At 64.3% G+C, this 57,671-nt stretch carries 43 protein-coding genes and 1 pseudogene (1 of these 44 running past the window's edge); 23 read left to right on the top strand and 21 right to left on the bottom strand.

Annotated elements, in window-relative coordinates:
• The first annotated feature begins 111 nt into the window (after window positions 1-111).
• Window positions 112-729: an OmpW family outer membrane protein gene (locus tag C8C92_RS19330; RefSeq protein ID WP_099763159.1), complete on the top strand. Its 618-nt coding sequence runs from the start codon at window positions 112-114 to the stop codon at window positions 727-729.
• 223 nt (window positions 730-952) lie between these two features.
• Here the strand turns inward: C8C92_RS19330 and C8C92_RS19325 are convergent, their stop codons facing one another.
• The 5 genes from C8C92_RS19325 to C8C92_RS19305 all read right to left on the bottom strand — a co-directional run bounded on the left by C8C92_RS19325 (window position 953) and on the right by C8C92_RS19305 (window position 4,546).
• Complete coding sequence (locus tag C8C92_RS19325) at window positions 953-1,780, bottom strand: MetQ/NlpA family ABC transporter substrate-binding protein (protein WP_116744988.1); 828 nt, start codon at window positions 1,778-1,780, stop codon at window positions 953-955.
• A 32-nt stretch (window positions 1,781-1,812) separates the two neighbouring features.
• On the bottom strand, window positions 1,813-2,487 hold the full coding sequence (locus C8C92_RS19320; RefSeq protein ID WP_116744987.1) for a methionine ABC transporter permease: 675 nt from the start codon (window positions 2,485-2,487) through the stop codon (window positions 1,813-1,815).
• Complete coding sequence (locus tag C8C92_RS19315) at window positions 2,480-3,289, bottom strand: methionine ABC transporter ATP-binding protein (RefSeq protein WP_116744986.1); 810 nt, start codon at window positions 3,287-3,289, stop codon at window positions 2,480-2,482. Before C8C92_RS19315 ends, C8C92_RS19320 begins: the two co-directional genes overlap by 8 nt.
• Window positions 3,290-3,613: 324 nt before the next feature.
• On the bottom strand, window positions 3,614-4,051 hold the full coding sequence (locus C8C92_RS19310; RefSeq protein WP_099763163.1) for a YbaN family protein: 438 nt from the start codon (window positions 4,049-4,051) through the stop codon (window positions 3,614-3,616).
• A gap of 231 nt (window positions 4,052-4,282) precedes the next feature.
• Window positions 4,283-4,546, bottom strand: a complete 264-nt coding sequence (locus C8C92_RS19305; RefSeq protein ID WP_133250801.1) for a hypothetical protein — start codon at window positions 4,544-4,546, stop codon at window positions 4,283-4,285.
• 26 nt (window positions 4,547-4,572) lie between these two features.
• Here C8C92_RS19305 and C8C92_RS19300 point away from each other — a divergent pair, with 26 nt between their 5' ends.
• Complete coding sequence (locus C8C92_RS19300) at window positions 4,573-5,139, top strand: YceI family protein (protein ID WP_096236355.1); 567 nt, start codon at window positions 4,573-4,575, stop codon at window positions 5,137-5,139.
• A gap of 125 nt (window positions 5,140-5,264) precedes the next feature.
• On the opposite strand, the gene C8C92_RS19295 is transcribed toward C8C92_RS19300, so the two are convergent.
• Window positions 5,265-7,073, bottom strand: a complete 1,809-nt coding sequence (locus C8C92_RS19295) for an NAD(P)/FAD-dependent oxidoreductase (protein WP_116744985.1) — start codon at window positions 7,071-7,073, stop codon at window positions 5,265-5,267.
• A gap of 143 nt (window positions 7,074-7,216) precedes the next feature.
• Window positions 7,217-8,359 (bottom strand): helix-turn-helix domain-containing protein, encoded by a 1,143-nt coding sequence (locus C8C92_RS19290; RefSeq protein WP_116744984.1) that lies wholly within the window; start codon window positions 8,357-8,359, stop codon window positions 7,217-7,219.
• Between the two features lie 213 nt (window positions 8,360-8,572).
• Between C8C92_RS19290 and C8C92_RS19285 the strand changes: the two genes are divergently transcribed.
• The 3 genes from C8C92_RS19285 to C8C92_RS19275 all read left to right on the top strand — a co-directional run bounded on the left by C8C92_RS19285 (window position 8,573) and on the right by C8C92_RS19275 (window position 13,086).
• Window positions 8,573-10,069: an alginate export family protein gene (locus C8C92_RS19285; protein WP_116744983.1), complete on the top strand. Its 1,497-nt coding sequence runs from the start codon at window positions 8,573-8,575 to the stop codon at window positions 10,067-10,069.
• A gap of 172 nt (window positions 10,070-10,241) precedes the next feature.
• Window positions 10,242-11,438, top strand: a complete 1,197-nt coding sequence (locus tag C8C92_RS19280) for a serine hydrolase (protein WP_243420422.1) — start codon at window positions 10,242-10,244, stop codon at window positions 11,436-11,438.
• A 79-nt stretch (window positions 11,439-11,517) separates the two neighbouring features.
• Window positions 11,518-13,086 carry a CHASE2 domain-containing protein gene (locus tag C8C92_RS19275; RefSeq protein ID WP_116744982.1) on the top strand — a complete coding sequence of 523 codons (1,569 nt, stop codon included), beginning with the start codon at window positions 11,518-11,520 and terminating at the stop codon, window positions 13,084-13,086.
• Window positions 13,087-13,239: 153 nt separating this feature from the next.
• Here the strand turns inward: C8C92_RS19275 and C8C92_RS19270 are convergent, their stop codons facing one another.
• From C8C92_RS19270 to C8C92_RS19260, 3 genes are read right to left on the bottom strand one after another with little or no spacing between them, the layout of a single operon-like run.
• On the bottom strand, window positions 13,240-16,014 hold the full coding sequence (locus C8C92_RS19270; protein WP_116744981.1) for an Hsp70 family protein: 2,775 nt from the start codon (window positions 16,012-16,014) through the stop codon (window positions 13,240-13,242).
• A gap of 2 nt (window positions 16,015-16,016) precedes the next feature.
• Window positions 16,017-17,888: an Hsp70 family protein gene (locus tag C8C92_RS19265; RefSeq protein WP_099763170.1), complete on the bottom strand. Its 1,872-nt coding sequence runs from the start codon at window positions 17,886-17,888 to the stop codon at window positions 16,017-16,019.
• A complete protein-coding gene (locus tag C8C92_RS19260; RefSeq protein WP_116744980.1) occupies window positions 17,885-18,457 on the bottom strand; it encodes a DUF2760 domain-containing protein in 573 nt (190 codons plus the stop codon). Before C8C92_RS19260 ends, C8C92_RS19265 begins: the two co-directional genes overlap by 4 nt.
• A 192-nt stretch (window positions 18,458-18,649) precedes the next feature.
• Here C8C92_RS19260 and C8C92_RS27320 point away from each other — a divergent pair, with 192 nt between their 5' ends.
• From C8C92_RS27320 to urtE, 7 genes are all read left to right on the top strand, one after another.
• Window positions 18,650-18,931, top strand: coding sequence for a hypothetical protein (locus C8C92_RS27320; protein WP_133250800.1), 282 nt, complete (start codon window positions 18,650-18,652; stop codon window positions 18,929-18,931).
• Window positions 18,928-19,716, top strand: coding sequence for a DUF4349 domain-containing protein (locus C8C92_RS19255; RefSeq protein WP_116744979.1), 789 nt, complete (start codon window positions 18,928-18,930; stop codon window positions 19,714-19,716). Before C8C92_RS27320 ends, C8C92_RS19255 begins: the two co-directional genes overlap by 4 nt.
• Window positions 19,717-19,916: 200 nt before the next feature.
• Window positions 19,917-21,170, top strand: a complete 1,254-nt coding sequence (urtA, locus tag C8C92_RS19250) for an urea ABC transporter substrate-binding protein (RefSeq protein ID WP_099763173.1) — start codon at window positions 19,917-19,919, stop codon at window positions 21,168-21,170.
• Between the two features lie 122 nt (window positions 21,171-21,292).
• Window positions 21,293-22,879 (top strand): urea ABC transporter permease subunit UrtB, encoded by a 1,587-nt coding sequence (gene urtB / locus C8C92_RS19245; protein ID WP_116744978.1) that lies wholly within the window; start codon window positions 21,293-21,295, stop codon window positions 22,877-22,879.
• On the top strand, window positions 22,876-23,991 hold the full coding sequence (gene urtC, locus C8C92_RS19240) for an urea ABC transporter permease subunit UrtC (protein ID WP_116744977.1): 1,116 nt from the start codon (window positions 22,876-22,878) through the stop codon (window positions 23,989-23,991). The genes urtB and urtC overlap by 4 nt, the downstream gene beginning before the upstream one ends.
• Window positions 23,988-24,818: an urea ABC transporter ATP-binding protein UrtD gene (gene urtD / locus C8C92_RS19235; protein ID WP_099763176.1), complete on the top strand. Its 831-nt coding sequence runs from the start codon at window positions 23,988-23,990 to the stop codon at window positions 24,816-24,818. Before urtC ends, urtD begins: the two co-directional genes overlap by 4 nt.
• Window positions 24,819-24,820: 2 nt before the next feature.
• The gene (gene urtE, locus C8C92_RS19230) at window positions 24,821-25,519 is read left to right on the top strand and encodes an urea ABC transporter ATP-binding subunit UrtE (protein WP_116744976.1); all 699 of its coding nucleotides are present in this window, start codon (window positions 24,821-24,823) and stop codon (window positions 25,517-25,519) included.
• A 2-nt stretch (window positions 25,520-25,521) separates the two neighbouring features.
• Here the strand turns inward: urtE and C8C92_RS19225 are convergent, their stop codons facing one another.
• Together C8C92_RS19225 and C8C92_RS19220 are read right to left on the bottom strand one after the other, a co-directional pair.
• Window positions 25,522-26,106, bottom strand: a complete 585-nt coding sequence (locus C8C92_RS19225; protein ID WP_116744975.1) for a chromate transporter — start codon at window positions 26,104-26,106, stop codon at window positions 25,522-25,524.
• Window positions 26,103-26,696 (bottom strand): chromate transporter, encoded by a 594-nt coding sequence (locus tag C8C92_RS19220; protein WP_116744974.1) that lies wholly within the window; start codon window positions 26,694-26,696, stop codon window positions 26,103-26,105. The genes C8C92_RS19225 and C8C92_RS19220 overlap by 4 nt, the downstream gene beginning before the upstream one ends.
• A 220-nt stretch (window positions 26,697-26,916) precedes the next feature.
• Here C8C92_RS19220 and C8C92_RS19215 point away from each other — a divergent pair, with 220 nt between their 5' ends.
• The gene (locus tag C8C92_RS19215; protein WP_116744973.1) at window positions 26,917-27,138 is read left to right on the top strand and encodes a hypothetical protein; all 222 of its coding nucleotides are present in this window, start codon (window positions 26,917-26,919) and stop codon (window positions 27,136-27,138) included.
• A 417-nt stretch (window positions 27,139-27,555) separates the two neighbouring features.
• Here the strand turns inward: C8C92_RS19215 and C8C92_RS19210 are convergent, their stop codons facing one another.
• Together C8C92_RS19210 and C8C92_RS19205 are read right to left on the bottom strand one after the other, a co-directional pair.
• Entirely contained in the window at window positions 27,556-28,155 is a 600-nt protein-coding gene (locus C8C92_RS19210) for a response regulator (RefSeq protein WP_243420290.1), read from the bottom strand.
• Window positions 28,156-28,517: 362 nt separating this feature from the next.
• Window positions 28,518-29,060 carry a phosphohydrolase gene (locus C8C92_RS19205; protein ID WP_116744972.1) on the bottom strand — a complete coding sequence of 181 codons (543 nt, stop codon included), beginning with the start codon at window positions 29,058-29,060 and terminating at the stop codon, window positions 28,518-28,520.
• Window positions 29,061-29,253: 193 nt separating this feature from the next.
• Between C8C92_RS19205 and C8C92_RS19200 the strand changes: the two genes are divergently transcribed.
• Complete coding sequence (locus C8C92_RS19200; RefSeq protein WP_243420289.1) at window positions 29,254-32,403, top strand: NAD(P)-binding protein; 3,150 nt, start codon at window positions 29,254-29,256, stop codon at window positions 32,401-32,403.
• 10 nt (window positions 32,404-32,413) lie between these two features.
• Here the strand turns inward: C8C92_RS19200 and C8C92_RS19195 are convergent, their stop codons facing one another.
• Complete coding sequence (locus C8C92_RS19195) at window positions 32,414-35,305, bottom strand: hybrid sensor histidine kinase/response regulator (protein WP_243420288.1); 2,892 nt, start codon at window positions 35,303-35,305, stop codon at window positions 32,414-32,416.
• Between the two features lie 155 nt (window positions 35,306-35,460).
• Here C8C92_RS19195 and C8C92_RS19190 point away from each other — a divergent pair, with 155 nt between their 5' ends.
• Window positions 35,461-36,090, top strand: coding sequence for a LysE family translocator (locus C8C92_RS19190; protein ID WP_116744971.1), 630 nt, complete (start codon window positions 35,461-35,463; stop codon window positions 36,088-36,090).
• On the opposite strand, the gene C8C92_RS19185 is transcribed toward C8C92_RS19190, so the two are convergent.
• Window positions 36,053-36,823, bottom strand: coding sequence for a YceI family protein (locus C8C92_RS19185; protein WP_243420287.1), 771 nt, complete (start codon window positions 36,821-36,823; stop codon window positions 36,053-36,055). The genes C8C92_RS19190 and C8C92_RS19185 overlap by 38 nt on opposite strands.
• Window positions 36,824-37,327: 504 nt before the next feature.
• A complete protein-coding gene (locus C8C92_RS19180; protein ID WP_116744970.1) occupies window positions 37,328-40,033 on the bottom strand; it encodes a M1 family metallopeptidase in 2,706 nt (901 codons plus the stop codon).
• Between the two features lie 212 nt (window positions 40,034-40,245).
• On the opposite strand from C8C92_RS19180, the gene C8C92_RS19175 reads away from it, so the two are divergent.
• Window positions 40,246-40,869: a glutathione S-transferase family protein gene (locus tag C8C92_RS19175; RefSeq protein ID WP_116744969.1), complete on the top strand. Its 624-nt coding sequence runs from the start codon at window positions 40,246-40,248 to the stop codon at window positions 40,867-40,869.
• A 205-nt stretch (window positions 40,870-41,074) separates the two neighbouring features.
• On the opposite strand, the gene C8C92_RS19170 is transcribed toward C8C92_RS19175, so the two are convergent.
• Window positions 41,075-43,186 (bottom strand): prolyl oligopeptidase family serine peptidase, encoded by a 2,112-nt coding sequence (locus C8C92_RS19170; RefSeq protein WP_116744968.1) that lies wholly within the window; start codon window positions 43,184-43,186, stop codon window positions 41,075-41,077.
• Window positions 43,187-43,401: 215 nt separating this feature from the next.
• On the bottom strand, window positions 43,402-45,105 hold the full coding sequence (locus C8C92_RS19165; protein WP_116744967.1) for a CehA/McbA family metallohydrolase: 1,704 nt from the start codon (window positions 45,103-45,105) through the stop codon (window positions 43,402-43,404).
• A gap of 336 nt (window positions 45,106-45,441) precedes the next feature.
• Here C8C92_RS19165 and C8C92_RS19160 point away from each other — a divergent pair, with 336 nt between their 5' ends.
• From C8C92_RS19160 to C8C92_RS19130, 7 genes and pseudogenes are all read left to right on the top strand, one after another.
• The gene (locus C8C92_RS19160) at window positions 45,442-46,749 is read left to right on the top strand and encodes an MFS transporter (protein WP_096236307.1); all 1,308 of its coding nucleotides are present in this window, start codon (window positions 45,442-45,444) and stop codon (window positions 46,747-46,749) included.
• A gap of 10 nt (window positions 46,750-46,759) precedes the next feature.
• Window positions 46,760-49,312 (top strand): nitrite reductase large subunit NirB, encoded by a 2,553-nt coding sequence (gene nirB, locus C8C92_RS19155; protein WP_165829499.1) that lies wholly within the window; start codon window positions 46,760-46,762, stop codon window positions 49,310-49,312.
• 12 nt (window positions 49,313-49,324) lie between these two features.
• Window positions 49,325-49,678: a nitrite reductase small subunit NirD gene (gene nirD, locus C8C92_RS19150; RefSeq protein ID WP_165829607.1), complete on the top strand. Its 354-nt coding sequence runs from the start codon at window positions 49,325-49,327 to the stop codon at window positions 49,676-49,678.
• Window positions 49,675-50,901, top strand: a complete 1,227-nt coding sequence (locus tag C8C92_RS19145) for an FAD-dependent oxidoreductase (protein ID WP_243420286.1) — start codon at window positions 49,675-49,677, stop codon at window positions 50,899-50,901. The genes nirD and C8C92_RS19145 overlap by 4 nt, the downstream gene beginning before the upstream one ends.
• Window positions 50,902-50,912: 11 nt before the next feature.
• Window positions 50,913-53,581 (top strand): annotated as a pseudogene (locus C8C92_RS19140) (molybdopterin-dependent oxidoreductase).
• Window positions 53,582-53,643: 62 nt separating this feature from the next.
• Window positions 53,644-54,174, top strand: a complete 531-nt coding sequence (gene cysC / locus C8C92_RS19135) for an adenylyl-sulfate kinase (protein ID WP_116744965.1) — start codon at window positions 53,644-53,646, stop codon at window positions 54,172-54,174.
• Between the two features lie 17 nt (window positions 54,175-54,191).
• Window positions 54,192-56,174, top strand: a complete 1,983-nt coding sequence (locus C8C92_RS19130) for a diguanylate cyclase (protein WP_116744964.1) — start codon at window positions 54,192-54,194, stop codon at window positions 56,172-56,174.
• A 3-nt stretch (window positions 56,175-56,177) separates the two neighbouring features.
• Here C8C92_RS19130 and C8C92_RS19125 read toward each other — a convergent pair whose 3' ends face one another.
• Together C8C92_RS19125 and C8C92_RS19120 are read right to left on the bottom strand one after the other, a co-directional pair.
• Window positions 56,178-57,095, bottom strand: coding sequence for a pyridoxal-phosphate dependent enzyme (locus C8C92_RS19125; RefSeq protein WP_116744963.1), 918 nt, complete (start codon window positions 57,093-57,095; stop codon window positions 56,178-56,180).
• Window positions 57,096-57,174: 79 nt separating this feature from the next.
• Window positions 57,175-57,671 carry the 3' portion of a MarR family transcriptional regulator gene (locus tag C8C92_RS19120; RefSeq protein WP_099763193.1) on the bottom strand. 7 nt of this gene lie beyond the right edge of the window, so 497 of the gene's 504 nt are visible here — the last part of the coding sequence; its start codon lies beyond the right edge, outside the window; the stop codon is at window positions 57,175-57,177.

Genomic DNA, 57,671 nt, shown 5'->3' with positions numbered 1-57,671 from the left:
AAAATCCCTCTAGTGATGCCATCTAGCACTATTTGATGTGGATCAAAGTTTTTGTTGCACTGCACTCTTAAACTTCGCAGCGTTACTTAACGACAAAAAGAGGGAACTAGAATGAAGAAGTCCGCAACTGCAGCAGCAATCGTCCTGGCCGCCATCGGCGCATTCGCCGGTAATGCAATGGCGCAGGAAAGCCCATGGCTGGTGCGCGCGCGCGCCGTGCACATCGATCCTGCCAACAAATCTACTCCTGTTGGTGGCGTCGGCGCATCGGACACGATCCACGTCAGCAGCAAGACGATTCCTGAAATCGATATTTCGTATTTCTTCACGCCGAACATCGCTGCCGAGCTGATCTTGACGTATCCGCAAAAGCATGACGTCACCCTGGGTGGCCAAAATATCGGCACGTTCAAGCATTTGCCGCCGACCTTGTCGCTGCAATACCACTTCATGCCGGAAAAACAGTTGAGCCCATACGTCGGTGCAGGCGTGAACTATACGAATATTTCGAGCGTGAAACTGCTCAATGGCGCTGGCCGCCTGGAGCATGACAGCTGGGGCTTCTCGCTGCAAGCTGGCGTCGACTACAAGCTGGATAAAAACTGGTCGCTGAACTTCGACATCAAGAAAGTCCAGATCCGCAGCGACGTCTTCGTCGGTGGCGCCAAGGCCAGCGAAGTCAAGATCGATCCTGTCCTGATCGGTGTAGGCGTCGGCTACCGCTTCTAGGGACACCTATCAAAACCTACTGCGCGTCGTAATTTGCGGTCTGCGATGCTCACTGGCTCGGCGCCCCCGTACCTTCGTACAGTTGCGCTTCTCAACCACAACTTACTTCCGCTCGCTACGGTTTTGTTAGGTGTTGCAAGTATTGAAGATGCCCGCGCAGTGCGGGCGCAAAAAAAACGGCCAGGTGTGAACTTGGCCGTTTTTTTGCGTGCAGCGCTTTGCCTTATTTTTTCAGCGTCTTTTCCAGCGCCAGCTGGTAGTCCGTCTTTTCGTAGCCGGCCAGGTATTTGTTCGTCGCGTCGAGGAAGGCGCGCGAGCGGTAAGCCGCTTCCAGGTCCTTGACCCATGGCTTGGCCTTGTCGGCCGTGCGGATGGCCACCAGGTTGATGTAGCTGTCCGAGATTTTTTCCACGCTAAGGGCCGAGGTCAGCTTCATGCCGGCGGCCAGGGCGAAGTTACCGTTCACAAAGGCGTAGTCGGCGTCGGCCAGCGAACGCGGCAGCTGCGCCGCTTCCAGCGGCACCAGTTTCAGCTTCTTCGGGTTTTCCAGCACGTCGCGCTCGGAAGCGCGCAGCGGATCGACGTTCGGTTTCAGCTTGATCCAGCCCATCTTGGCCAGCATCACCAGCGCGCGCGCCTGGTTGGTCGGGTCGTTCGGCATGGTGATGGTGGCGCCGTTTTTGACTTCCGCCAGGGTTTTTTGCTTGCCGCCGTACAGGCCGATCGGCATGGTCGGCACGGTGATGAGGGAGCTCAAGGGCAGCTTGTTATCGGTGGCGAACTTGGTCAGATAGACGATGTGCTGGAACACGTTGGCATCGAGCGAGCCTTCGGCCAGCGCGTAGTTCGGCTGCACGTAGTCGTTGAATTCGACGATCCTGACCTTGTAGCCCTGTTTTTCCAGGATGGGCTTGATGCCCAGCTTCAGCTGGTCCGAATACGGGCCGGAGCTGGTGCCGATGACGAGTTCTTTCGGGTCCTTGGCGTGGGCGGCGGTGGCGAAGGCCAGGCTGGCGGCGGCCAGGAGCAGATTGCGGCGAAGATGGTTCATGCTTTTCCTTGTACTGAAATACTGAAGATGAATTAACGTTTGTCGAGGCGCTTGGCGATGCGCGTGCCGGCGAACTGGATGGTTTGCACCAGCACGATCAGGATGGCCACGGTGACGACCATGATGTCCGTCTCGAAGCGGTAGTAGCCGTAGCGGATGGCCAGGTCGCCGATGCCGCCGCCGCCCACCACACCGGCCACGGCCGAATACGACAGGAAGCTGATCGACAGCACGGTCAGGGCCAGCACCAGGCCGGAGCGCGCTTCGACCAGCAGCACGCGGAAAATGATCTGCATTTCCGACGCGCCCATGGCGTGCGCCGCCTCGATCACGCCGCGCGGCACTTCGCGCAGGTTCTGTTCCACCAGGCGCGCCAGGTAGGGAATGGCGGCGAACGACAGGGGCACGGCAGCGGCCAGCGGGCCGATGGAGGTGCCCGCGATGATGCGCGTAAACGGCGTCAGGGCGACCAGCAAGATGATGAAGGGGAAGCTGCGCACGGTATTTACCAGCCAGCCCAAAATCGTCGACAGCGGACGGTTTTCCAGCGACTGGCCTTCCGAGACGAGGAACAGCACAATGCCCAGCGGGCCGCCGATCAGGATCGCGGCCGTGAGACCGATGCCCAGCATGGTCATGGTCTGGCCCAGCGCGACCCAGATTTCCGGCAGCAGGTTGACGACGTTATTGATCGATTCTTCAAACATGTGTTGCATCCTTCCATGCGGTGGCTTCAAACGCCTCGGTGCCGTAGTACGCCAGCTCGCGTCCCAGCGCCGTCTTGCGCGGGGTGGCCGTGTCGCTCAAATCGAATTGTTCGGCGATGGCGCCGTTTTCCACGACGGCGACCCTGTTGCAGATGGCGCCCAGGACCGACAGCTCATGGCTGACGATGACGATGGTCACGCCAAGGCGCGCATTGATGTCGCGCAGGGTGTCGAGCAGGGCGCGCGTGGTTTCCGCGTCCAGCGCGGAAGTCGGCTCGTCGCACAGCAGCACGTCGGGGTGGCTGGCCAGGGCGCGCGCAATCGCCACGCGCTGTTTCTGCCCGCCGGACAATTGCGCCGGATAGCTGTGCAGCTTGTCGGACAGGCCGACGAGCGCCAGGCATTCCTCGACCCTGGCGGCAATCTGCTCGCCCTTGGTGGTGCCATGGATTTTCAAGGGGAAGGCGACGTTGTCGAAGACGCTGGCATTTTGCAGCAGGTTGAATTGCTGGAAAATCATGCCGATATTCTGGCGCGCGTCGCGCAGTTCGCTCTTGCTCAGGCTCGTCAGTTCGCGGCCGGCCACGGTAATGGTGCCGCTGTCGGGACGCTCGAGCAGGTTAATCAGGCGCAGCAAGGTGGATTTGCCGGCGCCGCTCTTGCCGATCAGGCCGAAAATATCACCGGGATAGACGTCCAGCGTGACCGATTTGACCGCGTGGAATTGTTCGCCCTTGGGCAGCGCGAAAGTCTTGTTCGCGCCATCGATGCGAATCACCGGCGTACGGGGTGGTGTGGTCATGCAGTGTTTCCTTTTTTATTGGACCGTGACAGGCTTGCTTGCAGGGGCCAAATCGCCCGGCCTGCTACGTCGGTTGCGTAGTATACCTCCGATCGTGTTATTACTCCTACGACAGAATCTTGCTTTGAATATGCAAATAATGTCTATGCGCCGGTTTTTAAGTTGGAAAAGCGGAAAAGTGGAGCTCTTGCCGAATATAATCGCGTGGACTGGCGTAGTGGAGCCGCATCCTGGTGAAAAGTTCGACGCGCCCTGCGTGGGCATCGCGGTGCTTTTATGTGTGGTTCGGCTGATTTGGCATTTTTTTGACGTGGGCAGGGCCGTTTACTGCCTGCCATGGCCCTCGTCGCGGGCAGATTCTGCTCCGCTGGCGGCAGGGCCTTCGGGCCGCCGCAACAGGTAGACGAGGACGGCGATTTCCATGGCGCCCACCATGGCGATGACCCACCACGGCGGATGGCCCAGGCACATGGCGACAAAGCCGATGGCCATGCCCAGGCAAGCCATGGCCTTGCCGCGCCGCGAGACGGCGCGGTGTTCGCGCCACTGGCGCAGCGGCGGGCCGAAGCGGGGATGCTGCAGCAGCCAGTGCTCGAGGCGCGGCGAGGCGCGGCTGAAGCAGGCCAGGGCGAGGATCAGGAATATCGTCGTCGGCATGACGGGCAGCATGGCGCCGATGATCCCCAGCAGCACCATCAGGGCGCCGGCAGCGGTCCAGGCCCAGCGGCGCAGGCGCACGCCGTGCGCTTCGCGCAGTGGCATCCGGGCGTGCGGCTCCCGCATCAGGCGAAGGCGCCGGCGGTGGGGCCCTGGCTGCGGAGCGGGGAGGCGGCAGGATGGGCGTTCAAGGTGCGCATAGCGTGGCGGGTGTGGCGGGTGGCCGTCATGTTTTTCTGCTCTGGGTTTGGCTCTGTTTTCGGCTCTGCTTTTGGCTCTATTATGGATGAATCAAGGCGACGCTGCATGCGCGCCAAGGCCGCGATGATACCCAGTCTATAGAATAATAACAAGAATCATTCTCATTTGATGCATACTGCGGCGCCGGATAACGCTGGATATTTTTGGCAATGCAGACAATAATCGGCAGCAGAAGGCGCTGTCGTGGACATCATCATTGTTATTATCGATTTTATCGATGCTAACTAGGTATATTTTGCGTTTTACATCGATCTTCATGCCATGCATAATCTGTTGCAACTGAAGCCAGACAATCAGCCGCATGCGTCGTTCGCCTGCAGCTGCTTGCGGTTTTGACATCCTCCACTTTCTATCAGGAATCTACAATGAAAAAACTGCTCGCTTTTATCGCCGCCGCCGGCTTCTCGCTGTCCGCCGTTGCCGCGCCTGAAGTCTATGTCATCGATGGCAGCCACACTTTCCCCCGTTTCGAGTACACCCACATGGGTTTCTCGACGCAGCAAAGCCGTTTCAATAACACCACCGGCAAGGTCACGCTGGACCGCGCCGCCAAGACGGGCGCCGTCGAAGTACTGATCGACACCAAGTCCGTCGATACGGGTTCGACCCTGTTCAACTCGCACATCCAGGGTGAAGACTTCCTCGACACGGCCAAGTACCCGGTCGCCACCTACAAATCGACCAAGTTCAATTTCGATGGCGACAAGCTGGCCTCCGTGGAAGGCAACCTGACCCTGAAAGGCGTGACCAAGCCAGTGACACTGAGCGTCACCTCGTTCGCCTGCGCACCGCACCCGATGCTGAAAAAAGACGCTTGCGGCGCCAATGCCACGGCCAAGATCAAGCGCTCGGAATTCAACGCCGGCAAATATGCGCCAGCTGTCAGCGATGATGTGACTTTGACGTTTGCGATCGAAGCCATCAAGCAGTAATTGTTGGCTGCACGAAGAAAAAATGGCGGCGGACTTCGGTCCGCCGCCATTTTTTTTGTCATTGGTAGGTCGGATTAGTGCGGCAACGCCGCACGTAATCCGACATGAGCCGGCATGCAAGACGATCACGCCAGGTGATGCACCTCCTGCTGTCCATACACGGGCGTGTTCAAACCTTCCATGCGCGCTTTCAGCTGCAGCGACAGGTACTGCGAATAGTGGCGCGACTGGTGCAGGTTACCGCCGTGGAACCACAGCGCTTGCTGCTGCGTGGGCTTCCACATATTGCGCTGTTCGCCCTCCCACGGACCCGGGTCCTTCGTCGTGTTTGACCCGAGGCCCCACACCTTGCCCACCTTGTTTGCCACTTCGGGCGAGATCAGGTCGGCCGCCCAGCCATTCATGGAGCCGTAGCCGGTGGCGTACACCACCAGGTCGGCCGGCAGTTCCGTGCCGTCGGACAGCACGATGGAATGGGCCTTCAGTTCCTGCACGCCGACGCCGCTTTTCAGCTTGATTTTGCCCTCGGCGACCAGCTCGGAAGCGCCCACGTCGATGTAGTAGCCGGAGCCGCGGCGCAGGTATTTCATGAACAGGCCGGAATCGTCGTCGCCGAAATCGAGCATGAAACCCCGTTCTTCCAGGCGCGCATAAAAATCCGCATCGCGCTCGCGGATGGCCTTGAAGACGGGCTTCTGGAAGTCGGCCAGGATTTTATAGGGAATCGAGGCGAACGTCAGGTCGGCCTTGTTTGTGGTCATGCCGGCCGCCAGCGCCCGTTCCGAATACAGGTCGCCCAGCGCCAGGTCCATCAGCGAGTCGGATTTGACGATGTGCGTCGACGAGCGCTGCACCATGGTCACGTCCACGCCCGCTTCCCACAGGGCGGCGCAGATATCGTGCGCGGAATTGTTCGCGCCGACCACCACGACCTGCTTGCCCACATACGCGTCCGGCCCCGGATGCTGCGACGAGTGCTGCTGCTCGCCCTGGAACATGTCCATGCCCTTGAACTTCGGCATGTTCGCCTTGCCCGACATGCCCGTGGCCAGCACCAGTTGCTTCGGTTTCAGGGTGACGCTCTGGCCGTCGCGCAGCACCTGCACCGTCCACTCGCCGGTAGCTGCGTCGAAGCTGGCCGATTCGCATGACGTCGAACCCCAGTAGTTCAGCTCCATCACTTTGGTGTACATTTCCAGCCAGTCGCCGACCTTGTCCTTCGGTGTGAAGACGGGCCAGTTGTCGGGGAACGGGATATACGGCATGTGGTCGTACCAGACGGGATCGTGCAGGCACAAGGACTTGTAGCGCTTGCGCCAGCTGTCGCCGGGACGCGCATTTTTCTCGATGATGATGGTGGGGACGTTCAACTGGCGCAGCCGCGCACCGAGCGCGATGCCGCCCTGGCCGCCGCCGATGATGACGCAATAGGGCTGGCGCGCGTAGCCCAGTTCCGTCGCTTCCTGTTCGCGCTGCTCCAGCCAGCTGCTGCGGTCCGTGCGCGCGCCGTGTTCCGCGCCCATGGGCCGCCGGCTGCCCTTGGCTTCTTCAAAACCCTTCAATTCGCTCATGGTGGTGAGCAGGGTCCAGATTTTGCCGTTGCGGATGCGGATGAAGCCCACGCCGCGCGCCACGTTCGTCTCCACCGTGATCCAGCTTTGCAGCACGCCACCGGCTTCCACCGCATGTTCGCCGTCGGCGATGCGGAGGGAAACGGGCTGCACGGCGCCCAGCTGGGCGGCCAGCATGGCGGCGATCTGCTCGCGGCCTTCCAGGGTTTTCAGGTTCCAGGTAAACAGCACCAGGTCGCGCCAGTAGCCATCTTGCTCGAACAGTTGCGCGGCGCCCGTGCCATCGCTGGCGCGAAGACAGCCTTCGAGCTGCTCCAGGATGCCGGCCACTGCCAGGTCGTGCGGGTTGTTATCGGTTTGCATCGTGTCTCCTCCAAGTCTGCTGACTTTATGATGGGATGCGGCTGTGTTGCCGCTGACGATGTTGTAACACTGGCGTTCCGGCCCCGCATCTCGCAGCGCAGCATGGCGGAACATGAGACGGAAATCTCAGCTTGCCGGATGCCTCACTGGCGGTGCGGCGCCACGATTTTCAAGTGCTTGAGGCGCCGGTACAAGGTGGCGCGCGAGACGCCCAGCATGGCGGCCGCCTGCAGCGGGCGCCATTTGGCGGCGTTCATGGCGTGGACGATGCGCGTGCGCTCGGCCAGCTCCGGCGGCGTGTATTCCACGCTTTCTTCGGCCGCAGGCGCCTCGCGTGTGGCGCGCAGGCGCGCGCTGGCCTGGCGCAGCGGCGCGCGCACGCGGGCGTGCAGCCAGGTGCTGCCGCCAGCAAGGCGCAGCGACAGCAGATTGTGTCCCGCGCGCGCGTCGAACAGCCGCTCGGCGCGCACTTCCAGCACCTCGGCGACGGGGCGCGGCAGGGTGTCGAGACCCCCGATGACGTCGCGCGCGCAGCCGTTGGCGGCGATGACGTTGCCATGTTCATCGATGGCCAACAGCATCTCCGGCTGTACTTCCACGAAGTGGCGGTTGCGGTGCGCCAGCAGGATGCAGCAATGGCTGTAGGACTTGAGAAAAAAGCCGTCCTCGATCAGGGTCGCGCCCTGGCGCACCAGTTGTTTCACCAGGCGCTGGCTGTCGCGCGCGTCGGGCGAGTTCAGTGCCGACGCATCGAGCACGCCGATCAAGTCGCCGTGCGGCGAAAAAATCGGCGCGGCGCTGCAGGTCAGACCCGTGAACGCGGCGCGAAAATGGTCGCTCTTGTGCACGGTGATGGCTTCCTGGTCGAGCAGCACGGAGGCGATGCCGCACGTGCCTTCTTCCTCTTCCGACCAGCACGAACCCGGGTACAGGCCCGCCTTCTTGAAGTCCTTGCGCTGGTCCGTGTCGACCACGTAGTCGATCGTCACGCCGCGCGCATTGGCCAGGATGACGCAGTAGCCCGCTTCGCGCACCATGGCGTGCAGGCGCGGCAGGCACTGTCCCGTGGAACGCAGAAAGCCTTCCTCGGATTGCTGGATGGCCCGCAGTTCGGCGCCCGTCAGGATGCGCGGCCCCGTGGTGGAGGCGGGGTCGAGCCGGTAGTCGTCCAGCGAGCGCCGGTACGACGACGCCAGCCTGGCCGTCTCGCCCCCTGGGTTGACGATACGCCCGGCGATCAGGTCGCGCACGCGCTCGATATGGCTGGTCTGGCGGACGTAGGGCATGGCGCTCTCCGGTGTCTCGGGTCTGGTTTTTATGGTGTTGTTGTTTGTAGCACGAAGCGCGGGACCATGCATCCTGCGCTGCAGCATGGCGCGCGCGTGAGACGTTTGTCTCACCACGGCCGCGCCGCACAATAGGATGCTTTACAACAATAAAAAAGAGCATCTCTGATAACATCCGCTCAAATTGAGAGTTAGCTAGCGCAAGGGATATCTATGGCAATGCAAACGATGTTCCTGATACGCAGAGCGATGGTGCTGGCCTTGCTGGGAGCGAGCGCCGCCTGCGGCGCCGCCGGCCAGCTCGATCCCGATGGCCAGAGCAGCATGGAAAAAGAGGTGGCGCGGCGCGCCGCCGTCGAACCGGCCATAGTCGCCAGCTGGCACATGACGCGTTCCGTGGAAGCGGGCGTGCAGGTGGCCGGCGAGAGCAATCTGTTCTGGAAGCTGTCGAATACGCCGGCGCGCAATCCTGACTTCGATTTCAAGCCCTACTGGTACGAGTTCTATGTCAAGCCGGCGCTCGGTTTCAAGCGCAATTTCGGCGACGGCAGGCAGCTGTATGCACGCGTGTCCGCCGTCGGCTCGGGCACCTTGCGCCACGACCCTTTCGGCGCGGGCGACACGGGCCGCATCTCGATCGAGGAATTCGTCGCCGGCATCCGCATGCCGCTCGGCGGCACGCGCGCCATGCTCGACCTGTCGGCCGGCGCGCAGAATTTCACGTTGGGCACGGGCATGCTGATCGCCAATGGCGGCTCGAACGGCTTTGACCGCGGCGCGCTGAAGCTCGGCCCGCGCAAGGCGTTCCAGAATTCCGTGGTGGCCAAGATAAGCCAGGACGCGCTCAGCGCCCAGGCGTTTTACCTCGACCCGAATGAAAACCCCGATAACGATAGCGGCACGCGCGTCGTCGGCGTGGATGTCAGCTACGCGCCCGCGAACGACCGCAAGGCCGGCATCGCGTATGGCAAGGTGCCGCGTTCGCATGCCGCGTATCCGCAGGCGGCGTCGGGCGGCATCGGTGCGCCGCTGGCCGTGCCGGACGGCCGCAAGGATCTGCAATTCGTGTATGGCTACGCGCGCGTTCCCGTATTGCCCTCCGTGCTGTCGAAAGGCTGGTTCGGCGTCGATGCGGCGCGAGAATGGAATACGCGCGAGCCGATGCGGGGCTGGGGCTGGCGTACGGAAGGGGGCTTTTCGCTGCCCGACGTGGCGTGGACACCGAAGTTCACGCTTGGCTACCAGAGTTTTTCCGGCGACGATCCGCGTACGGCGCGCAACGAGCGCTTCGACCCGCTGTTCTTCGAAGGCACGCCGGGCGCCTGGGCTTCGGGCAGCAAGGCCACCTGGGTTTTCGTGAATGCCAACGTGAACGCGCTGCAGGCCACCATCGAGCTGCACCCGACGCCGAAAGATACCGTGACCGCCTACCTGGCCCAGGTGCGGGCCAACCAGATGGGCAGCCCGCTGCAGTTCGGCCAGGCCACGCGCCTCGACGTGCCGGGCGACGCGCCCGTGGTGATCGCCGGCGTGCTGCGCCCGATGCTGGCCAACGATGTCTTCGTCAAGTATGTGCGCGTGGTGAACCCGAATACCTATCTGACTCTGGGCTTCAGCGCCTCGTTCGCACAGTCCGGCGTCAACCAGCTGGTGAATGGGCAGGCCAAAACGTGGACGGGCTGGCTGGCGAACGTCGTGTGGGTTTATTAAATATTCTGTTTATCAAGGAGAGCATCGCATGAACGATTTTCCCAGCATGAAACGCCTGGCCCTGGCCGCCGCCTGCCTGGCGCTGGCCGCCGGTGCCCACGCGGCCGAGACGAGCAAGGTGGCTGTCACGCCGCTGTCAGCCGCCGCCAGCGATCCGGCTGCCTTGCAATGGATGGTGGGCGCGCCGCCGCCGGCCGATAAAATCATCCGCTTCGACGATGGCAGCTATTTCAATTTCCCGCAGCTGCGCTGGAGCGTGTCGCACTTCCGCCAGCTGATGCCGACGGTGGACGTCGCGCGCGGCTTGAAGGCGCCCGTGCCATTGAAACGCGCGCTGCGCAAGGATATCGACAGCCTGCGCTTCACACCCCTGGGCGCGAAGGACACGATGACCTGGGAGCAGTCGCTGGGCGCCAACTACACGGACGGCATCGTGGTGCTGCACCGGGGCCGCATCGTGTATGAGCGTTACTTTGGCGTGCTGAAGGAAAGCGGCCAGCATGGCGCGATGTCGGTGACGAAGTCCGTGATGGGCACCATCGGCGCGGCGCTGGTGGCCGAAGGCAAGCTCGATCCGGCCAAGAAAGTGGCCGAGTATGTGCCGGAGCTGGCCACGTCGGCGTTTGGCGACGCCACCGTGCGCCAGGTGCTCGACATGACCACGGGCCTGAAATTCAGCGAAGATTACGCCGACCCGAACGCGGAAGTGTGGCAGCACGCGGCGGCAGGCAGCCCATTGCCCAAGCCGAAGGATTACACGGGTCCGCGCAGCTATTTCGAGTACCTGCAAACGGTGCAGCACGAAGGCCGGCACGGCGAGGCGTTCGGCTACCGCACGGTCAACTCCGACGTGCTGGGCTGGATCATTGCCCGCGTCACGGGGCAGAACGTCAACGCGTATCTGTCCGAGCGCGTCTGGCAAAAGCTGGGCGCCGAGCAGGATGCCTACATGACGGTCGATTCGACCGGTACGCCGTTTGCCGGCGGCGGCTTGAATGCGGGCTTGCGCGACCTGGCCCGCTTCGGCGAAATGCTGCGTAACGATGGCCGCTACAACGGCCAGCAGATACTGCCCAAGGCGGCTGTCGACGATATCCGCCGCGGCGGCGACAAGCAGCTGTTCGCCAAGGGCGGCTACGATTTGCTCAAGGGCTGGAGCTACCGCGACATGTGGTGGGTCACGCATAACGACCATGGCGCCTACATGGCGCGCGGCGTGTACGGCCAGCGTATCTATGTCGATCCGAAGGCGGAAATGGTGATCGTGCGTTTTGCGTCGACGCCGACGGCGGCCAATGCGGCGAATGACCCGACCACCACGCCGGCCTTCGAAGCGCTGGGCAAGCTGTTGCTGGCCAAACCGAAATAGGCTGCCAGCCGTGCGGCGGGCTGGGCACAACTGGAATACACTATCCTTTCGTCATCATTCGTTGCTTGAGTGATAATTCATGCAACGCACGCAAGGGAAGCATACCGTGGAAACCAGCTCGCCAGATCAACCGCGCCCGCCGCTCTGGCGGCGCCTGCTGTGGCCGCTCGCCCAGCTGGGCTCGGCCTTCAAGCTGACGGGCACGCACCTGCTGCACCACGTGATCGGCGCCAGCCTGATCGCCGCGCTGATGCTGGTGCTGGAAGGTTTTCACGTGCTCGAATGGCTCGATGCGGCCATGCTGCGCGCCAGCGCGGAACAGGGGCAACTGCTGGAGCGGGGCAAGGACCCGGGCGCCGCCTACCGGCCCGGCATCATCGAAATCGACCAGCCCGCGTTCGAACAAGTCTTCGACGAACGCGAACCGCTGGAGCGTTCACGCCTGGAGCAATTGATTGCGAGTGCCGCCGCGCGCGGCAGCAAGGTGCTGGCCATTGACCTCGACCTGGCGCCTGCCGTGTATGAACAGCACAAGGATGGCGAACGGCCGCTGGACCGCCTGCTCGACCAGTTGGCCGCGAACGGCCGGCAACTGGTGCTGATCCTGCCCGAACAATCGGACCAGAACGCGAACCTGCCCTGGATACGCGCGCGCTGCGCGGCCGGCATTCACTTCGCCAGCCCGCGGATCCGCGAACGCATGGGCGCCGTCACGCGCATCGAGCTGAAAAGCCCCGTGCTCGCGGCCGTGGCTTTCGAGCTGGCGCATGGCGCCGACGAGCAGGAGCAGCAGCAACCGATGCCGGCCGCCTTGTCCGAGCAAAAGGAAGGGCTGGCGCTGGCCGGCCGCGTGTGTCAGCTGGCGCGGCGCACGGACAGTGAAAAGGAATTGGCGCGCTGGGCGTTCGAACCCGTGATCCAAGGTGACGCGAAGGATGCGGCCGAACAGAACGCCGTCACGGCGCCGTTTCACCCGGCCGCCGTGGCGCCGCCATTCCTGAACCCCACGCGCACGCGCGTCCAACTGATCGATGGCCAGGCCGGCGTGGCGGCGAATGCACTGCGCAAGAACGTCGTGTATATCGGCAGCACCTATGACGTGCGCGACCGCTATACGACGGCCGAAGGCGAACAGGCCGGCCTGCACCTGCACGCGGCCGCCCACACGTCGCTCGGCATCGGTACGGCCGACGTCAATAAATACGCGGTGTTCGTGGCCGACATCGTCATCGGCGTGCTGCTGGGCTGCCTGTTCGGCGGCCTGTGGACCTTGTACGGCCGCGCCGAACTGGCCATCGACAAGCGCATGGAAGACCACGATTTCAGTCGCCTGCACCGCCTGGGCACCCTGTTCGAATTCTATGGCATCCGCCTGATGCTGGCGCTGGTGTGGGCTTCGCCGTTCGTCATCGGCGCGCTGGCCATCTACCTGTCGCGCGGCTTGCTCGAACAGGGCTGGTGGGTCAATCCCGGCCCCCTGATCGCCGGCATGTTCCTGCACGCGATGTCGCTGCGCGACGAAGCCCACCATCCGCACGAAGAAGTGCCGGGTCTGTCCGTGTGGGCCCAGCTGCGCCGCACGCATCCCGGCATCGTGCTGGTGCAGGCGCCGCTGGCGGTGGTGCTGTTGATCATTGCCGTAAGCTAGCGCAAACCGTGGCGCCACAGCGGCGCTACACTGGGCGCCTTTTTCATTTGCAGAAGGGTAGGTCGGATCAGGCCGCAGGCCGTCATCCGACAACATTGTTGGCGATGCCTGTCGGATTACGCTACGCTAATCCGACCTACGTGACCCATGGTTTCAGCCGATCAGTTTCAAGCCCGGCGGCAGCGCCTCGCCCAGCATGCGGCGGGTAACAGCTTCGTCCAGTTGCGTCACTTCGCTGACCATCGCTTGCCACAGGGGCGGGGCGCCCACGGCTTTCAGGCGGGCCAGGATGGTGGCGCGCAAGTCGTCGGCGATGTCGCGCGAGCGGTCGCCCGTCATGCGTGCCAGGTGGGTGGCGGCAAACGCCGCCGGTTCCGTCTTTTTCCAGTCCAGCGCCAGCAGCATCGTGAGCCATTCGGCCACGGTGGCGCTGTCGACCACTTCGTGCGCGCTGCCGTGGAAGGGCTGGCGCGCGCCGACCCTGGCCAGCGCCCACAGGGTATTCGTATCCGCTGCTTCGCTATCTGCTTTCTGCAGACGCTTGATCAGCCAGGCGCCCACTTCCGCTTTGTAGGCGCCGGGGATGCGCTCGAGCGAGGCGCCCAGGCGCAGCATGTCGTCGTCGCTGCCGTTCACCAGGGTGACGGGGCGGCTGCCGCGCTGGGCCGCATCGGCTTGCAGGTTGAAGGCGAAGTCGTCGAGCAGGCGCAACTGCTGCTGCGTGCTCAAGCCGCCGGCCACCCTGCGCCACAGGGTCCACCATTCGGCGCAGACCTGGTTGTCCTTGTGATGCTGGATGCCCGTGTCGAACAGGGCCCATAGCTGCTCGATGCGCCACGGGTCGAGCGCGTCGCCATAGCCGGGACGCAAACAGTAGCCGGCCAGGTTCAGCCAGACACGCTCATGTTCGGCGGAGCGGCGCCGGCCACGCGCGCGTTGTAGCAAGGCGTCGAACAGCTGGCGCAGCAGCGGCGTCTCCCAGCTTTCGCGTCCGCCCAGCCCCCGTTCCAGGTGCTGGCGCAGCTGGCGCACTTCTTTGGTATCGACCTTTTGCGCCTTGCCGCCGAAGATACGCTCGATCTTCTCGATGGCTTCTTTCACGCGTGGCGAGGCGGTGGACGTTACGGCGGGGTTTTCCTCTTCGCCCCGTAACTGGAATTCCAGCAGCCAGCGCTGGCTGGCATCGGCTTCGGCCACGCAATGCACTTCCAAAGTCCCTACCTCGGTCATGACTGTCACCAGTTGCACGGTGATGTCGCGCTTGTCGCCACTTTCCGCTTGCAGCACGCTGGCCAGCGGCGGCAGGCGCAGATACTCGCCCGCATCCAGGTCGACGATCTCGCCCAGCGTGGGCGGCGCGCCCGCCTCAAAGAGGGAAGTGGCCAGGTGGAAGCGCACGGGCCGGCCCAGGCGCAGGGCGAACAGGCGCTCGCTCAGGCGGATTTCTTCGCCGCTGGCGCTGCCACGCGGCAGGATGCAGACGGCGCGGTTGTCTTTGCCCGCTTCGCCCAGCACGAGAAAATAGCTGCGCGGCGAGCCGCCGCCGATGCGCGGCGCCTGGCCACGCCGGGCCAGCGCGTAGGCGACGGCGCCACGCGCCACGGCCACGTCGGGATTATCGTTATGCAGGATGGTGAGCGGGGCACCGCGCCAGTGGGCGAGCGTGTCGGCCAGGCGGCGCGCCAGCGCGTCGGCGCGGAACACGCCGCCGTTCAGCAGCAGGGTGTCGGGCAGCTCGCCTTGATGCTGTTGCAGGAAACTGGCCAGGTGGCGCGTGATGGCCGCGTCCTGCGCATACGGCAGGCCGAATTCGACGATGCCGGCGCGGCCTTTTTTCGCTGTCTCTGTGAATTCCACCTTCGGGAAGAAGCCGTCGACCACCAGGGCCGCCACTTCCTCGCGCGTGACGTCGGCGGAACGGCTGCCACCGATCAGGCGCGAACCGGTGCCCAGCAGGGTGACGCTGGCCTTGTCTGGTGCGTCGCTGGAGAGCAGCAGTTCCTTGGCGGCGCGGCAGCGCTCCATCAGCTGCGACAATCGCGCGGCGGACAGCCTCATGCCACCTTCGACGCCTGCCGCCATGCGCGTTTCCACCAGGTGGGCCAGCGCCAGGTCCATATTGTCGCCGCCGAGTATCAAATGGTTGCCCACGCTGCTGCGCGTGAGCTGGGGTTCGCCATCTTCATCGAAGGCGACGTCGATCAGGCTGAAATCGGTGGTGCCGCCGCCCACGTCGCAGACTAGAATGCGGCGCGTATTGGCCAGGTCGGCGCGCAAGGTGGTGCGCCTGCGCTGCAGATAATCATAAAAGGCCGCCTGCGGCTCTTCCACCAGGCGCAAGGTGGGCAAACCCGCCAGGCGCGCCGCCTCCAGCGTGAGTGCGCGCGCACCCTCGTCGAACGAGGCGGGGATGGTCAGCACCAGTTCCTGCTCTTCGAGCGGAGCCTGCGGGAAGCGGTGATTCCACGCGGCGCGCACGTAGGCGAGGTAGCTGGCGCTGGCCGCCACGGGCGACACCTTGGCCACGTCGGCATCGGCACCCCACGGCAAAATCGGCGCCTGGCGGTCCACGTTCGCGTGCGATAGCCAGCTCTTCGCGCTGGAAACGAGGCGGCCCGGCACCTGCGCGCCGAGCTGGCGCGCCAGGGCGCCCAGCACGGGGTGTTCCGCGCTGGTGACATCGTCCTGTGGCCACGGCAGCTGCAAGTCGCCCGCCGCCAGTTCGCCAGGGGCAGGGTGGTAGCGCAGCGAGGGCAGCAGGGGGCGTGCGCCCACTTCGCCGGGAGCGAGCAGCTGCTCGATGGCGAACAGCTGTATGCCCGCCTGCGCATCGGCCGCATTGGCCGCATTGGCATACGCCACCACCGTGTTGGTGGTGCCCAGGTCGATGCCGACCAGCCAGGCCGGCTTGCCCACAGCGCTAGCCACGTTTATTGCTGCGGCGTGCCGCGCACGTCGAATTCCACTTTCCAGCGCTCGGCGCCGTCAGGGGAAACGGCCAGCAGTTCCAGCGTGCCCGCTTCTGTCACGCGTGCGTGCAATTTCACTTGCACCACGTCGCCGGCCGAGCGGCCTTCGGCCGATAACGTCGCCTGGATTTCGCTCAGCTCCTGCAATTCATCGGGACCCCAGAAGTCGAGCAAGTCGCCGATCTGGTCGTTGCGGCGCGTGGACGAGGCGAAGAAGCGGAAGTGCACGGGTTCACCGACGACCAGGCCGAATTGCTGGCCTGGCAGTTCCAGTTCGCTGCCTTCTTCCATGCCGAACGGCGCCACGCACAGGGCCTGGATCGGCGGTTCCATGCCGGGGATGGCCGGCATGGCCGATTCGATGGCGACGTAGAAGGCGCTGGCCGTGCCGCCGCGGATGCGCACGCCATGGCCGCGCCGCACGTAGCTGTAGTAGGCCGCGCCACGCGCGACGGCCAGGTCCAGGTCGGCCCCGGCCAGCATGCGTGCCGGTTCCGCGCCTTCCAGGTACAGCCAGTCGTTGACGGTGGCCATGATGCGCTGCACCAGCAAGTCGGACTTGAAGACGCCGCCGTTGAACAGTACGGCCGTCGGGTGCAAGAAGCTGGCCTCTGCCGACTGGCGGCCCGCAAAGCCTTCCAGTTCGCTGGTCGCCGCCACTTGCCGGCCCAAAAACGCTGCCAGGTGGCGCGTGATGGCCGCGTCCTGCGCATATGGCAAGCCCAGTTGCGTTAGGCCGGCGCGCGTGCGCACGGCAGGGCGGCTCGATGCTTCCACTTGCGGGAAGAAGCCGTCGAGAATGAAGGTGGACACTTCCGCGCGCGTCAGTTCCGTGCGGATGGAGCCGCCGATCAGTTTCGAGCCGCGGCTCGGCACGACGATCGGTGCCACATCGAGGCCGCTGTCGGCCAGCAGGCTTTCCTTGGCGCTGCGGCAGCCGTAAGTGAGTGCGCGCATTTGCCAGGCGTCGAGCTGCGTGCCGTTGGCGGCCAGTTTGCGCGCCACCAGGTGGGCCAGCGCCAGGTCCATATTGTCGCCGCCGAGCAGGATGTGTTCACCGACGGCCACGCGGTGCGGTTCCAGCACGCCGTCGCGTTCGAGCACGGCGATCAGCGAAAAGTCGCTGGTGCCGCCGCCCACGTCGACCACTAAAATGATGTCGCCCGGCTTGACTTCCTTGCGCCAGCGGCCTTCGCTGGTCTGGATCCAGCTGTACAGGGCCGCTTGTGGCTCTTCCAGCAGGGTCAATGCGGTGTAACCGGCCGCCTGCGCCGCTTCCATCGTCAGCTCGCGCGCGGCCGGATCGAACGAGGCGGGTATCGTCACCGTGATTTCCTGCTGCGCGAACGGCGCTTGCGGGTGGGCGTTGTCCCAGGCCTGGCGCAAGTGCGTCAGGTAGCGCGTGGCGGCCGTGATCGGTGAAATGCGCGCGACTTCGGCCGGCGCGTCGTTCGGCAAAATCGCCGCGCGGCGGTCCACGCCAGGGTGGCACAGCCAGCTTTTCGCACTCGAGACCAGACGAATCGGCGTGGTGGCGCCGCGGCTGCGGGCCATTTCGCCCACGACGAACGGCGCTTCGGCTGCCTCGGTGACCCAGGGCAGGGCCAGGTCGCCCGCCGCCACTTCGTCGGCGTGCGGCAGATACACGAACGAGGGCAGCAGTGATAATTCTTCTACCGTGCCCGGTGCCGACAACTGCGGCACTTTCAGCACGCCGTGGCTGGACTTTTCGCCGTCGCTCTCGACCAGGTTCACATACGACAGGGCGCTGTGGGTGGTGCCCAGGTCGATGCCGATGGCATAGCGCGGGGTGTTGTTGGCTTGATCGCTCACAGTTCCACCTCGGCCGGGGCCAGGATGGCGGCGTCGTGCTGCCCGCTCAGTTTCGGCAGGCGCACGCTCGAAGCGCGCCAGCCGCGATGGCTCAGGGTGCCCGTGAATGGCGCCGAGCCGACGACGTTGCCCGTCAGGCGTACTTGCGCGCTGTCAAAACCTTCCTGCAGCACGATGCGGCTGCCTTCGGCTTCCTGGCGCACGGCCTCGATGGTGAAATACTCGCGCATGACCTTGGCGCAGCCTTCGTGCACCACGCGGGCTGCCGCGCCGATGTCGGCATCGGCATGGCTGCCCAGGTTTTCCTGTGTGAAATCGATCAAGCGTGCTTCGCGTTGCAGCAGGGCCAGCAATTGCAGGGCGGCGTCCGGCGTGGCTTCTTTTAACATGACGGGCGCTGCGGCCGGCGTTGGCACGGGGGCAGGCGTAGGAGCTACCGGCGCCGCCTCGGGCAAGGACAGTTTTTCCACGCGGGCCGCATAGGCGGCGTCCGACAGGGTGCTGAAGAAGGCGCCAAAAGCCAGCGGGACTCTGCGCCAGAACGATGGGTGGGACGATGGTGTGCTCATAGGAACTCGTTTCTCTGATCTGTAGGGTGGCGTCGGCGGCGCGCCCGGTGGCGGGGCCGCTTCGCAGGGTAGTGCAGGTGCCGGCCCCGTCGTACATATCGGGCCGGCTGCGTTTGCCCGCATGATACCAGCTACCGGGCCGCCGCCAAAGCCGCCGGCCCCGGCGCAGCCAGCCTGACGCATGGATTTTCTTTGTTCCTGCGCAAGGAAACGCTCGATTTCGTGCCGTTTCGACTAGAATCGCGCATTATCTTTTTGGCAGACCTTGATGCCATGCGTAGCCTGACTAACGACAGCGACTATCCTGCCGTACGCGCCAACGGCAGTCGTGCGGGCCTGTGCCACCAGCGCCTTGCCATCGCCGCAGGTGGTAGCTGCGCTGACCGGCTACGCGACCGTGCAGGACGTGGCGGCGCATTTGCCCGATATCGAGATGCTTCCGTTGAGCAAATAATCCAAAGAAAGAAACCATGAAAAAAGTCTATATTGGCGTGCTCGGCCTGTTGCTGCTGGCCGGTTGCGGCAGCAAGGGCGAGAGCGCGGGCCAGTCCAGCGCCGCGCGTCTCGATGGCAAGGAAAAAGGCAGCGAGTTTCTTGCCTATGAACACAATGTCAACGTCGATACGCATGAGGCGCAAGTGCGGCCCCTGTATGAACGAGTGGTCGCCGCCTGCAAGGCCGACACGGACAACGGCTGTCTGCTGCTCGATTCGAGCATTGACGGCGGCCGCTACGTGCATGCGCGCATCAGCATGCGCGCCAAGCCGGCCGGCATCAAGAAGCTCGTGGAGCTGGTTGCAGTCGGCGGCGACGTCACTAGCCAGGGCACCAAGGTGGAAGACCTGGGGCGTCCCGTGCTCGACAGCAAGAAACGCCTGGAGATGCTCAAGCAGTATCAGGCGCAATTGCAGGACCTGGAAAAACGCTCGGGCGCGAACGTCGACGCCCTCATCAAAGTGACCAAGGAACTGGCCACCGTGCAAGTGGAACTGGAGCAGGCGACGGCGGCCAATGCGCTATTGATGCAGCGCATCGACACGGACTTGCTGAACGTGGCCATCAGCGCCGAAGGCAAGCAATCGTTCTGGCGTCCCGTCAAGCGCGCGCTGGGCAATTTCACGGAAAACCTGTCGGAAGGCGTGGCCAACGCCATCACGGCCATGGCGTATATCCTGCCCTGGCTGATCGCGTTCGTGCTGCTGTTCCCGCTGGGACGCAAGGGCTGGCGCCGCCTGAGAGGTACACCGCGCAAGGATTAAAGCGCAAGGATAGCCGCGTCCGGCGCACCGTTTTACGGCAATTTGAAACCTGCCTGCACAGTCCTTGTGCAGTCAGGTTTTTTTTCGTGCGGCGCTGGCCGCGTGCACCATGCCAGACGCTTGGTGCTGCTGGCATGCATTCTGCTTTAACAACATCGTATGCCCAGACCGTCCCCCACGAACCATTCACAGGAGTCTCCATGTCACGACGCATCATCCTGAAAGCGGTCGCCGCCGGCGCATTCGCCCTGGCCACCTCCACCACCATGCAGGCGGCCCTGGCCGCCGACACCATCAAGGTGGGCATCTTGCACTCCCTGTCGGGCACCATGGCCATTTCCGAAACATCGCTGAAAGACGTGGCCTTGATGACGATCGCCGAGATCAATGCCAAGGGTGGCGTGCTGGGCAAGAAGCTGGAAGCCGTCGTCGTCGATCCCGCATCGAACTGGCCTTTGTTTGCGGAAAAAGCGCGCCAGCTGGTGGCGCAGGATAAAGTGGCCGTGGTGTTTGGCTGCTGGACGTCTGTCTCGCGCAAATCGGTTTTACCTGTCTTCAAGGAACTCAACAGCCTGCTGTTTTACCCGGTGCAATACGAGGGCGAGGAGCTGGAAAAGAATGTGTTTTATACGGGCGCCGCACCGAACCAGCAGGCGATCCCGGCGGTGGAATACCTGATGAGCAAGGATGGCGGCGGCGCCAGGCGTTTCGTACTGCTGGGCACGGACTATGTGTATCCGCGCACCACCAACAAGATCTTGCGCGCCTTCCTGAAAAGCAAAGGGGTCAAGGATAGCGATATCAGCGAGGTCTACACGCCATTTGGCCATGCCGACTATCAAACCATCGTCGCCAATATCAAGAAGTTTTCCACGGGCGGCAAGACGGCCGTCATTTCCACCATCAATGGCGATTCCAACGTGCCGTTCTACAAGGAACTGGGCAATGCGGGCTTGAAAGCGACGGATGTGCCCGTCGTCGCGTTTTCCGTGGGCGAGGAAGAGCTGCGCGGCATCGATACCAAACCCTTGCTTGGTCACCTGGCGGCGTGGAATTACTTTGAATCCGTCAAGAACCCTGTGAATACAGCCTTCATCAAGCAGTGGAAAACGTATGCGGTGGCGCAAAAGCTGCCGAACGCGGGTTCGGTGGTGACGAACGACCCCATGGAAGCGACCTATGTGGGCATTCACATGTGGGCGCAAGCCGTGGAAAAAGCCAAGTCGACGGACACCGACAAGGTGATCGCCGCCATGGCCGGCCAGAGCGTGAAGGCGCCATCGGGCTTCACCTTGACCATGGATGCGACGAACCACCACCTGCACAAGCCCGTGATGATCGGCGAGATCAAGGCCGATGGGCAATTCAATGTCGTGTGGAAAACCAAGGAACCGATCCGCGCCCAGCCGTGGAGCCCGTTTATCAAGGGTAATGAGGGCAAGCAGAAGTTGTAGGAGCTCTCACCCACCAGCAAATGCCGGGGTCGGACCCTGAGGGACTAGGCGTCCCCATCCGACCCCAGTCCTCGCCTTTGGGGTAAACGTTCGCCCCGTGCAGTTTTTCCATGGAACTTACAATGAGGTTCATCCCCAAACTGCTCGTCCTCGCTTACCTGTTGCTATCCCCGCTGGCACAGGCCGCCATCCCTCCCGACCTGCTGAAACCGCTGTCCGGCGACGACCCCGATGCCAGGGTCGCTGCCGTCGCCCGGATCGCCGCCCTGGCCACGCCCGAGGCCGCCAAGGTGCTGCAAGCGCTGCAGGACGACGCCTTGTATGCCGCGCCCGATGGCAAGGTGTATGTCGTCGACGGCGAGCAAGCCTACGATCCGGCCACGGGTCAGCTGGGTGCCGTGCCCGACGGCATCGATGGCGTGATGGTCAACAACCGCTTGCGCGCAGCCGTGGCGGGCGCCTTGTCGGGCTTGCAGTTGCTGGCGCCGGAACGCAGCGCCCGGTTGGCGGCCGCGCAAGACTTGCAAAAGGCGGTCGATCCCGCGCAGCTCCCCCTGATTCGCACGGCGCTGGCACGGGAAAACGATGCTGACATCAAACAGATCTTGCAAGTGCTGATCGCCAGCGCCAACCTGCATGCGCCGGACGCCGCCACGCGCAAGCAGGCCGTGCAGGACCTGGCGGGCAGCAGCGATGCGCGCCTGCTGCCCGTGCTGCAAGCCATGCTGGAGAAAGGGGGGGAGCCCGACGAAGCTGTGCAGCTGGCCGCCATCGAGACCATGCGCCAGATCAAGGGACGAGTGTCGCGCATGGAATTGGCCGGCACTGTGTTCTACGGCATTTCCCTGGGCAGCGTGCTGCTGCTGGCAGCCTTGGGCCTGGCCATCACCTTCGGCTTGATGGGCATCATCAACATGGCGCATGGCGAATTGCTGATGATAGGCGCTTACACGACCTATCTGTGCCAGCTGTTTTTCCGTACCTACCTGCCCGGCATGCAGGAGGCGTACCTGCTGGCCGCGCTGCCGGCCGCTTTTTTTGTTGCCGGCCTGGTGGGCGTGGCGCTGGAACGCACGGTGATTCGCTGGCTGTACGGGCGGCCGCTGGAAACCCTGCTGGCCACCTGGGGCATCAGCCTGATCCTGATGCAGACGGTGCGCACGATCTTCGGTGCGCAAAACGTGGAAGTGGCGAACCCGGCCTGGATGTCGGGCGGCGTGACCGTGCTGGGCGGCCTCGTGCTGCCGTACAACCGGCTGGCCATCATCGTCTTCGCCGTCATCGTCGTGGTGGCCGTGTGGCTGATCCTGAACAAGACACGGCTGGGCCTGTTCGTGCGGGCCGTCACGCAAAACCGCCGCATGGCCGATTGCGTGGGCGTGGCCACGGGCAAGGTCGACATGCTGACCTTCGGCCTCGGTTCCGGCATCGCGGGCCTGGGCGGCGTGGCGCTGTCGCAGCTGGGCAATGTGGGGCCGGACCTGGGCCAAAGCTACATCGTCGACTCCTTCATGGTGGTGGTGCTGGGCGGCGTGGGCCAGCTGGCCGGCACCGTGATCGCCGCGCTGGGCCTGGGCGAAGTCAACAAATTTCTTGAACCGGTGGCGGGCGCCGTGCTGGCGAAGATCGCCATTCTCGTGTTCATCATCATTTTCATCCAGCGCCGGCCGCAGGGCCTGTTTGCCATGAAGGGACGCAGCGTCGAATGACTAACTCCTATCCGATAAAGCAGGGCCTGTTTACGCGGCCCGTCTGGCTGGCCATTGCCGCATGCACGCTGCTGGCGGCGCTGCTGCCGATTTTTAACCTGGCGTTTGCCGAAGGGCATGCGCTGCACGTGTCCGCCTACACGGTGGCGCTGGTGGGCAAGTTCATGTGCTATGCACTGGCCGCGCTGGCGCTGGACCTCGTCTGGGGCTACACGGGCATCCTGTCGCTGGGCCACGGCGTGTTCTTTGCGCTGGGCGCCTATGCGCACGGCATGTATCTGATGCGCGCCATCGGCGACCAGGGCCAGTACCACAGCAGCTTGCCCGACTTCATGGTCTTTCTCGACTGGAAGACTTACCCCTGGTACTGGGCCTTCACGGAACACTTCTGGTATTGCATGGCCCTCGTCGTGCTGGTGCCAGGCGTGCTGGCCTTCGTGTTTGGCTATTTTGCCTTTCGCTCGCGCATCAAGGGCGTGTATTTTTCCATCATCACGCAAGCGATGACGTATGCCTTCATGCTCTTGTTCTTCCGCAATGACACCGGCTTTGGCGGCAACAACGGTTTCACGGATTTCAAGACGATATTGGGCCATAGCGTCACGGCACCCGCCACCCGGGCCGTGCTGTTCCTGCTGACTTTGGCTTTCCTGCTGGCGGCCTTGATCGGCGCGCGCGCCATCGTCCGCTCGAAACTGGGCAGGGTGTTGCAGGGCGTGCGCGACAGCGAGGCGCGCTTGATGTTCCTCGGCTACAACCCGCTGTGGTTCAAGCTGTTCGTCTGGACGTTGTCGGCCGTGCTGTGCGGCATCGCCGGCGCCCTGTACGTGCCGCAGGTGGGCATCATCAACCCGTCCGAAATGTCGCCGGCCAACTCCATCGAAATGGTCGTGTGGGTGGCCGTGGGCGGGCGCGGCACCTTGCTCGGCCCGATTTTGGGCGCCTTCACCGTGAATGGCTTGAAGAGCTGGTTTACGGCGGCCTTGCCGGAGCTGTGGCTGTTCGCGCTGGGCCTGCTGTTCATCGTCGTCACGCTGTTCATGCAGCAAGGCATGCTGGGCGTGTTGAGCAAACTCAAACGCAAGCCCGTCGTGGCAGAGGAGGGCGCATGAGCATCCGCATGTTGCCCGGCATGGCCAGCGCCGAAGCTGGTGCCACGTATTCGCGCGTGAAAGGCGAGGGCGTCGATACCACGCACGGCGCCATTTTGTACCTGGAAGACATCAGCGTGTCGTTTGACGGCTTCAAGGCCATCAACAAGCTGAGCCTGGATATTTCCGTGGGCGAGTTGCGCTGCATCATCGGCCCGAACGGGGCGGGCAAGACGACGATGATGGATGTCATCACGGGCAAGACGCGGCCCACGTCCGGCACGGCCTGGTTCGGCCAGACCATGAATCTGGCGACGATGACGGAAGCGCAGATCGCCCACGCGGGCATCGGCCGCAAGTTCCAGCGCCCCACCGTGTTCGAGCAGCACACGGTGTTCGATAACCTGGAACTGGCCATGAAGATGGACAAGCGCGTGGCGCCCACCCTGTTTGCCCGCTTGAGCTCGGAGCAGGCAGGCAGGATCGAAGCGATATTGCGGTTGATACGCCTCAACGGCCACGAGGCGCGGCCGGCCGGCTTGCTGTCGCACGGGCAAAAGCAGTGGCTGGAAATCGGCATGCTCTTGATGCAGGAGCCGCAGCTAATCCTGCTGGACGAACCGGTGGCCGGCATGTCCGACGCGGAAACGGCGCGCACGGCGGAGTTGCTCAATGAATTGCGCGGCAAGCACTCGATCATGGTAGTCGAGCACGACATGGGTTTCGTCACGGAAATTGCCCAGCAAGGCATCGTCACCGTGCTGCACGAAGGGGCCGTGCTGGCGCAGGGCCGCATGGACGAAGTGCAAGCCGACGAGCGGGTCATCGAAGTCTATCTGGGAAGGTAATCATGCTCGAAGTGCAACAGTTAAATCAATACTATGGCTCCTCGCATACCTTGCGTGGCATCAACCTGTCGGCGCGCAAGGGCGAGTGCCTGGCCTTGCTGGGCCGCAATGGCGTGGGCAAGACGACCTTGTTGAAATGCCTGATGGGCGTGCTGCCCGTGGCGCAGGGCAAGGTGGTGTTTCAGGGGCGCGACATCACCAGGCTGGCGCCGCATGCGCGGGCAAAGCTGGGCATCGCCTATGTGCCGCAGGGGCGCGACATCTTTGCGCGCCTGACGGTCGAGGAAAACTTGCTGATGGGTATGGCGGTGAGGCGGGGCAGACTGGCCTCGCGCATCGATCCCCACGTGTATGAGTTGTTTCCGGTATTAAAGGAGATGCTGCAGCGGCGTGGCGGCGATTTGTCGGGTGGGCAACAGCAGCAGTTGGCCATCGCCCGCGCGCTGCTGGCCGAACCGCAATTGATCATCTTCGACGAGCCGACGGAAGGTATCCAGCCGTCCGTCATCAAGGATATCGGCAGGGTCATTGCCTTGTTGAAACAACGCGGCGACATGGCCATCGTGCTGTGCGAACAGTATTTTGATTTTGCCCGCGAACTGGCCGACGACTTCATCGTGCTGTCGCGCGGTAGCGTGGTGGCCAGCGGAAGTGCAGAACAGATGGATGGCGAGGAGGTGAAGCGCCATTTGGCCGTGTAGGGTCAGACGACTTCGAACCAGCCCAGCACGGCGCCGGCCGCCAGCAGCCACAATAAATGGATCTTCGTGCGCCAGATGATCAGGCCGGCCACGATGGACAGGCTCCACAGGGGCCAGTCCGTGCGCAGGTCATGGTTGGCGCCGCCCAAAATCATGCCGGTGGAAATTAGCAGGGCGATGACGATGGGCGCCATGCCTTGCTTGAAGGCGCGCACGGGGCGCAGGTCGCGGTTGCGGTAGCCCCACTGAGCCGCCACGTAGGTGAGGGTGGTGCTGGGCAGCATGATGCCCACCATGGTCACCAGCACGCCCAGGTAAGCGGCCGTGTAGCTGCCCGCATTCATGCCCACGTTCCAGCCCATCAGGGCGACGAACAGCACGTTCGGGCCGGGCGCGGCCTGGGCGATGGCGATCGATTCATTGAATTGTGCCTGCGTCAGCCAGCCATGCTGCTCGACGAGGAAACGGTGCATTTCGGAGGTGGTGGAAATGGCGCCGCCAATCGACATCAGCGACAGCATCAGGTAGTGGCCAAACAGGTTCAGCCAGTCGCCCGTGCTCAACACCAGTTGCAGTGGCGGATTCATGCGGACAGCTTTCGATACGTCAGCAGGCAGCCGATGCCGCCCAGGCCCAGCAGGATGTACAGCAGGGGCCAGCGCAGCACGGCCACCATCAGCACGCCCAGTACGGTGATGGACAAGGTCAGCCACAGGGGCAGCGGATGTTTCACCAGCGCGGTCGCCAGTTTCACGCCCGTGGCGGCGATCATGCCGGCCGACACGGCGGCCATGCCGCGCAGTGCGCCCGCCATCTGCGGGTTGTCGCCAAAGCGCGTGTACAGCACACCGAGCAGCAGCACGATGACGAGGGGCACGGCCAGCATGCCGGCCAGCGCCGCCAGCGCGCCCGGCAAGCCGAAATAGCGCCCGCCCACCATCAGCGACAGGTTGACGACATTCGGTCCGGGCATGATTTGCGCCACGGCCCAGTCTTCCAGAAATTCCTCCTGCGTCAGCCAGCGCTTGCGTTCGACCATTTCGCGCTGGATCACGGCCAGCACGCCGCCGAACCCCTGCAAGGCCAGCCAGGTGAACGAGAAGAACAGGTCGGCCAGCGAGGCCGGTTGCGGGCGGGGCAGGTCGGGCGGGGGGGCGGCAAGGGGGGATGAAGACATGGCTGATTATCGCCGTGGCCGATTGCGCTTGTCCATCGCTTTCGACTCCAGTTGTGCCTGCAAGAAAAAAACTGTGGCTCATGTTTCCCTGCCATTGACATCGTGAGTTTATCGGCAATACTTTATCGGCAGCACGACCACTGTTCCTGTCAGCGCGGGTGCGGTTCGTAGCGCTAGGCCGTCTCCCTCCCTCCGTCCCCCTTCGCAGGAGTTGTTCATCATGCTTAATTCCACAGAAACGCTGCATATGCCCGTCAAAACCGTGGTGCCGCATGCCCGGGTCGATCAAAAGATGTGCGATATCGTCAACTTGGGCATTGCCGTGCAGGCCGCCTTCAGTACCTTGTGTGCCCTGGAATACCTGAAGTCATACAATATCGCCCCGGAACTGATCGAACGCGTGCTGTTGCATCCGGAGCAGCGCCGCCAGACTATGCATTGAGTAGCCACACGGCAACTGTGTTGCCGGCAGCGTCAGTCCGGCGTTGTCGGATTGATCATTATGGCTCAGTTATGCACAAATGATGGGTTAGCGAAATTGCTGAAATAATTTTCTTGTGATGATATGCGAATTTCTAAGTGATTGATTTTTATGGGTTTTATTTTTGCTGTTTGATTGAGCAGTTTATTGAAAGCCGCACGGGCTGTGGCTTTGAAGCCTGTCAATAGGCGCTTATCCACAAAGATATCCACAGTCCGTGTGGATATCTGAAAAAGCGCTTAACAATCCGCTACTTAGGAAATAGGGACCGGTCAGCGCCTGCCATCGGCCCGCAAGATGGGCCAGAATGGGGCATGCCACAAGCCTGTATGCCTATCCAGTGCTTTTGTTTTTATGACTGAAAGTAGCGGCGGCTGCTCAGGGTTTGCCGCCCGCCGGTTGCGCTGGCGCGTCGCCGCAGTGGGCCAGGGCGGCGGCGAGGTCGGCGACTTGTTGCTGCGCTTCGCGCAAGGTGGCGTAGGTGCGCAGCGAGGCGATCACGGTGGTAAACAGCTTGCGCGTGGTCAGGTCGGTCTTGCACCAGAAATCATTGATGTCGTAGTCGATGATGATGCGGTGTTCCAGTGCCTGGCCAGGCTGGCCCGTGCGCAGGATGATGCGCACGGCACTGTTGTGCAAGTCTTCGCGCACCTGGCGCGCCACTTGCAGCCCGGCATCCTGAGTTTCCATGATGACATCGAGCAGCACCACGGCGATATCTTGTGTGCTGCGCAGCAAGGCGAGCGCCTCGGCGCCCGAATACGCGTGCAGAAAGCTCAGCCTGCGGCCCTGGAAACTGGCCTGGCTGAGGGCGAACTTGGTCACCACGTGCACATCGACATCGTCATCGACAATCAGCACGCGCCATGGCGCCGCATTGGCGGACTCTGCCGCCGCGTCTGCCCGCCCGAGTGGCTCTTCAACCAGCCAGTCGGGTTCGTCCGCTCCCTTGGCGGGACTGTCGCTATCCATATTCATGCATTTATCCACCGTTGATCGTGCTCACTCACTCCACACTATGCCAGTCTGCGGGGTTTGTCAAAACAATGCGGTTCAGGCAAGACGGTCTGGAGCAAGATTGCGTATGCCCAGAAAAATATATTTTCATGGTGTTCGAGCAACTTTGCTTTGGCGTAAAATCATGATTCTAAGTCATTGATTTCATTGGAGTAAAAAATTGCCTGTGAAATCAGCAAATTGTTGAAAGCCGCATCGATACTGGCGTTGCGGCTTGTCAAGAGGGGCTTATCAACAACTTTATCCACAGTTGCTGTGGATATCTGAAAAAGCTGTGCAAAAACCGGGGCTTAGCGCCCGTTCGTGCGGCAGGGTGGCAGCATTCACGCTGCCAGCCCCAACCCGCTCAGCTGGGCAAAGGCATGCAGGAAGCGCTGCTTGGCTTCGGCCGGACCCATGGCTTCGATTATACCGGGCAAGGGGGCGATGCCGTCAAGGTAAGCCCAGCGCTCGGCCGAGTGCGGCATCAGGTCGCGCTTTTCCGTGGCCAGCGCGATCAGGTCGGCCCGCTTGATGGGCGCGTAATCGGAAAAATCCAGGCCATACGTGGCGGCGATGATGGCGCTGACCTTGTCTTCCAGTATGGCAAATTCCGGCAGCAGCACTTTCAAGGGCTTCACCATGTCGCCCAGGTAGGCTTCCGCCGCGTCGTGCAGCAGGGCGGCCAGGCGCAAATGGGGCGGCACCAGCCCGGCGACGATCAGGCTGTGCTGGGCGACCGAGTAAAACACTTGCGTCTGTCCATTGAAGCGGCACTGATAAGCGAGGCCGTGGGCAATGTCTTCAATGACTACCTTGTCGATATGCGGGCGCAAGGGATAAAAACGGTTGCCGGAATAAGTGGAAACGTAGTCGGTGGTAATCATTGCCTGTGCTCGGATATGCAAGATGGCTCATCGTACACCCGATGGCACAGGCTTGCCCCGGCCGCCACGCGTGTGGCGGGCTGCTGAGCCTATGCATCTTGGCAAATCCTTTCATTTATTTCATATCATTCATTGTTTTTTCTCAATACACTGTAGCAATCTTGTTTGTCTGAAACTTCACAGGGGCAGGGCAATGACGGCGCAACCTTCGGCAAGACCTTCGTATATCTATCAGGGCGGTTCGGTGATGATGCACTCGCCGCTGCAATTGAAACAGTCGGAAATGTACGGCTATTTCGTCAGGGGCAACCTGGCCAGGCTGCAGGCCACCGTGAATACCACCTTGAACCAGGTGGCGGGCAAGCGCATGACCCTGAAAGCGCTGTCGCCGTATGTGATGCTGACGTTTACGCGCGTCAACCATGCGGACTCCGCCAATCCCGTCGACCAGGCCAAGGGCTGGATCACGGAAGTCGACATCGTCACCTGGATCATGGTGGGCCAGATGGATGAGCACGGCAAGCTCGCGCATATCTATTGGTACCCGTGCCATATTTTCGTCGACGACGCCATGGCCCTGATCAACGGGCGCGAGCTGTTCGGCTATCCGAAATACCTGTGCGAATACGAGATTCCCGCCGCCGGCAGCGAGCCGCTGCGCTGTGCCGTGGCCGCCAAGGGTTTCCAGCATTTTTCGCCGGAAACGAAACTGGCCCTGCATCCGTTGCTGGAAGTCAACGCCACCGTGCAGACGGGGCAGCACAAACCCGTCAACAGTTTCCTGCAACTCATCGAGCAGGCCTTCCAGATTTTCCTCTCCATTCCCGATTTCTTCGACATGGACCAGGCCGGCTGGGCGGACATCCTGTCGCTGTTGCGCAAACCGCGCATCGACCAGATCTTCCTCAAGCAATTTCCCGACAGCGCCAGCGTGAAAGCCGTGTACCAGGCCCTGGTGGCGGCGCCGGCCGAAATCAACCGCCTGCACAGCGCGCGCCTGCTCGGCTACGAGTATGAATGCACCTTGCACGCGTTTGACAGCTTTCCGCTGGACCAGACCCTGGGCTTGCAGCTGGGGCCGCAGGCGGCGATATTGCCGTTCCATGTGAACTTCGACTTCACGGCCATGCCGGGCGAGGAACTGGTCGACAATTCGCAGATCGCGCCGGAAAAGATCGCCATCCTCGGTGGCGGCGTGGCGGCCATGACCACCGCGTATTATTTGACGAGCCAGCCGGGCTGGCAAAACCGGCATGCCATCACCGTGTACCAGCTGGGCTGGCGCCTGGGCGGCAAGGGCGCCAGCGGGCGCAATGCGCAAGTGGGCCAGCGCATCGAGGAACACGGTCTGCACATCTGGTTCGGCTTTTATGCGAACGCCTTCAAGATGATCAAGGAAGCGTATGCGAGCCTGGAACGCCCGCCCGGCGCGCCGCTGGCCACCTGGCGCGACGCCTTCAAACAGCACGATTACGTGGCCCTGTCGGAAGACGTCAAGGGCCAGTGGCGCAACTGGTCGATCGTCTTTCCCACCTTGCCGGGCGAGCCGGGCGAGGGCGGCGAAGACATCACGCTGTGGCAGATGGCCATCGCCATGGTGGGCTGGATCGAGCAGTGGATACGCCAGATCCGGCAAGTGGCGGACGCTGACGCGCGCATAGAGCGTGCCAGTGCCAGCGCCACCGCGGCGCAAGGCGAGGGCGTGTGGCCGGGCTGGCTGCGCCGCTTGGCCGATGAAGTGGTGGGGCAGGCCGATGAACTGGGCCTCGACGTGGGCTTGTCTGTCGGCGCGCTGGCGGCGCTGGTGGCTGACCTGGCGCCGGACTCCTCGCGCCACGACCAGGCGCGCCACCAGCTGCTGGCCAGCACCCTGAACGGTATCCGCGCCTGGCTGCGCCTGCGCTACCGCGCCCTGATCGATGGCGACGATGCATTGCGCCGCCTGTTCATTTGCCTCGACCTGGGCATCACGGTGATGAAAGGCATGTTCGAGGATGGCGTGTTCAAGCACGGCTTTGACGTCATCAATGACATCGATTTCCGCGCCTGGCTGAGAAAACATGGCGGCGACGAGCAGTTCAGCGTCAATTCGGCGCCCGTGCGCGGTTTTTACGACCTGGTGTTCGCCTACGAGGGAGGCGATTTTGCCAAGCCGAACATCGAGGCAGGGACGCTGTTGCGGGCGATGGCGCGTATCGGCCTGGCCTACAAGGGCGGCATCATGTTCAAGATGCAGGCCGGCATGGGCGACACGATTTTCACGCCGCTGTACCAGGTGCTCGCCAAGCGGGGCGTGGAATTCAAGTTCTTCCAGCGCGTGGAAGAGCTGGTGCCGGGCGCGGGCGACATCGACAGCATCCGCATCACGCAGCAGGTGCAATTGAAGGACCCGGCCGCCGGCTACGCGCCGCTGGTGGACGTGAAGGGCCTGGCTTGCTGGCCCAGCGCGCCCGATTACGCGCAGATCGAGCCGGCCCAGGCGGCGCTGCTGCAAGCGCAGGACGTCAACCTGGAATCGTACTGGAGCGGCTGGCCGCAGCAGTACCAGCAGGCGTTCGGCCGCGCGCTGCCGGCCACGGTCTTGAAGAAGGGCGTCGATTTCGACAAGGTGGTGTTCGGCATTTCCATCGGCTCGCTGCCCGCCCTGTGCCCGCAACTGCTGGCGCAAAGCCCGGCCCTGCAACTGGCGGCCGAGAAGGTGCAAACCGTGGCCACGCAGGCTTACCAGGTGTGGCTCAACAAAAACCTGGCGCAGATGGGCTGGACCACGCAGCCGAAAGGCCAGCAACCGGTGTTGTCGGCCTTCACGGAACCGTACGACACGTGGGCGCCGATGGACCAGTTGCTGGCGCACGAAGACTGGCCGGTGGGGCTGGAACCGAAAAACGTGTCGTATTTTTGCAGCGCCTTCCCCGTCGACAGCTACCCGCCCGTCACCGACACGGACTTCCCCGCCCGCTGCGCGGCCAGGGCGAAACAGGGCGCGCTGCACCAGCTGGAACGCGAGATCGGCGCACTGTGGCCCGAGGCGGGCGCGCCCGGCGCGTTTCCGTGGCAATGGCTGGTCGACGCGAAAGCCGGCACGGGACCGGCGCGCTTCGACAGCCAGTACTGGCGCGCCAACGTCGACCCGTCCGAGCGCTACGTGATGTCGGTGGTGAACAGCACGCAGTACCGGCTGGCCACCGACCAGTCGGGCTTCAGTAACCTGTTCCTGACGGGCGACTGGATCAAGACGGGCCTCAACGCGGGCTGCGTGGAAGCGGCCGTGATGGCGGGTATGCAGACCTCGCGCGCCATGACGGGTTATCCGGCCGTGATCCAGGGCGAGACGGATTTTTAGTGCGGGCGCCTCAAGCTCCCGGCTGAGCTTCCAGGTCGCGCCGCGCCACGTCCAGCGCCGCCTGCAGCTGTGGCAGCAATGGCCCCACGTTATCGAGCTGGCCGTTCGAGGCCAGGGTTTCCATCTGGTGGCACAGGCCGTGCAGGGTGGGGCGGCTCAGGTAGCCGGCGCTGCCTTTCAAGGCGTGGAAGGCGGCAGCGGCTGCGCTGGCGTTGCCATCGCGCACGGCGTGGCAGGCCAGGTCCAGGCGCCGCGGCGCCTCCGTCAGGAACGCTTGCGCGATGCGCTGCAAGTGCTGCGGCGACAGGCCTGCCAGCGGCACAATGTGCACGGGCGCCGTCATGGGATCGGCCGGCGCGGGTGACTCGTCGGCGGCGTCGTCCAGGCCGAACTGGCGCGCCAGCGTGTCGTTCCCGGTGGGCATGGCCGGCGGCAGGGCGTGGCCGCGCGCCAGCAGCAGGTCGATGATGGCGTCGATTTTCTGGAACAGCAGCGCTTCGTCGACGGGCTTGCTGAGGAAATCGTCCATGCCGCAGGCCAGGTAGCGTTGCCGGTCATGTTCGCTGGCGTTGGCCGTCAGCGCGAGGATGGGGATGTGCGCGTCGGGAATGGGGAATTGCGCGTTGCCGCCGTCGCGGATCAGGCGCGCGGCCTGTTCTCCATCCATCAGCGGCATGCGGCCATCCATCAGCACGCAGTCGTAGGCGCCCGTGCCCAGCGCGCGCAGCGCCTGTTCGCCGTTTTCCACGATGGTCACCTCATGGCCCATGCTTTCGAGCAGGGTGCCGATGATGATCTGGTTGGTGCGCACGTCTTCGGCGCACAGGATGCGCAGGCGGCAGGCATGGCGCGCCTGGTGCGTGGGGCGGCGCGCGTCGGCCGCCGGCGCGCTGCCATCATGCAGCGGCAAGGTGAAATGGAAGCGCGAACCGATGCCGACCCGGCTTTCCACGCCGATGCTGCCCTGCATCAGTTCGACCAGTTCCTTGCAGATGGCCAGGCCCAGTCCCGTGCCGCCATAGCGGCGCGTGGTGGAGTGGTCGGCTTGCTCGAATTTCTGGAACAAACGCGGCAAGGTGTCCGCGTCGATGCCGGGGCCCGTGTCGCTGATGATGAAGTCGATCTCGCTGCGGCCATCGCGGCGCGGCGGGGTGCGGGCGCGCCGTACTTCCAGCAGCACTTCGCCATTGGCCGTGAATTTCAACGCATTTCCCAGCAGGTTGATGAGGATTTGCCGCAGGCGCGTGGGATCGGCGCGCACGTAGCGGGGCAGGTCCAGCGCCAGTTCGCGGCGCAGCAGCAAGCTCTTGGCGTCGGCCTGGCCCTGCACGATGCCGGCCGCGTCGCCGATCAGCGCCAGCAGGTCGAAGTCCACGGTTTCCAGGGTCAGCTTGCCCGCGTCGATCTTCGAGAAATCGAGGATGTCGTTGAGAATGGTCAGCAGCGACACGCCATTGTGCAGGCCGATGCGCAGGTATTCCTGCGTGCGGCCCTTGACGGACTGGTCGCGCAGGGCGAACTTCAGCATGCCGATCACGCCGGCCAGCGGCGTGCGGATGTCGTGGCTCATGGCGGACAGAAAATCGATGCGGTGGCGGCTGACCACTTCCGCGTGCTCCTTGGCCTTCAGCAGGGCGTCGTTGCTGAGGGTCAGGGCCAGGGTACGCTCCTGCACGCGCTGTTCCAGGTTGTTGCGCAGCAGGCGGATCTGGTCGGCCAGGGCAAACGCCAGCAGCAAGCCGTCGAGCGTGCCGCCGAGCAGGGTCACCAGCTGGGCGTTGGCCACCATGGCCGGCATCAGCCCCAGGTTGGCCGGCAGGATCAGGAAGCCGGGCAGCATCAGGGCGACGAAGGCCAGCACGAAGAAGCGCGCCGGCTGGTAGCCGCGGCACCAGACGACGATGCCGCAGATCAGCGCCAGCAGCATCCAGATGCTGATGGCAATGGTGGCCAGGGTGTGCGCATACGCCAGGGCGACGAAGCAGCTGGGCAAGAGCAGCAGGGGCAGCACCAGGTTGACCTTGCTGAGGTGGTAAAGCAGGGGCGAGTAGTCGCGCAGGCGCAGGAAATGCATGTAAAACAGGGTGCTGAAGACGGGCAGCAGGAAGAACGGCACGTAATGCAGCTGCAGATGGTGCCAGTCGAACAGGTCGGCAAAGACGTGGAAAGTCATGGCCCAGGCCAGGCCATATGTCAGCACGTACAGCGCGTAATACGCCGAGGCTTTGTCCAGGGTGATGGAAAAGATGAAGAAATTGAACAGGCCCAGCGCCAGCAGGGCGCCGATGGACGCCACCATCAGGAAGTTTTCCTTGGCCACCAGCTTGCGGTAGTCCTGCTGCGTCCTCACGCCGAACTGGGGTGCGCGCGCATAGTAGGGGCTGGAAAAGCGGATCAGGATGTCATACGTGGCGCCCGGCGCCAGCTGTACGTTACTGCCGTAGTGCAACAAATACTCGTGCGGGCGCTGGTAGCCCGTTAGCAAGGTGTGCGGCGCCGCGTGCGGTGCGGGGCCATACACGTGCAGGTCGACCAGGTCGATCAGGGTGTCGTTCGGGTCGATGACCCAGGCCGCGACGCTGCTGTCGTTGCGCACCTGCGCATGCAGCCAGTAGGCGCCGCCGAACAGGTCGACCCGTTCGGCCGGGCGCTGGCGCGCCAGCCAGGCGGGCAGGGCGGCCGCATCGGCAGGCGCAGTGTCATTTCCGGCGAAAAATAGTTTTCCTCCACTGCCCAGGTGCGCAATGCCTTGCTTGCTCAGTGACAAAGGGGCTGCCTGCGCCGCGCCCGCCAAGCCCAGCAGACCGAACAGCAGGCCGAACAGGAGCGGCCAGCCGCATAGCCAGGCGCAGACGCGGGAGCTGGAAGCGCGGTGGCGGGACGGGGGCGGGTGGGCTGGCATCGATGAGTGTGGTGGTGGTCGCGCGGGATTGGTGGCAACGCCGTTTGCTGTGGATGGCTCATTTTAATCGACTCTCGGTGGCATAAGGACAATTTCATGTCCTGCCGGCATGGCGCGCGCTCCGGTATCATGGCGCCTTTGCCCGCGAGATATTCATGCTCAGTCCCGACCAGTTCCTGGCCTTCCTGGCCGCCGCCGTTTTGATCACCGCCAGTCCCGGCCCCGACAACCTGATGGTGCTCGGTGTGGGCATGTCGCGCGGGCGCCGCCAGGGCATGGCATTCGGCCTGGGCTGCGCCCTTGGCTGCCTCACGCACACGGTGCTGGCGACCATCGGCGTGTCGGCCCTGCTGGCCGCCTCGCCCACGGCATTTATGGCGCTGAAAGTGGCTGGCGGACTGTACCTGGTGTGGCTGGGCATCGGCGCCTTGCGCAGCCGTGGCGGCGCCAGAGTCGATGGCGCGGGCGCTTTGCCTGACGAGTCCTTGCTGCGCCTGTTCGGCAAAGGACTGTTTGCCAACAGTATCAATCCGAAAGTCGTGCTGTTTTTTCTGTCGTTCTTGCCGCAGTTTATCGTCGCGGGCCAGGGCAATGCCAGCTGGCAGACGGCGCAGCTGGGCCTGGTCTTCACGGCGCAGGCTTGCGTGCTGTTCAGCCTGCTCGGCTATTTTTCCGGCGCCGTCGGCCTGTGGCTCAACCGCCGCCCGCGCGCCGGCCTGTGGCTGGACCGGGTGGCCGGTACCATCTTCATCGGCCTGGGTTTGCGCCTGATCCTGGCGCGCTGACGTCTTGCCGGGCGGTAATGCGGAACGCCAGTTCCATCTGGTCTTGCACGGCCATGGCGCCGCCCAGGATGGCGAACGGCACGATGCCGAAGTCGCTCTGTTTCAGCAGCAGGCTACCGCTGGCCTGCAGGCCTCGCCCATCGGCCGCTTGCTCGACGCGCACCGGCAGCTGCACGGTGCGCGTCACGCCATGCAGCGTGATGTCGGCCTCAAACACCTCTTTGTCGCCCGTGCGACGGGCCGCGATGCTGACCCACGGATAACGCTCGGCATCCAGCACGCGCACCAGCATATTGTGGCGCGTGCCGGCGATGGCGTCGGCCGACGGCGTCGTCGTCAGGCCGGCCGCCTGGCGCAAGCCCTCTTCATCCACACTCATCTCGTCGAGCCGGAACTGGAATTGCGCGCGTCCCTGCGCGGGCGTCACCACGCCCTGCAAGGTACGGCTGGCGATCACGTGGTCATGTCCCAGGCGGGCCAGCGCGCCGCCGCGCCGCACGGTGATCGTCAGCAGGGATTCCTGCGCGACGATATGCAGCACGCGCATGCCCGGCTGTTGCCACGCGGGCGCAGTTGTGGCGGATATGGCGGCAGGGGCGGCCGGCGCAGGTGCCTGGGCAGGAGCGGGCGGCAAGGGCGTGCAGGCCGCCAGCACGGCGCAGGCAAGCAGGAAAATGGTGCGAAGGTTCTGGCTGGGCATGGGCAGAGAAGAGGGCAGGGGCAACAGGAGCATAGTACGCGATCGGCGCGGTGGCGCGCGTAATGTTAGCGCTACGTCATAAGGCGGTCACATGGCGCTGCTATGATGCTTTTGTTGGCACATAGCATGCGTTGCGCACATCACTACGTTCCGGGAGCGATAGGATGCAGGCATGACTCAACAGCTTAGCCGGTGAGCTCAAGCATCGGCACCAGACACGTGAAACTTGCTTTTGTGGTAATTATTGCAGGGCGGGGCAGGGGAAATGCAGGGATGGTGCGGGGATTTAATGAAGTCCTAAGCCTGTCTCAACGAAGGGCTGGCATAGTGGAGTCATGGCGCACGGAAACCCCGGGCGCAGGGTTGCCGGACACCTCAATGACCGGCACGATTTCCGCTTTCCTGTTTTTCCCAGTTTATCCCTGCGCTCTGAAACAGCGTTTCAACCGGCTACCGCAATCTGCGAAGCCGGTTTTTTTTGCCTGCGTTTTCATCGGTGTTCATCGCCTCCCGGCGCCGCGGCGCCGGGAATTTTACTTAGCCCGTTTGCTTGGCCAGCCACGCATCGACCGCCGGCAGGCGCTCGGCGCGCACCTTGATGCGGTACTTGATGCCGGCCACGGAACTGTCGGCGTCGCCACGCGCGCCGGCCGGCAGGTTGGCCTGCGCATACGCTTCCAGCTTGGCGATCATTTCTGGCTGCGCCGAACCGGCGGCCAGGCGCGGGAAGTAGCGGCTGCGCGAACTGGCGTCGATGCGCGCATTGACTTGCTCCAGGTGCGCCAGCGCGAAGTCGAAGGCCAGTTCCGGATGCGTGCGCGCCACGCGCGAGATCATGGCGGGGCTGTTGGTCACGCCCGGTTCATCCGTCAGCGCCAGCGCCAGCGCGCGCTGCGCCAGGGCCGTGTCGTCGCTCGACGCCAGCAGGTCGTACAGCTGGTTCTTGATGAGCGGCGTCTTTTCCTGCTGCGCCCTGGCGTGCAGCTGCTCCCAGGTCGCGGCGTCCGCATGCTGCGCCACCACGCCCAGGATGGTGCGGCGCAGCGGCGCTGGCATGGCGGAGGGGTCCTGTTCGCTGGCCGCGTAGCGGCGGCGCGCCTCGGCGATCACGCCCGGTTCACCCATGTCGCCGAGGATGGCAATCAGGCGTGCGCGCAGGGTCGCCACGCTCGACGCTTCGCCCGCGCGCGCTTCCCAGCCCGTCTGCGCCATCATCGGCGCCAGGCGCGCCATGGCGAAGCGGCCGAAGGCTTGCTGGCGCGCTTTGCTCTCCGTGCTATCACCGGCATACTGTTCGTACAGGCCGCCCAGGGCGCCGGCCACCTTGCCCAGCACCTGCGGGTCGGCCGACAGCGGCGTGGCCTTCACCAGTTCCAGGAAATCAGCCAGGTTTTGCGCACCGGCCAGGCCCAGCGACTGGCTGTCCGCCAGCAAGCCCAGTTGATCGATCGGCGCCAGGCGTGCAAAGCTGCCCGCCAGCGCGCGCGTGTTGGCCGGTGCGTACACGGTGCGGTAGTAGCCGCTCTGGCCCGCGTTCACCAGCAGGGCGCCGCAACCGGGCACGTTCAGGGTGGCCTTGCCATTCTTGACCAGCACGCGGGCCAGCTTGCCGTTGCCGACCGTCGAAGCGATCACCGGCACTTTCCACGACAGCGCTTTCTTCTCTGGCTGGTCCTTGGAAAATTCCGTCTGCGTCAGGGTCACGCGCGTGCTGCCCTTCCTGCATACGGCGTCGCCTACCGTGATCATCGGCACGCCCGGCTGCAGGGTGAAATCATGGGCGATGGCGCTGACAGGCTTGCCGGCGGCCGCATCGACTTCGCGCCACAGGTCGTCCGACACCGTATTGCCATATGCATGCTTGCGCATGTAGCTGCGCACGGCCGTGCGCCAGGTGTCGGCCCCCACGTACGCTTCGAGCATGCGGATCACCGCTTCGCCCTTCTGGTAGGTGATGCCGTCGAAGGCCTGGCTGGCTTGCTCCACGGTGGCGATGCGCTGCACCACGGGATGCGTGGTGCGCAGCGCGTCCTGGCTCATCGCCGATTCGCGCCCGCCCACGTTGGACAGGGCCGTGTTCCACTCCGGGTGCAGACGCTCCGTGGTGCGGCTTTCCATCCACGACGCAAAACCTTCGTTGAGCCACAGGTCGTCCCACCAGCGCATGGTGACCAGGTCGCCGAACCACTGGTGCGCCATTTCATGCGACAGCGTGGTGTAGATGTTTTCCTTGTCCGACTGGGTCGAGATGGCCGGGTCGAGCAGCAGGCCGTATTCGAAGGTGAAGACGGCGCCCCAGTTTTCCATGGCGCCGAAGAACTGGCTGCGGCCCGGCGCGGCGATGTTGTCGAGCTTGGGCAGCGGGTAGCGGACGCCGAAGTAATCGTTGTATTCGCGCAGCAGGGCGGCTGACTCGTCGAGCGCGAAGCGGCTTTGCGCCAGCGCGCCCTTCTTGGTGATGACGCCTATTTCCGTACCGTCGCTCATGGCCGTGGCGCGCTCGAAGTCGCCTAGGCCGAAGAACAGCAGATACGTCGACATGCGTGGCGTGGTGGCGAAGTACACGTGCTTCATGCCATAGCCCATCTCCTCGCTGCGGGCAATCGGCATGTTGCTGACGGCCATCTGGCTGCTCGGCACGACCACACTGAGATCGAAGGTGGCCTTGTAGTCCGGTTCATCCCACGACGGCAGCATGCTGCGCGCATCGGAATTCTCGAACTGCGTGTAGAGCGCGCGCTGGCGCCCTTGCGGCGTGTCATAGTCGAGCGAGAACAGGCCCGTGGCCTGCGTGCCGATCTTGCCGGTGTAGTCGATGCGCAACAGGTACTCGCCCTTGGCAAGCGGCTCGGCAAAATGCACGGTGGCCGTCTGCTTGTCTGCATCGAACTCGATCTTGCGCGTCACCTGCTTGCTGCCGCCTGCGCCTTCGATGGCGGCGGCGGCAAACGCCAGGTTCAGGGCATTGAAGGTGATGCTGGCCGTTGGCGTGTCGACGGCCACCTTGATGGCGGCTTCGCCCTTGAAGGTGGCGGCGGCGGCGTCCGGCGTGATCGACACAATATAGTGCAAAGGCGTGACGCCGCGCGGCAGCTGCGTGGTGGTCGTGGCGGCATGGCTGGCCGAGGCGTATCTGGCGGCGGGAGCGGCGTGGCTCGCATGGGCTGCGGTGATGGAAGCCAGTGCCAGGACGGCGGCGGCCAGTTGGCTGCGGCGGAAACGCGGAGTCGGTGTGCGATGCATGGTATGCCCTTCGTTCATGAGTAAAACGCCCGCCAGCCGGATAGGCTGCGAGCGTTGATGGCGGTTGGGGGACATCGCTGGAACTGAAAGCCAGCGTTCCCGTACAGCAATCTAAGTGGAAACGGGGGCAAAGTCAACGCGCCAGGGCCGTCGCGTGGCTGCCGTGCGCTGGTATGATTGTGAACCACCATAACGAGACGAGACCCACGCACATGAAACTGACTATCAGCCCCCGCACGCCCAATCCGCGCCGCGTTACGATGTTCATCGCCGAGAAGGGCATCACCGGCATCGAGGAAGTGGCGCTCGACCTGATGGCGGGCCAGCAGCGCGACCCCGCCTTCCTGGCGAAAAACCCGCTGGGCCGCGTGCCCGTGCTGGAACTGGCGGACGGGCGCGTGCTGACCGAGACGCGTGCCATCTGCACCTACCTGGAAGGCTTGCAGCCGCAGCCGAACCTGATGGGCGAGGGTTTCGAGGAGCGCGCCTTCATTGAAATGGCCGACCGCCGCGTGGAACTGCATTTGTTCAGCGCCGCCGCCAACTGGGTGCGCCACGGCCATCCGGCCCTGGTGGCGTTGGAAAACCCGCAGTTTCCCGATTTCGCCACGGCGCAGGCGGGCAAGCTGCGCGAAACGGCGCAATGGCTGGACCAGGTGCTGGCCGGCCAGCCGTATATCGCCGGCGAGCGCTTTACGATTGCCGACATCACGGCCTTCTGCGCGCTGGAATTCGCGCGCGGCCTGATGAAGTACCGGCCCGGTGCGGAAGGGTTACAGAACCTGCAAGCCTACCGCGACCGCATCGCCGAACGCCCCAGCGCGCAGGTGAAGTAAGCAATGTCTGCGGCCCGCGTCGACCTCCGGTCTGCGGCGGCCGCTTTCGCCCGGTAGGTCGGATTAGCGGAACGCGTAATCCGACATCATCGCGGGCGGGCCAACAATGTTGTCGGCTTACGCCCGTTGGGCTAAGCCGACCTACGCCGACCTACAGCCCGGTAGGTCGGATTAGCGCGTGAGCGCGTAATCCGACACCACCACATTACTTCAGCTGCTCGTGCAGGAAGGTGTAGGTCAGCGCCCACATCAGCGCCTGCTGGTCGTTGTTGGCGGCGCCCGCATGGCCGCCTTCCGTGTTTTCCCAGTACAGCACGTCGTGGCCTTGCTCTTCCATCTTCGCCACCATCTTGCGCGCATGGCCAGGGTGGACCCGGTCGTCGCGCGTCGAGGTGGTCAACAGCACGCGCGGATACTTTTTGTCCTTGAAGACGTTCTGGTACGGCGAGTACTTGCTGATGTAAGCCCATTGTTCCGCCACGTCCGGGTCGCCGTACTCTCCCATCCACGAGGCGCCCGCCAGCAGCTTGTTATAGCGGCGCATGTCGAGCAGCGGCACCTGGCTGACGACGGCGTTGAACAGGTCGGGACGCTGCACCAGCACGGCGCCCGTCAGCAGGCCGCCATTGCTGCCGCCCATGATGCCCAGGTGGCGCGGACTGGTGACCTTGCGCTTGATCAGGTCTTGCGCAACGGAGATGAAGTCGTCATATGCGCGCTGGCGGTTTTCCTTCAATGCCGCCTGGTGCCAGCGGGGGCCGAATTCGCCGCCGCCGCGGATATTGGCCAGCACATACACGCCGCCCTTTTCCAGCCACGCCACCCCGGTGGTGCCGCTGTAGCTAGGTTTGAGCGACACTTCGAAGCCGCCGTAGCCATACAGCACGGTAGGGTTGCGGCCATCGAACTTCGTCTTCTTGTTCATGATGGCGAAATACGGCACCCTGGTGCCATCCTTCGACGTCGATTCGAACTGCTCCACCTTGTACGGCGCCGCGTCGTAGTAGGCGGGCAGCGATTTGATTTTCGTGCGCTTGTCGCTTTGCGCCGTGGCCAGGTACAGGGTGGTCGGGTTGAGGAAGTCCGTCACCGTCAGGAAGTACTGGTCCGAGTCGACGGGATCGAGCGCGCTGACGGCCAGGGTGCCCAGCTTCGGCGCGTCGACGGCGCGGCGCTGCCACTTGCCGTTCACGTGGCGCAGTTCCGTCAGGCGGTTCTTGACCTTGTCCAGAGTCGTCACGAGGATGGCTGACCTGGTCGGTGTGACATTGTCCAGCGACGACGTGGCCGTGGGCGCGTACAGCACTTCCAGCTCCTGCTTGCCCTGCATGAAGGCCTTGAAGTCGGTCGCCAGCAATGAGCCTTGCAGGTAGGTCTTGCCGTTCACTTTCCAGTCCGAACGCAGGGTGATGATCAATTGGTCGCGCACGGTGAAGGCCGTCGCGTCGTCCGGCTTCGGCACTTTCTTCAACTCGGCGCCGTCGCGCAGGAACATTTCGCCGCTGTAGAAATCGATTTGCCGTTCGATGAACTGGTGTTCGTAGCCGGGCGTGAAGTCCTTGTAGGCGCCGGCGCTCAGGTCGTCGGCCTTGGCTTCATACAGCGTGTGTGCCTGCGCCAGCGGCGTGCCGCGCTGCCACTCTTTGATGATGCGCGGGTAGCCGGAGCTGGTCATCGTGCCGGGGCCGAAATCGGTGGAGACGAACAGGGTGTCCTGGTCGATCCAGCTGGCGCTGCCCTTCGCTTCGGGCAGGGTAAAACCGCCGTCGACAAAGGCGCGTTTGGCCACGTCATATTCACGCACCACCTTGGCGTCGCCGCCGCCGCGCGACAGGGAAATGAGGCAGCGTTCGCCCTTTGGATACAGGCAGGACGCGCCGCCCCAGACCCAGTTTTCATGCTCGCCGGCGGCCAGCTGGTCGAGGTCGATCACGGTTTCCCAGGCCGGCTCGGCCAGCTGGTACTGCGCCAGCGTGGTGCGGCGCCAGATGCCGCGCACATGCTGGGCGTCGCGCCAGAAATTGTAGTAATACTCGCCTTCCTTGCTGACGTAGGGAATGCGTTCCTTCGAGTTGAGGATGGTTTTCAGGCGCGCCTGCAGGGCGGAGAAGCCGGGCCGGGCTTCCAGCTCTTTGGTGGTGACGGCATTGTGTTGTTTGACCCAGGCCAGCGGCTTGTCGCCGAGGACGTCTTCCAGCCACAGGTGGGGATCGGCCGGAGCAGTGGCAGCGGCGGGCGTGGGTGCTTGTGCATGGGCGATGCCCGCTGCGGCCAGGCCGAGCAGCACGCTGCCGGCGAGATTGCGATATGACGACATGTAGGGTTCCTGGTTGGTCCGATGGAGGCCGCGTTGCAGGCAAAACGGCGCAGCCATGGTGCCATGGATTGCTGTGGGGAACCAGTGTCTATGGACGGCTACTTAAAAAAAATAGTTACTTTTCAAATATTGTTTGCTGGAAAAGAGCTGGGCCGTAGAAGCTGCGGCACCTGGAGTACCAGTCCGTGCCGTTGCCATACGCTGATCCGCGGCGTTCACGGCAACTGATTGACCCACACGGGCGCCGACCAGACGATATTGCCGTCATCTTGCGTCAGGCGCGCGTAATAGAAGTGGGGGCCGGGCGCGGGTGTGAGGGTGGTCTCGGCCTGGTCCGATATGGCGGTGACTGAGCCGTTGCCGCCCGGCACACCGTGCAAGATGACGATGGCCGCCGCTTGCCGGCCAGCGCTGTTGCTGAAATGGGTGGCCAGGTGCAAGGGGCCGTGGTTGTCGAAACGCTCGCCCATCAGCCTGCCATTCGCTGTGAACAGCAGCTGCGCGTGCTTGTCCATGGTGGCAAACACGCGGCGCGCGCGCAGCGCGTCGAGGAAGCTGTCGCGGGAAACGGGCATGCCGGCAGCCGGGCTGGCCACCAGCACGGCCGTGCGGTTGCCGTACGACGCGCCCCAGTTGGCGCAGTGGTTGTCCTGGTTGCTGCTGAAGGCCACGTGGTAGCCAGCGGCCAGGGCCCGGTTGCAAGCCGCTTCGTAGTTGCTGCGCCGCGTCTCCGTTTCCTGGTCGTTGGTGGAAAAGGCGGACGTGTTCATCACTTCGCACAGCACCATGGCCGCGTCGCCATCTTGTGTGTAGCCCAGTGGCTGGCCGTTGACGAGAAACTGGCCCGTTTGCGCCGGGTGGTTGAACTGGCCCAGCCAGCCCCGTTCGCGCATCAGCGCGTACAGGCCCGCATAATCACCCTTCGGCGTTTCCAGGTCGGCCAGCAGTTCGCCGCCGGCATTTCTTTCCCAGCCCAGCAACTGCTCGCTATTGACAATGTTCAGGTGGCCGCCCTTGTTGATGACGCCCCATTCCATGCCGTACAGTGCCAGGAAGCCCGGGTGGGCAGCCGTGTAGGCGGCCGCTTCGGCCAGCCCCGTCTGGTACAGGGCCTTGGCTTCTGCCGGCACGGCGGCGGCGTTGGTGCCGTCCGAGCCGTCATACATATGGTTGTGCTCGGATGTCAGCAAGGCGTCCAGGCCGTGATCTTGCGCATACTTGTACGCATCGATGGGGCCGAACGGCGCCGTTTGCGGCTCCTGCGCGCCACGGCAAGCGTCGAGCGCCGCGCCGCCATCGCTGTGGCGCGTCTGGCTGTGCAGGTTGGCGTAGACGATGCGGTAGCCGGGCTGCCCATCCAGGCTGGACAGGTGTTGCAGGCCGGCCTGGAAGGCGGGCACCCTGGGCCCCGTGCTGGCGCCCCGCTGCACCTGGATGTGCCATTGCTGCTCCACTTGCGCTTCTTGCGGCGTGCCCGCATCGGCTACGGCCAGCAGGCGCAACTGGTACAAGCCATCGGGCGCCAGCATGCGCCGCTCGCGCGCACCGGCGTCGACGCGGCCATCCCAGAGCAAGTTCACGCTCTTGCCACCGGCACCCACCTGTTGTGTGCCTGACCAACGCCGCAGCACGGCCCCTTGCGGGCCGGGGCCGGACAAGGTCAGTGTCCAGTGCACGGCGTGCGTGCGGCCTGCGTCCGGGTAAGTGAGGCGCACGATAAATGTACGTGACTGCGAGGTACGCGCCTGCGTTGTCCGCGCAGCGGCTGCGGCGCGGAAGGGCGCAACGACGGTGGCATCGAGTTCGCTGTGTTCCTTCGGTTCTTGCGCTGCGGCGGTGTTGCTCCACGTAATGAGCAGCACGCCGGCGCACGCGCAAGCCAGCCACGGTGGCCGCCAGCGGCGCAGTATCTTGACCATCGTGGCCTCCTGCGACTACTTCGAATGGTATTTAGACAAAAGTTGCCACTTGCTGGTTCCCGCATGCACCAGCAAGTGGCGTGCTTGCACCGTGATTGGCCATGATCTGGCGCAAAGCCAGCGCAAATGGCGCTGCGTGCCCTCAGGGAAGCTGGCACGGCGCTTGCTACACAAGAGATACGGATCAACGGCGATCCCCTGAATAAACGCACAACGGTCCAACGACGGACCACCTGGACAACGGCGTCCGCTCTGGCTGATTTTTTTTCATCGGCGGGGGCGGGCGCCGTTTTTGTTTGCATTTTTGTTATTTTCGGGATACTTCGGGAACCTATCATGGCCAGCCAAAAAGCAACGCGCATCGCGCTCTTCTCCCTCGCCACGCCGCCCATGCGGGCATTCCACCTGACGTGGATGGCATTTTTCGTGTGTTTCTTCGCCTGGTTCGCCTGTGCACCGCTGATGCCGGTCATCAAGGGCGAGTTCGGCCTTTCCCTGGCGCAAGTGGCGAATATCAATATCGCGGCCGTCGCCATCACCATCCTCGTGCGCCTGATCGTCGGACCCTTGTGCGACCGCTACGGCCCGCGCAAGACGTACACGGGCTTGCTGCTGCTGGGCGCCATTCCCGTACTGGGCGTAGCCGCCTCGCAAAGCTATGAAAGCTTTCTGTTCTTTCGCCTGGGCATCGGCGCCGTCGGCGCCAGCTTTGTCATCACGCAATATCACACCTCCGTGATGTTCGCGCCCCGCGTGGTGGGCACGGCGAATGCGGCCGCCGCCGGCTGGGGCAATGCGGGCGGCGGGGCGGCGCAGGCGCTGATGCCCTTGCTGCTCGGTGCCGTGCTGATGCTGGGCGTGTCCGAATCGCTGGGCTGGCGCATCGCCCTGCTGGTGCCGGGCGTGCTGATGCTGGTGATGGCCGTGTTGTACTGGCGCTATACGCAGGATTGCCCTGAAGGCAATTACTCGGACTTGCGCGCCGCTGGCACCGCCATCGAAGGCGGCAAAGGTGGTGGCAAAAGCGGTGGCTGGGCCAGCTTCAAGGCAGCCAGTTCCAACTACCGCGTCTGGCTGCTGTTCGTCACCTATGGCGCCTGCTTCGGCATCGAGATTTTCATCCACAACATCGCCGCCGTGTATTACGTCGACCATTTCGGCCTGTCTTTGAAATCCGCCGGCCTGGCAGCCGGCAGCTTCGGCTTGCTGGCCCTGTTTGCCCGCGCCCTGGGTGGCTGGATGTCCGACAAACTGGCCTTGCGCGGCAATCTGAACAGCCGCGTGACCCTGCTGTTCATGCTGATGATCGGCGAAGGCGTGGGCTTGCTGTGGTTTGCCAAGGTCGACAGCGTCACGTACGCCGTCATCGCCATGCTGGTCTTCGGCCTGTTCACCCACATGGCGTGCGGCGCCACCTACGCGCTGGTGCCCTTCATCGACAGCAAGGCGCTCGGCGGCGTGGCCGGCATCATCGGCGCGGGCGGCAACGTGGGCGCCGTGGCGGCCGGTTTCCTGATGAAGGGTACGGGCGACATCCGCCAGACCCTGATCATCTTGAGCGCGCTGGTGGTGATCTCGGCCCTGTGCGCCATCGCCGCCCGTTTTACGGGGCTGGCGGCCGAACCGAATATGGCCGCGGCCTGAGGAGAGCAGAATGAACCATCCCGTGAAGATCGTCGTCCTCGGCCATGGCATGGTCGGGCACAAATTCCTCGAACGCCTGGCCCTGGAAAACGCGCCGCACTTGTGCGTCACGGTCTTGTGCGAAGAACCGCGTCCCGCCTACGACCGCGTGCACCTGTCCGAATTTTTCAACGGCAAATCGGCCGAGGATCTGTCGCTGGTGGCGCCCGGCTTCTTCGACAAGGGCAACGTCGTCCTGAAACTCAATGCGCGGGCCGTGTCCATCGACCGCGTGGCGAAAACCGTCACTGCCAGCACGGGCGAAGTGCTGGCCTACGACAAGCTGGTGTTCGCCACGGGTTCCACGCCGTTCGTGCCGCCGCTGCCGGGCAAGGAGCGCGATGGCTGCTTTGTCTACCGCACCATCGAAGACCTGGAAGCCATGCAGGCCTGGGGCGCCAAGTCCACCACGGGCGTGGTGATCGGCGGCGGGCTGCTGGGCCTCGAATGCGCGAAAGCCTTGCGTGATTTGAAGCTCGACACCCACGTGGTGGAGTTCGCGCCGCGCCTGATGGCCGTGCAAGTCGATGAAGGTGGCGCGCGCGTCCTGCGCCGCAAGATCGAGGAACTGGGCGTGACCGTGCACACGCAAAAGAACACCCTGGCCATCGTCGACGGCGAAGCGGCCACGCACCGCATGCAGTTTGCCGATGGCAGCCACCTGGAAGCGGACATGATCGTCTTCTCGGCCGGCATCCGTCCGCGCGACGAACTGGCGCGCGCCTGCGGCCTGGACGTGGGGCCGCGCGGCGGCATCGCCATCGACGACCGTTGCGTCACCTCCGACCCCGATATTTATGCGATCGGCGAATGCGCGCTGTGGGGCGGCCTGGTCTTCGGCCTGGTGGCGCCCGGCTATGAAATGGCGCGCATCGCGGCGCGCCATGTGCTGGAAGAGGAGGGCGAAGCGTCGTTCAAGGGTGCCGACATGAGCACCAAGTTGAAACTCATGGGCGTGGACGTGGCCAGCCTGGGCGACCCGCACGGCAATGCACCGGGTAGCCGCTCCTACCAGTTCATGGATGAGCGCAAGCAGATCTACAAGAAGATCGTCGTCTCCGATTGCGGCAAATACCTGCTGGGCGGCGTGATGGTGGGCGACGCCAGCGAATACGGCACGCTCTTGCAGATGATGCTCAATAAAATCGAGCTGCCTGCATCCCCCGAATTCCTGATCCTGCCGCAGGCCGATGGCCAGCAAAAGGTGGGACTGGGCGTGGATGCCTTGCCCGATGCAGCGCAAATCTGCTCGTGCAACGACGTGTCGAAAGGCGCGCTGTGCGCGGCCGTGGCCGAGGGCGCGACGACGATAGGCGCGCTCAAAAGCTGCACCAAGGCGGGCACGGCCTGCGGCGGCTGCGTGCCGCTGGTGACGCAGATCATGAAGGCGGAAATGCAGAAGCAGGGCCTGATGGTGAACAACCACGTGTGCGAGCACTTTGCGTACTCGCGCCAGGAATTGCACCACCTGGTGCGCGTGGGCAAGCTCCGCAGCTTCGGCGAACTCTTGGAAGCGCATGGCCACGGTCTCGGTTGCGACGTGTGCAAGCCCGTGGCGGCAAATATCCTGGCCTCGTGCTGGAACGATTTCGTGCTGTCTCCCGTGCACGCCAGCCTGCAGGACAGTAACGATTATTTCCTCGGCAATATCCAGAAGGATGGCACATATTCAGTCGTGCCGCGCATGCCGGGCGGCGAAGTGACGGCCGATGGCTTGATCGCCGTGGGCATGGTGGCGAAAAAATATGGTCTCTATACGAAGATCACGGGCGGCCAGCGGGTCGACCTGTTCGGCGCAAGAGTCGACCAGTTGCCGGCCATCTGGGAAGAGCTGATCGCGGCCGGCTTCGAGTCGGGCCACGCCTACGGCAAATCCTTGCGAACGGTGAAATCATGCGTCGGTTCCACCTGGTGCCGCTATGGCGTGGCCGACAGCGTGGGCTTTGCGATCCAGCTGGAAAACCGCTACAAGGGCTTGCGCACCCCGCACAAGATCAAGTTCGGCGTCTCCGGCTGCACGCGCGAATGCGCCGAGGCGCAGGGCAAGGACATCGGCCTGATCGCCACAGAAAAGGGCTGGAATCTGTACGTGTGCGGCAATGGCGGCATGAAGCCGCGCCACGCGGAACTGATCGCGTCCGATCTCGATGAAGCGACCCTGGTGCGCTACGTCGACCGCTTCCTGATGTTTTACGTGCGCACGGCCGACCGCCTGCAGCGCACCAGCGTGTGGCGCGACAATCTGGAAGGGGGCCTCGATTACCTGAAAGCCGTCGTCGTGGCCGACCGCCTGGGCATCGCCCACGAGCTGGAAGCGGACATGCAGCACGTGGTCGACACCTATGCCTGCGAATGGAAAGCAGCCGTCACCGACCCCGCCGTGCGCCAGCGTTTCCGCCACTTCGTCAACAGCGAGAAGAACGATGAAAACGTGGTGTTCGTCGAAGAGCGGGGCCAGATCCGGCCCGCCACGCCGAGTGAACGCCGCAGCAGCGTGATCCCCATCCTTGCCGTGGAGGCTTGAGCCATGAATGCGATGAATGAACTGTCCGGCGCCAGCGCCGACAACTGGGTGGCTATCTGCCCCTTGACCGACATCGTGCCCGACACGGGCGTGTGCGCATTGTTGAACGGGCGCCACGTGGCCGTGTTCCGCATCGGCGATGCCGCGCCGCGCGTGTACGCGATCGACAATGTCGACCCGAACGCGGGCGCTTCCGTGCTCTCGCGGGGCCTGGTGGGCAGCATCGGCGAGCGCGTCGTCGTCGCCTCGCCCATCTACAAGCAGCACTTTGACCTGGCCAGCGGCGAGTGCCTGGAAGCGCCCGAGCATTCGGTGGCTACCTGGCCGGCGCGCGTGTTCGGCGGCATGGTATGGGTGGCCCTGTGAACACCGCCGCGCGGCCGTCTTTAGTCGTGGTTGGCAACGGCATGGCCGGCATGCGCACGGTCGAGGAGTTGCTGAAACTGGCCCCCGACCTGTACGACATCACCGTGTTCGGCGCCGAACCGCATGGTAATTACAACCGCATTTTGCTGTCGCCCGTGCTGGCCGGTGAAAAGACGGTGGACGACATCATGCTGCACACGCGCCACTGGTATGCGCAAAATGGCATCACCCTGCACGCGGGCGACCCCGTGGTGCGCATCGACCGCCAGGCGCGAAAGGTAGAGGCGCTGTCCGGCATCACGGTAGCCTATGACCGGTTGCTGCTGGCCACCGGCTCGACGCCGTTCATCGTGCCGGTGCCCGGGCATGACCTGCCCGGCGTGATCGGTTTTCGCGACATCAGCGACGTCGACACCATGCTGCAGGCGGCGCGCACGCACCGCCACGCGGTGGTCATCGGCGGCGGCTTGCTGGGGCTGGAAGCGGCCAACGGCTTGCAGCGCCAGGGCATGGACGTCACCGTGGTGCACATGAGCGGCGCCCTGATGAACCAGCAGCTCGATGCGCCCGCGTCGATGCTGCTGAAAACGGCGCTGGAAGCGCGCGGCCTGCGGTTTTTGATGCACGCGCAAACGGCGGAAATTCTCGGCACCGACCGGGTGCAGGCAGTTCGCTTTGCCGATGGTACGTCGATCCCGGCCGACCTGGTGGTGATGACGGCCGGCGTGCGCCCCAACATCGCGCTGGCGCAAGCGGCCGGCCTGCACTGCGAGCGGGCCATCGTCGTCGATGACTGCCTGCAAAGCTATGACCCGCGCGTGTACGCGGTGGGCGAATGCGTGCAGCACCGGCGCGCCACCTTCGGCCTGGTGGCGCCCATCTGGGAGCAGGCGCGCGTGTGCGGCGCGCACCTGGCCGGTGCGGGACACCGGCGCTACGTGCAGCAGGCCAGCGCCACCAAATTGAAAGTGACGGGCATCGACCTGTACTCGGCCGGCGACATCATCGGCGGCGAAGGCAGCGAAGACCTGGTGCTGCGCGATCCGCGTCGCGGTGTCTACAAGCGCCTGGTGGTGCAGGGCAGCCGCCTGGTGGGCGCCGTGCTGTATGGCGAGGTGCAGGACGGTCCCTGGTATTTCGACCTGATCCAGCAGCGCCGCGACATCAGCGCGCTGCGTTCCCATTTATTGTTTGGCCAGGCCCTGTGCGGCCAGGCCGCCTGACAGGACATCTCATGACAAGCTGCACGCCCGTAAAAACCACTTGCCCGTACTGCGGCGTCGGCTGCGGCGTGGAAGCGACACGCCTGCCCGACGGCGCCATCCGCATCGCCGGCGACGCCGCGCACCCGGCCAACCTGGGGCGCCTGTGCGTGAAAGGCTCGGCGCTGGGCGACACCCTGGATCTGGACAAGCGTTTGCTGCAGCCGCAGGTGCGCGTCGATGGTGCGTTGCAGCCGGCTTCATGGGACGTGGCGCTGGATAAAGTGGCCGGCGGCTTGCGTGTCATCATCGATGCACACGGCCCCGACGCCGTGGCCCTGTATGTCTCGGGCCAGCTGCTGACGGAAGATTATTATGTGGCCAACAAGTTCATGAAGGGCTATGTGGGCAGCGCGAATATCGACACCAATTCGCGCCTGTGCATGTCGTCGGCCGTGGCGGGACACAAGCGCGCGTTCGGCGAGGATATCGTGCCGGGCTGCTATGAAGACCTGGAACTGGCCGACATGGTGGTGCTGGTGGGGTCGAACACGGCCTGGTGCCATCCGATCCTGTTTCAGCGCATCGCCCGCATCAAGGAAAGCCGGCCGGAGATGAAACTGGTGGTGATCGACCCGCGCCGCACGGCCACCTGCGAACTGGCCGATGTCCATTTGCCCGTGAAGCCGGGTACCGACGTGTGGCTGTTCAACGGCTTGTTGTGCTATCTGGCGCAGGAAGGCGTGATCGACGATGCTTTCGTCACGCAGCACAGCTCCGGACTCGACGCAGCGCTGGCTGCGGCGCATGTTGACTGTTCAGATCCTGTGCAGGTGGCGAAAATCTGCAAGGTCGACCCGCAAGCCCTGCTGGCGTTTTACCAGGCGTTTTCCGCCACGCGCAAGGTCATCACGGCGTTTTCGCAGGGCGTGAACCAGTCGTCCTCCGGCACGGACAAGGTCAACAGCATCATCAACTGCCACCTGGCGACGGGGCGCATCGGCCAGCCCGGCATGGGGCCGTTTTCCCTCACTGGCCAGCCGAACGCCATGGGCGGGCGCGAAGTGGGGGGCTGGCCAATATGCTGGCGGCGCACCTGGAATTGGATAATCCCCTGCACCGCGACACCGTGCAGACGTTCTGGGACTCGCCACGTATCGCGAACAAGCCTGGCCTGAAAGCCGTGGAACTGTTCCACGCGATCGAATCGGGCAAGGTCAAAGCCGTGTGGATCATCGCCACCAATCCCCTGGTCAGCATGCCGGACGCCGACCAGGTGCGCCGCGCGCTGGCCAAGTGCGAACTGGTGGTGGTGTCGGACATCAGCGCCGGGTCGGATACGAATGCGCATGCCGACGTGCTGCTGCCCGCGCTGGGCTGGGGCGAGAAGGATGGCACGGTGACCAATTCCGAGCGCCGCATCTCGCGCCAGCGGGCGTTTTTGCCGGCGCCCGGCGCGGCGCGCGCAGACTGGCAGGTGCTGTGCGAGGTGGCCACGCGCATGGGCTATGCGGGCTTCGATTTCGCCTCGCCGCAGGCCATCTTCGACGAGCACGCGCGCCTGTCCACCTTCCGCAATGTGGGCGAGCAGGCGCGCCTGTTCAATCTGGCGGGCCTCGACAAGCTGGATGCGGCGCAATACGACGCGCTGGCGCCGCAGCAGTGGCCGCAGGGCAGGGCACGGCTGTTCGGCGATGGCCGCTTCGCCCATGCGGATGGGCGCGCGCGCTTCGTGCCCACGCCGCCGCGCGCACCGCGCAATGCGCCCGACGCAGAGTATCCGCTGATCCTCAACACGGGCCGGGTGCGCGACCAGTGGCATACGATGACGCGCACGGGCAAGGCGGCGAAATTGTCCGCTCACGTCGCCGAGGCGTTCATCGACCTCCACCCGCAGGATGCGCTGTTGTACAGCGTGCGCGAAGGCGAGCTGGCGCGCATTTCCAGCGCCTGGGGCGCGATGGTGGCGAGGGTCGTGCACGGCGGCGGCATCGCGCGCGGCCAGGTTTTCGTGCCGATCCACTGGAGCGACGCGAATGCCTCCGACGCGCGCGTGGGCGCCGTCGTCAACCCGGTCGTCGATCCCGTCTCGGGTGAGCCCGAATTCAAGCACACGCCCGTGCGCATCGAGCAGTTCCGCGTGCACTGGCATGCTTTCGTGTTGAGCCGCACGCCCTTGAACCTGGACGGCGTGGTGCACTGGACGCGCATCCAGGGCGAGCAATTCCTGCGCTACGAGCTGGCCGGGCGCCAGCGCATTGAAGACCTGGGCGCCTGGGCGCGCGCGCTGCTCGGCGTCACGGATGACAAGGCCGACTGGCTCGATTATGCCGACGCCAGCGCCGGCGTGTACCGCGCCGTGCACCTGGACGAAGGGCGCATCGCGCAATGCGTGTATGTCTCGCCCCGTCCCGACCTGCCGTCGCGCAGCTGGCTGGCGGGCCTGTTTGCACACGCGCAAATGGATGCGGCGGACCGCGCCGGCGTGCTGCTGGGCCAGCCCATCGGCAAGGGTGTCGACGCCGGGCCCACCGTGTGCTCGTGCTTTGGTGTCGGGCGCAACACCATTTGCGCCGCCATCGTGGAGCAAAAGCTGACGACGACGGCGCAGGTGACGGCTTGCGTCAAGGCGGGCGGTAATTGCGGTTCCTGCGTGCCAGAGATACGACAGTTGCTGCTTGAGGCGCGCAGCGCCGCCTGAAAATCTGTCCTTTCCGGCACGGCTTTGTTATATTGCCAGCTCTGTAACAGAGAGGCAGTGTGATGACAGCAGCACAACACCCCACGGTCTGGCTGACGGGCTTGAGCGGCGCCGGCAAGACCAGCATCGCGCTGGCGCTGGCGCAAGCGCTGAAGGCGCAGGGCCGCGCCGTGGCGCTGCTCGACGGCGACCAGCTGCGCCATGGCCTGAACCGCGACCTCGGTTTTACGCCGCAAGACCGGCATGAAAACATCCGCCGCACGGCCGAAGTGGCGCGCCTGATGAACGCGGCGGGATTGACCGTCATCGCCGCCTTCATTTCGCCGTACCGCGCCGACCGGGCCATGGCCGCCGACATCGTCGGCACGGCGCATTTCATCGAGGTCCACGTCAGCACGCCGCTGGCCGTGTGCGAGGCGCGCGATCCGAAAGGCCTGTACGCAAAGGCGCGCGCGGGGCAGCTTGCGCAATTCACGGGCGTTTCCGCTCCCTACGAAGCGCCGCTGTCGCCCGCGCTGACCCTGGACACGGGCACGCTGGCGCTGGACGAGTCGGTCGAGCGCCTGTGCCACTACCTTCAGCAGCGTACGTGACGAACTGGCGAAAACGATTGCGCCGACGTCTGCCCGCCAGCCTGAAGGCGCGCATGAGCGTGGTCGTCTTCCTGCTCGTGCTGGCGGCCGTGGCCTCGCTGGCGCTGGCCACCCTGAGCGTGGCCGAGCGCGGCATGCGCGATGTGACGGGACGCCAGCAGTATGTATCGCTGGCCAGCGCCGCCGTTTTCATCGATGAAGAACTCGACGCGAAGCGCAACGTGCTGCGCGCCATCGCCGACAGCCTGGCGGCCAGCGGCGCGCACGATGGCGCCGGCCTGCAGCGCTTCCTGGCCGCGCAAACGGTGCTGGGCAAGGAATTCTACACGGCCGCTGTGGTGGCTACCGATGGCTCCCTGCTGGCCAGCATGGGCCCCGTCAAGCCGCAGGCGGGGATGAACCTGAAAGGCCGCCCGTATTTTGACCAGACGCTGGCGACCGGGCGTTCGGTGATTTCCGCGCCGCTCAACGGCAGCATTTCGGGCATGCCCATCGTGGTGGTGACGCAGCCCGTGTTCGCCGCGCAGGGCGCCGTGCGCTATGTGCTGGCGGCCAGCGTGAACCTGCGCCAGCCCGATTTCCTGGGGCGCCTGGGCGCGCTCAAGCCGGGCACGGGTGGTTATCTGTACATCATGACCAGCGAAGGCGTCATCGTCGAGCATCCCGACAAGTCGCGCATCATGCAGCATATCGACGCGCATGGCCCCATCAGCGAACCGACGCGGCGCGCCATGCAGGGCTTCGAGGGCTGGCTGACGGGGACCACCACGCAAGGCGTCGATGCCTTGTTTGCCTATCACCGCATCGCCTCGACGGGCTGGATACTGGCGTCCGTGTATCCCATGCGTGACGCGTTCGCGCCGCTGCACGCCATCCGCAGCAAGATCCTGCTGGCCGCCGTGCTGCTGGCGGCGCTGGCGGGACTGGCCGGCTGGCGCGTGGTGCTGCGCCTGTTGCAGCCTTTGGAGCGCTTGCGCCGCCAGGTGCACCAGATTCGCCGCCAGCGCCTGGGCATCGAGGCGCTGCAAATCGAGCGGCGCGACGAAATCGGCGACTTGAGCCGCGATTTTTACTCGCTGGTGGCCGAGCGCGAAATCGCCGAGGCGCAGACGCGCGACAGCGAACGGCGCTTGAAGCTGCTGACGGACCATGTTCCCGTGGTGATCGTCTACATCGACCGCGAGCACCGCTACCAGTTCATCAACGCCACGTTTGAAAAATGGTTCGGCCGGTCGCGCAAGGAAAGCATGATGCAGTCGATCCGCGAGGTGCTGGGCGAAGAAGCGTATCAATTGCGCGAAGCCTACCTGCGGCGCGCCTTCGCGGGCGAGGAGGTCGAATATGAATTCACCATCGACGGCGAGGGGGAGGCGGGCCGGCGCTCCTTCCAGACCAGCTATGTGCCCGATGTGGGCGAGAGCGGCGCGGTGGAAGGCGTGTATGGCCTGATCCACGAAATCACCAAGACCAAGGCGGTGCATACGGCGCTGCAGTTTGCCGCCGCTACCGATACCCTGACGGGCATCGCCAACCGGCGCCGCTTCGACGAACAGCTGGTGCAAAGCATGCAGCGTACGCGCGTGGCGCGCGCGCCGATGGCGCTGGCGTATCTCGATATCGACCGTTTCAAGGCCATCAACGATAGCCTGGGACACAAAACGGGCGACGAGGTGCTGAAGGAGTTCGCCGCGCGCCTGGTGCGCAGCGTGCGCGCCAGCGACCTGGTGGCGCGCCTGGCCGGCGATGAATTCGTGATCATTTTCGAAGGCGTGAACGGCGCGGCGGAAGTGCGCCAGATCGGCGCGAAGATCATCGACGCCATCCGCCAGCCGTTTGAGCTGGCCAGCGGCCCGCTGCCGGTGACGACCAGCGTCGGTATCGCCATCTTCCGCGAAGGCGCGCTGACGCCGACGCAGTTGCTGGACCTGGCGGACCAGGCCCTGTATGCCGCCAAGGGGCAGGGCCGCGACGGCGTGGCGCTGCTTGAGGCGGCGCCGTAGGTTTTACAGAGTGGCAGTCCAGTGGTCGAGCTGCTGCGTGGTGGCCGTGACGCCGCCGCAGACGATGACCAGCACATTGCGGTAGGGTGCCAGTTGCGGCACCTTGCCGTAGACGGCGGCCAGCGCTGCGCCGCAGGCCGGCTCCACCACCAGGCGCTGGTCGTCAATGAAGCGCTGGCAGGCATCGACGGCGGCCTTGTCCGAGACCACCACGCTGTGCAGCAGGCGCGTCTGGCTGATGGCGTAGGCTTGCGCACACACCTGGCGCGCGGCCAGCGAGGTGGCGATGCTGGCGACAGATGGCAGGGCCACGTGGTCGCGCGCGGCCACGGCGGCCGCCAGCGAAGCGGCGCCTTCGGTTTCCACGGCCACCAGGGCCACGTCATCCCAGCCGTTGCGCTGCAAGCCTTCGGCCACGCCGGCCAGCAAGCCGCCGCCGCCCACCGACAGCACCACCGCGTCCGGTTTCAGGCCCGCGCGGGCCACTTCATCGATCATGCCTGCATGGCCCTGCCACAGCAGCGGGTCGTCGAACGGATGCAAAAAGGCGTCTTGCGGCGTGAGCATCGACTGCGCCAGCGCGTTCGCCTCTTGCCAGGCGGCGCCGTGCACGATGACTTCGGCGCCTTCCTGCGCGATCAGGGCCCTGGCCCGCGCGCTGGTCGTTTCCGGCACCACGACGATGACGGGAATGCCCAGCTGGCGTCCCGCATAGGCCACGGCGATGCCGGCATTGCCGCCGGAAGAAGAGATGAAACGGCTGGCGCCGCGCCGCGCGTATTCTTCGCAGGCGAGGCCGATGCCGCGGATCTTGAAGGAGCCGGGCGGCTGCAAGGCTTCGAGCTTGAGCCAGATGGCGCGGTCGCTGTGCAGGCTCAGGGCGCGCGAGTTGAGCAGAGGGGTTTCGATGTGCAGGGCCATGCGTGTTCCTGGTAAACGGTCAGGCCAGCATCATAGCCGAAGCGCCCGTCCCACCGTCCCACCCTTGCCGCCAGCGGCCTTAATTCAGGGGCGCGTTCTTGAGCTGATGCGTGCGCGCCACTTCCTTCATCGCATCGAGCAGGTCGTCGCGCAGTTGGCGCGGCAGCTTGCCGAAGAACTCCTCGTCGTTCTGGTCGGCCATCTCGGCCAGCACGGGCACCAGCGCTTCGCCTTCCGTGGTCAGTTCGATCGAATGCTGGCGGCGGTCCGCCAGCAGGATGGACTTGCTGACCATGCCCTTGCTTTCCAGTCGGTCGATCAGCTTCGACACGGCGCCCTTGCTCATGCCGGACACTTGCGCCAGCACCGTGGGCGAGGTGCAGCCGAGGCGGAACATTTCGCGCAGCACGACCCATTCGGACACCGTCACGCCGTTGGCTTCGGCTTTTTTCTGGAAGCTGTGGGAAACGTGGTTGGAGACGAAACGCAGCCAGTAGCCGAGATGGGCTTCCAGCTCGCTGACGGGAACGCTGTTGGGACGGGCGGTTTGCGGCATGCCGGCCGTTTCAAAATTAT

Source organism: Janthinobacterium sp. 78 (assembly GCF_003096775.1).
GTDB classification, from domain to species: Bacteria; Pseudomonadota; Gammaproteobacteria; order Burkholderiales; family Burkholderiaceae_D; genus Janthinobacterium; species Janthinobacterium tructae.
This window is presented reverse-complemented; position numbering and strand designations above follow the sequence as displayed.

What these genes read in the sequence shown, in the direction of transcription:
- C8C92_RS19330 (WP_099763159.1), top strand. Translation starts at nt 112, where the DNA reads ATGAAGAAGTCCGCAACTGCAGCAGCAATCGTCCTGGCCGCCATCGGC.
- C8C92_RS19325 (WP_116744988.1), bottom strand. Translation starts at nt 1,780, where the DNA reads ATGAACCATCTTCGCCGCAATCTGCTCCTGGCCGCCGCCAGCCTGGCC.
- C8C92_RS19320 (WP_116744987.1), bottom strand. Translation starts at nt 2,487, where the DNA reads ATGTTTGAAGAATCGATCAATAACGTCGTCAACCTGCTGCCGGAAATC.
- C8C92_RS19315 (WP_116744986.1), bottom strand. Translation starts at nt 3,289, where the DNA reads ATGACCACACCACCCCGTACGCCGGTGATTCGCATCGATGGCGCGAAC.
- C8C92_RS19310 (WP_099763163.1), bottom strand. Translation starts at nt 4,051, where the DNA reads ATGCCACTGCGCGAAGCGCACGGCGTGCGCCTGCGCCGCTGGGCCTGG.
- C8C92_RS19305 (WP_133250801.1), bottom strand. Translation starts at nt 4,546, where the DNA reads ATGTCAAAACCGCAAGCAGCTGCAGGCGAACGACGCATGCGGCTGATT.
- C8C92_RS19300 (WP_096236355.1), top strand. Translation starts at nt 4,573, where the DNA reads ATGAAAAAACTGCTCGCTTTTATCGCCGCCGCCGGCTTCTCGCTGTCC.
- C8C92_RS19295 (WP_116744985.1), bottom strand. Translation starts at nt 7,073, where the DNA reads ATGCAAACCGATAACAACCCGCACGACCTGGCAGTGGCCGGCATCCTG.
- C8C92_RS19290 (WP_116744984.1), bottom strand. Translation starts at nt 8,359, where the DNA reads ATGCCCTACGTCCGCCAGACCAGCCATATCGAGCGCGTGCGCGACCTG.
- C8C92_RS19285 (WP_116744983.1), top strand. Translation starts at nt 8,573, where the DNA reads ATGGCAATGCAAACGATGTTCCTGATACGCAGAGCGATGGTGCTGGCC.
- C8C92_RS19280 (WP_243420422.1), top strand. Translation starts at nt 10,242, where the DNA reads ATGGTGGGCGCGCCGCCGCCGGCCGATAAAATCATCCGCTTCGACGAT.
- C8C92_RS19275 (WP_116744982.1), top strand. Translation starts at nt 11,518, where the DNA reads ATGCAACGCACGCAAGGGAAGCATACCGTGGAAACCAGCTCGCCAGAT.
- C8C92_RS19260 (WP_116744980.1), bottom strand. Translation starts at nt 18,457, where the DNA reads ATGAGCACACCATCGTCCCACCCATCGTTCTGGCGCAGAGTCCCGCTG.
- C8C92_RS19255 (WP_116744979.1), top strand. Translation starts at nt 18,928, where the DNA reads ATGAAAAAAGTCTATATTGGCGTGCTCGGCCTGTTGCTGCTGGCCGGT.
- urtA (WP_099763173.1), top strand. Translation starts at nt 19,917, where the DNA reads ATGTCACGACGCATCATCCTGAAAGCGGTCGCCGCCGGCGCATTCGCC.
- urtB (WP_116744978.1), top strand. Translation starts at nt 21,293, where the DNA reads ATGAGGTTCATCCCCAAACTGCTCGTCCTCGCTTACCTGTTGCTATCC.
- urtC (WP_116744977.1), top strand. Translation starts at nt 22,876, where the DNA reads ATGACTAACTCCTATCCGATAAAGCAGGGCCTGTTTACGCGGCCCGTC.
- urtD (WP_099763176.1), top strand. Translation starts at nt 23,988, where the DNA reads ATGAGCATCCGCATGTTGCCCGGCATGGCCAGCGCCGAAGCTGGTGCC.
- urtE (WP_116744976.1), top strand. Translation starts at nt 24,821, where the DNA reads ATGCTCGAAGTGCAACAGTTAAATCAATACTATGGCTCCTCGCATACC.
- C8C92_RS19225 (WP_116744975.1), bottom strand. Translation starts at nt 26,106, where the DNA reads ATGAATCCGCCACTGCAACTGGTGTTGAGCACGGGCGACTGGCTGAAC.
- C8C92_RS19220 (WP_116744974.1), bottom strand. Translation starts at nt 26,696, where the DNA reads ATGTCTTCATCCCCCCTTGCCGCCCCCCCGCCCGACCTGCCCCGCCCG.
- C8C92_RS19215 (WP_116744973.1), top strand. Translation starts at nt 26,917, where the DNA reads ATGCTTAATTCCACAGAAACGCTGCATATGCCCGTCAAAACCGTGGTG.
- C8C92_RS19210 (WP_243420290.1), bottom strand. Translation starts at nt 28,155, where the DNA reads ATGAATATGGATAGCGACAGTCCCGCCAAGGGAGCGGACGAACCCGAC.
- C8C92_RS19205 (WP_116744972.1), bottom strand. Translation starts at nt 29,060, where the DNA reads ATGATTACCACCGACTACGTTTCCACTTATTCCGGCAACCGTTTTTAT.
- C8C92_RS19200 (WP_243420289.1), top strand. Translation starts at nt 29,254, where the DNA reads ATGACGGCGCAACCTTCGGCAAGACCTTCGTATATCTATCAGGGCGGT.
- C8C92_RS19195 (WP_243420288.1), bottom strand. Translation starts at nt 35,305, where the DNA reads ATGCCAGCCCACCCGCCCCCGTCCCGCCACCGCGCTTCCAGCTCCCGC.
- C8C92_RS19190 (WP_116744971.1), top strand. Translation starts at nt 35,461, where the DNA reads ATGCTCAGTCCCGACCAGTTCCTGGCCTTCCTGGCCGCCGCCGTTTTG.
- C8C92_RS19185 (WP_243420287.1), bottom strand. Translation starts at nt 36,823, where the DNA reads ATGCTCCTGTTGCCCCTGCCCTCTTCTCTGCCCATGCCCAGCCAGAAC.
- C8C92_RS19180 (WP_116744970.1), bottom strand. Translation starts at nt 40,033, where the DNA reads ATGCATCGCACACCGACTCCGCGTTTCCGCCGCAGCCAACTGGCCGCC.
- C8C92_RS19175 (WP_116744969.1), top strand. Translation starts at nt 40,246, where the DNA reads ATGAAACTGACTATCAGCCCCCGCACGCCCAATCCGCGCCGCGTTACG.
- C8C92_RS19170 (WP_116744968.1), bottom strand. Translation starts at nt 43,186, where the DNA reads ATGTCGTCATATCGCAATCTCGCCGGCAGCGTGCTGCTCGGCCTGGCC.
- C8C92_RS19165 (WP_116744967.1), bottom strand. Translation starts at nt 45,105, where the DNA reads ATGGTCAAGATACTGCGCCGCTGGCGGCCACCGTGGCTGGCTTGCGCG.
- C8C92_RS19160 (WP_096236307.1), top strand. Translation starts at nt 45,442, where the DNA reads ATGGCCAGCCAAAAAGCAACGCGCATCGCGCTCTTCTCCCTCGCCACG.
- nirB (WP_165829499.1), top strand. Translation starts at nt 46,760, where the DNA reads ATGAACCATCCCGTGAAGATCGTCGTCCTCGGCCATGGCATGGTCGGG.
- nirD (WP_165829607.1), top strand. Translation starts at nt 49,325, where the DNA reads ATGAATGAACTGTCCGGCGCCAGCGCCGACAACTGGGTGGCTATCTGC.
- cysC (WP_116744965.1), top strand. Translation starts at nt 53,644, where the DNA reads ATGACAGCAGCACAACACCCCACGGTCTGGCTGACGGGCTTGAGCGGC.
- C8C92_RS19125 (WP_116744963.1), bottom strand. Translation starts at nt 57,095, where the DNA reads ATGGCCCTGCACATCGAAACCCCTCTGCTCAACTCGCGCGCCCTGAGC.